Annotated in this window: 46 protein-coding genes and 2 pseudogenes (1 of these 48 cut by a window edge); 23 read left to right on the top strand and 25 right to left on the bottom strand. The window is 74.5% G+C overall.

The genetic code is table 11. The features are described from left to right. On the bottom strand, positions 1-813 hold the 5' portion of the coding sequence (gene sigJ, locus ACFYVJ_RS28940; RefSeq protein ID WP_388897502.1) for an RNA polymerase sigma factor SigJ. It extends 120 nt beyond the left edge of the window; the window shows 813 of its 933 coding nt (coding positions 1-813); its start codon is at positions 811-813; its stop codon lies off the left edge, out of view. A 274-nt stretch (positions 814-1,087) separates the two neighbouring features. Here sigJ and ACFYVJ_RS28935 point away from each other — a divergent pair, with 274 nt between their 5' ends. Together ACFYVJ_RS28935 and ACFYVJ_RS28930 are read left to right on the top strand one after the other, a co-directional pair. Beyond that, the gene (locus ACFYVJ_RS28935) at positions 1,088-2,260 is read left to right on the top strand and encodes a cytochrome P450 (protein ID WP_388897500.1); all 1,173 of its coding nucleotides are present in this window, start codon (positions 1,088-1,090) and stop codon (positions 2,258-2,260) included. Between the two features lie 16 nt (positions 2,261-2,276). Next, positions 2,277-3,089: an LLM class F420-dependent oxidoreductase gene (locus ACFYVJ_RS28930; RefSeq protein WP_388897498.1), complete on the top strand. Its 813-nt coding sequence runs from the start codon at positions 2,277-2,279 to the stop codon at positions 3,087-3,089. A gap of 41 nt (positions 3,090-3,130) precedes the next feature. Here the strand turns inward: ACFYVJ_RS28930 and ACFYVJ_RS28925 are convergent, their stop codons facing one another. Together ACFYVJ_RS28925 and ACFYVJ_RS28920 are read right to left on the bottom strand one after the other, a co-directional pair. Then, a complete protein-coding gene (locus ACFYVJ_RS28925) occupies positions 3,131-3,901 on the bottom strand; it encodes a glucose 1-dehydrogenase (protein WP_388897496.1) in 771 nt (256 codons plus the stop codon). 110 nt (positions 3,902-4,011) lie between these two features. Beyond that, complete coding sequence (locus tag ACFYVJ_RS28920; protein WP_388897494.1) at positions 4,012-4,641, bottom strand: LUD domain-containing protein; 630 nt, start codon at positions 4,639-4,641, stop codon at positions 4,012-4,014. A 445-nt stretch (positions 4,642-5,086) separates the two neighbouring features. Here ACFYVJ_RS28920 and ACFYVJ_RS28915 point away from each other — a divergent pair, with 445 nt between their 5' ends. From ACFYVJ_RS28915 to ACFYVJ_RS28865, 11 genes are all read left to right on the top strand, one after another. Beyond that, positions 5,087-6,589 carry an FAD-dependent monooxygenase gene (locus ACFYVJ_RS28915; protein ID WP_388897492.1) on the top strand — a complete coding sequence of 501 codons (1,503 nt, stop codon included), beginning with the start codon at positions 5,087-5,089 and terminating at the stop codon, positions 6,587-6,589. Between the two features lie 198 nt (positions 6,590-6,787). Further along, a complete protein-coding gene (locus ACFYVJ_RS28910; protein ID WP_388897490.1) occupies positions 6,788-7,834 on the top strand; it encodes a 3-oxoacyl-[acyl-carrier-protein] synthase III C-terminal domain-containing protein in 1,047 nt (348 codons plus the stop codon). A 293-nt stretch (positions 7,835-8,127) separates the two neighbouring features. Continuing rightward, entirely contained in the window at positions 8,128-10,035 is a 1,908-nt protein-coding gene (gene dxs, locus ACFYVJ_RS28905) for a 1-deoxy-D-xylulose-5-phosphate synthase (RefSeq protein ID WP_388897488.1), read from the top strand. A 401-nt stretch (positions 10,036-10,436) separates the two neighbouring features. Then, positions 10,437-11,534: a type III polyketide synthase gene (locus ACFYVJ_RS28900; protein WP_388897485.1), complete on the top strand. Its 1,098-nt coding sequence runs from the start codon at positions 10,437-10,439 to the stop codon at positions 11,532-11,534. Between the two features lie 49 nt (positions 11,535-11,583). Next, on the top strand, positions 11,584-12,096 hold the full coding sequence (locus ACFYVJ_RS28895) for a cupin domain-containing protein (protein ID WP_388897483.1): 513 nt from the start codon (positions 11,584-11,586) through the stop codon (positions 12,094-12,096). A 35-nt stretch (positions 12,097-12,131) separates the two neighbouring features. After that, complete coding sequence (locus ACFYVJ_RS28890; RefSeq protein WP_388897481.1) at positions 12,132-13,340, top strand: DegT/DnrJ/EryC1/StrS family aminotransferase; 1,209 nt, start codon at positions 12,132-12,134, stop codon at positions 13,338-13,340. After that, complete coding sequence (locus ACFYVJ_RS28885) at positions 13,337-14,338, top strand: methyltransferase dimerization domain-containing protein (protein ID WP_388897478.1); 1,002 nt, start codon at positions 13,337-13,339, stop codon at positions 14,336-14,338. Before ACFYVJ_RS28890 ends, ACFYVJ_RS28885 begins: the two co-directional genes overlap by 4 nt. A gap of 140 nt (positions 14,339-14,478) precedes the next feature. Then, entirely contained in the window at positions 14,479-16,878 is a 2,400-nt protein-coding gene (locus ACFYVJ_RS28880) for an ATP-binding protein (RefSeq protein WP_388897476.1), read from the top strand. Positions 16,879-17,059: 181 nt separating this feature from the next. Continuing rightward, entirely contained in the window at positions 17,060-17,989 is a 930-nt protein-coding gene (locus ACFYVJ_RS28875; protein WP_388897473.1) for a hypothetical protein, read from the top strand. Continuing rightward, positions 17,986-20,097, top strand: coding sequence for a bifunctional serine/threonine-protein kinase/ABC transporter substrate-binding protein (locus ACFYVJ_RS28870; RefSeq protein WP_388897470.1), 2,112 nt, complete (start codon positions 17,986-17,988; stop codon positions 20,095-20,097). The genes ACFYVJ_RS28875 and ACFYVJ_RS28870 overlap by 4 nt, the downstream gene beginning before the upstream one ends. A gap of 13 nt (positions 20,098-20,110) precedes the next feature. Then, positions 20,111-22,294, top strand: a complete 2,184-nt coding sequence (locus ACFYVJ_RS28865; RefSeq protein WP_388897467.1) for a bifunctional serine/threonine-protein kinase/ABC transporter substrate-binding protein — start codon at positions 20,111-20,113, stop codon at positions 22,292-22,294. A 23-nt stretch (positions 22,295-22,317) separates the two neighbouring features. On the opposite strand, the gene ACFYVJ_RS28860 is transcribed toward ACFYVJ_RS28865, so the two are convergent. The 3 genes from ACFYVJ_RS28860 to ACFYVJ_RS28850 all read right to left on the bottom strand — a co-directional run bounded on the left by ACFYVJ_RS28860 (position 22,318) and on the right by ACFYVJ_RS28850 (position 24,414). Further along, positions 22,318-23,145 carry an SAM-dependent methyltransferase gene (locus tag ACFYVJ_RS28860; RefSeq protein ID WP_388897464.1) on the bottom strand — a complete coding sequence of 276 codons (828 nt, stop codon included), beginning with the start codon at positions 23,143-23,145 and terminating at the stop codon, positions 22,318-22,320. 85 nt (positions 23,146-23,230) lie between these two features. Beyond that, positions 23,231-23,524: a DUF397 domain-containing protein gene (locus ACFYVJ_RS28855; RefSeq protein WP_388897461.1), complete on the bottom strand. Its 294-nt coding sequence runs from the start codon at positions 23,522-23,524 to the stop codon at positions 23,231-23,233. Beyond that, positions 23,521-24,414: a helix-turn-helix domain-containing protein gene (locus tag ACFYVJ_RS28850; protein ID WP_388897458.1), complete on the bottom strand. Its 894-nt coding sequence runs from the start codon at positions 24,412-24,414 to the stop codon at positions 23,521-23,523. The genes ACFYVJ_RS28855 and ACFYVJ_RS28850 overlap by 4 nt, the downstream gene beginning before the upstream one ends. 260 nt (positions 24,415-24,674) lie before the next feature. Here ACFYVJ_RS28850 and ACFYVJ_RS28845 point away from each other — a divergent pair, with 260 nt between their 5' ends. Beyond that, a complete protein-coding gene (locus ACFYVJ_RS28845) occupies positions 24,675-25,121 on the top strand; it encodes an ATP-binding protein (protein WP_388897455.1) in 447 nt (148 codons plus the stop codon). A gap of 142 nt (positions 25,122-25,263) precedes the next feature. On the opposite strand, the gene ACFYVJ_RS28840 is transcribed toward ACFYVJ_RS28845, so the two are convergent. Next, positions 25,264-26,178 carry a LysR family transcriptional regulator gene (locus ACFYVJ_RS28840; protein WP_388897452.1) on the bottom strand — a complete coding sequence of 305 codons (915 nt, stop codon included), beginning with the start codon at positions 26,176-26,178 and terminating at the stop codon, positions 25,264-25,266. 182 nt (positions 26,179-26,360) lie between these two features. Between ACFYVJ_RS28840 and ACFYVJ_RS28835 the strand changes: the two genes are divergently transcribed. Together ACFYVJ_RS28835 and ACFYVJ_RS28830 are read left to right on the top strand one after the other, a co-directional pair. Beyond that, positions 26,361-27,200, top strand: a complete 840-nt coding sequence (locus tag ACFYVJ_RS28835) for an NmrA family transcriptional regulator (protein ID WP_388897449.1) — start codon at positions 26,361-26,363, stop codon at positions 27,198-27,200. A 50-nt stretch (positions 27,201-27,250) separates the two neighbouring features. After that, positions 27,251-27,595, top strand: a pseudogene (locus ACFYVJ_RS28830) (DUF1772 domain-containing protein); the annotation flags it as partial. 260 nt (positions 27,596-27,855) lie between these two features. Here ACFYVJ_RS28830 and ACFYVJ_RS28825 read toward each other — a convergent pair. The 3 genes and pseudogenes from ACFYVJ_RS28825 to ACFYVJ_RS28815 all read right to left on the bottom strand — a co-directional run. After that, positions 27,856-28,383, bottom strand: a pseudogene (locus ACFYVJ_RS28825) (MFS transporter); the annotation flags it as partial. Positions 28,384-28,592: 209 nt separating this feature from the next. Next, positions 28,593-29,126 carry a GNAT family N-acetyltransferase gene (locus ACFYVJ_RS28820; protein WP_388897446.1) on the bottom strand — a complete coding sequence of 178 codons (534 nt, stop codon included), beginning with the start codon at positions 29,124-29,126 and terminating at the stop codon, positions 28,593-28,595. Between the two features lie 105 nt (positions 29,127-29,231). Beyond that, the gene (locus ACFYVJ_RS28815) at positions 29,232-32,537 is read right to left on the bottom strand and encodes a BTAD domain-containing putative transcriptional regulator (protein WP_388897443.1); all 3,306 of its coding nucleotides are present in this window, start codon (positions 32,535-32,537) and stop codon (positions 29,232-29,234) included. A gap of 106 nt (positions 32,538-32,643) precedes the next feature. Here ACFYVJ_RS28815 and ACFYVJ_RS28810 point away from each other — a divergent pair, with 106 nt between their 5' ends. Further along, positions 32,644-33,240 carry a DUF6506 family protein gene (locus tag ACFYVJ_RS28810; protein ID WP_388897440.1) on the top strand — a complete coding sequence of 199 codons (597 nt, stop codon included), beginning with the start codon at positions 32,644-32,646 and terminating at the stop codon, positions 33,238-33,240. 16 nt (positions 33,241-33,256) lie between these two features. Here the strand turns inward: ACFYVJ_RS28810 and ACFYVJ_RS28805 are convergent, their stop codons facing one another. The 5 genes from ACFYVJ_RS28805 to ACFYVJ_RS28785 all read right to left on the bottom strand — a co-directional run bounded on the left by ACFYVJ_RS28805 (position 33,257) and on the right by ACFYVJ_RS28785 (position 37,243). Next, positions 33,257-33,769 carry a hemerythrin domain-containing protein gene (locus ACFYVJ_RS28805; RefSeq protein WP_388897437.1) on the bottom strand — a complete coding sequence of 171 codons (513 nt, stop codon included), beginning with the start codon at positions 33,767-33,769 and terminating at the stop codon, positions 33,257-33,259. A 262-nt stretch (positions 33,770-34,031) separates the two neighbouring features. Next, positions 34,032-35,072 (bottom strand): TIGR03086 family metal-binding protein, encoded by a 1,041-nt coding sequence (locus tag ACFYVJ_RS28800; protein WP_388897435.1) that lies wholly within the window; start codon positions 35,070-35,072, stop codon positions 34,032-34,034. Beyond that, positions 35,069-35,464 (bottom strand): ArsR/SmtB family transcription factor, encoded by a 396-nt coding sequence (locus ACFYVJ_RS28795; protein ID WP_388897432.1) that lies wholly within the window; start codon positions 35,462-35,464, stop codon positions 35,069-35,071. Before ACFYVJ_RS28795 ends, ACFYVJ_RS28800 begins: the two co-directional genes overlap by 4 nt. A gap of 83 nt (positions 35,465-35,547) precedes the next feature. Then, the gene (locus ACFYVJ_RS28790) at positions 35,548-35,958 is read right to left on the bottom strand and encodes a thiol-disulfide oxidoreductase DCC family protein (protein WP_388897429.1); all 411 of its coding nucleotides are present in this window, start codon (positions 35,956-35,958) and stop codon (positions 35,548-35,550) included. Further along, positions 35,936-37,243 carry a methyltransferase gene (locus tag ACFYVJ_RS28785; RefSeq protein WP_388897426.1) on the bottom strand — a complete coding sequence of 436 codons (1,308 nt, stop codon included), beginning with the start codon at positions 37,241-37,243 and terminating at the stop codon, positions 35,936-35,938. The genes ACFYVJ_RS28790 and ACFYVJ_RS28785 overlap by 23 nt, the downstream gene beginning before the upstream one ends. A 279-nt stretch (positions 37,244-37,522) precedes the next feature. Between ACFYVJ_RS28785 and ACFYVJ_RS28780 the strand changes: the two genes are divergently transcribed. The 3 genes from ACFYVJ_RS28780 to ACFYVJ_RS28770 all read left to right on the top strand — a co-directional run bounded on the left by ACFYVJ_RS28780 (position 37,523) and on the right by ACFYVJ_RS28770 (position 40,575). Then, a complete protein-coding gene (locus tag ACFYVJ_RS28780) occupies positions 37,523-37,825 on the top strand; it encodes a hypothetical protein (protein WP_388897424.1) in 303 nt (100 codons plus the stop codon). A gap of 159 nt (positions 37,826-37,984) precedes the next feature. Then, positions 37,985-40,006, top strand: coding sequence for an alpha/beta fold hydrolase (locus ACFYVJ_RS28775; RefSeq protein WP_388897421.1), 2,022 nt, complete (start codon positions 37,985-37,987; stop codon positions 40,004-40,006). Positions 40,007-40,017: 11 nt separating this feature from the next. Next, positions 40,018-40,575 carry a hypothetical protein gene (locus ACFYVJ_RS28770; protein WP_388897418.1) on the top strand — a complete coding sequence of 186 codons (558 nt, stop codon included), beginning with the start codon at positions 40,018-40,020 and terminating at the stop codon, positions 40,573-40,575. 70 nt (positions 40,576-40,645) lie between these two features. Here the strand turns inward: ACFYVJ_RS28770 and ACFYVJ_RS28765 are convergent, their stop codons facing one another. Further along, a complete protein-coding gene (locus tag ACFYVJ_RS28765) occupies positions 40,646-41,371 on the bottom strand; it encodes a response regulator transcription factor (protein ID WP_388897415.1) in 726 nt (241 codons plus the stop codon). Between the two features lie 338 nt (positions 41,372-41,709). Here ACFYVJ_RS28765 and ACFYVJ_RS28760 point away from each other — a divergent pair, with 338 nt between their 5' ends. Then, positions 41,710-42,987, top strand: coding sequence for a PQQ-binding-like beta-propeller repeat protein (locus tag ACFYVJ_RS28760; RefSeq protein WP_388897413.1), 1,278 nt, complete (start codon positions 41,710-41,712; stop codon positions 42,985-42,987). A 204-nt stretch (positions 42,988-43,191) separates the two neighbouring features. Further along, positions 43,192-44,811 carry an amidase gene (locus ACFYVJ_RS28755; RefSeq protein ID WP_388897410.1) on the top strand — a complete coding sequence of 540 codons (1,620 nt, stop codon included), beginning with the start codon at positions 43,192-43,194 and terminating at the stop codon, positions 44,809-44,811. A gap of 21 nt (positions 44,812-44,832) precedes the next feature. Here the strand turns inward: ACFYVJ_RS28755 and hemC are convergent, their stop codons facing one another. The 3 genes from hemC to ACFYVJ_RS28740 form a co-directional block, all read right to left on the bottom strand. Beyond that, positions 44,833-45,765, bottom strand: coding sequence for a hydroxymethylbilane synthase (hemC, locus tag ACFYVJ_RS28750; RefSeq protein ID WP_388897407.1), 933 nt, complete (start codon positions 45,763-45,765; stop codon positions 44,833-44,835). 162 nt (positions 45,766-45,927) lie between these two features. Then, entirely contained in the window at positions 45,928-47,799 is a 1,872-nt protein-coding gene (locus ACFYVJ_RS28745) for a CocE/NonD family hydrolase (RefSeq protein ID WP_388897404.1), read from the bottom strand. 185 nt (positions 47,800-47,984) lie between these two features. Beyond that, positions 47,985-48,959 carry an ABC transporter permease gene (locus tag ACFYVJ_RS28740; protein WP_388897401.1) on the bottom strand — a complete coding sequence of 325 codons (975 nt, stop codon included), beginning with the start codon at positions 48,957-48,959 and terminating at the stop codon, positions 47,985-47,987. 107 nt (positions 48,960-49,066) lie between these two features. Here ACFYVJ_RS28740 and ACFYVJ_RS28735 point away from each other — a divergent pair, with 107 nt between their 5' ends. Beyond that, entirely contained in the window at positions 49,067-49,681 is a 615-nt protein-coding gene (locus ACFYVJ_RS28735; protein ID WP_388897398.1) for a TetR/AcrR family transcriptional regulator, read from the top strand. A 12-nt stretch (positions 49,682-49,693) separates the two neighbouring features. On the opposite strand, the gene ACFYVJ_RS28730 is transcribed toward ACFYVJ_RS28735, so the two are convergent. The 6 genes from ACFYVJ_RS28730 to ACFYVJ_RS28705 form a co-directional block, all read right to left on the bottom strand. Further along, a complete protein-coding gene (locus tag ACFYVJ_RS28730) occupies positions 49,694-50,791 on the bottom strand; it encodes a serine hydrolase domain-containing protein (RefSeq protein ID WP_388897396.1) in 1,098 nt (365 codons plus the stop codon). A gap of 208 nt (positions 50,792-50,999) precedes the next feature. Next, positions 51,000-51,458 (bottom strand): SPW repeat protein, encoded by a 459-nt coding sequence (locus tag ACFYVJ_RS28725; RefSeq protein ID WP_101421531.1) that lies wholly within the window; start codon positions 51,456-51,458, stop codon positions 51,000-51,002. 97 nt (positions 51,459-51,555) lie between these two features. Beyond that, positions 51,556-52,236 (bottom strand): DNA alkylation repair protein, encoded by a 681-nt coding sequence (locus ACFYVJ_RS28720; RefSeq protein ID WP_388897393.1) that lies wholly within the window; start codon positions 52,234-52,236, stop codon positions 51,556-51,558. Positions 52,237-52,274: 38 nt separating this feature from the next. Beyond that, positions 52,275-54,284 (bottom strand): sulfatase-like hydrolase/transferase, encoded by a 2,010-nt coding sequence (locus tag ACFYVJ_RS28715; protein WP_388897390.1) that lies wholly within the window; start codon positions 54,282-54,284, stop codon positions 52,275-52,277. Positions 54,285-54,433: 149 nt separating this feature from the next. After that, complete coding sequence (locus ACFYVJ_RS28710) at positions 54,434-55,183, bottom strand: class I SAM-dependent methyltransferase (protein WP_388897387.1); 750 nt, start codon at positions 55,181-55,183, stop codon at positions 54,434-54,436. A 317-nt stretch (positions 55,184-55,500) separates the two neighbouring features. Next, the gene (locus ACFYVJ_RS28705; protein ID WP_388897384.1) at positions 55,501-56,418 is read right to left on the bottom strand and encodes a class I SAM-dependent methyltransferase; all 918 of its coding nucleotides are present in this window, start codon (positions 56,416-56,418) and stop codon (positions 55,501-55,503) included. Positions 56,419-56,436: the final 18 nt, after the last annotated feature.

Here is a 56,436-nt window from a genome sequence, read left to right as displayed (position 1 = left end):
CAGACCAGGCTGGCCGTTGACCGTACGCTCCAGGATCGTCAGCGGGGCCCGGGCCGCCAGGCCGGCGCAGGCGATGGCGATCTCCTTGCCGCCGGTGACCGGATGGGGGGCCGCGGCCGCCAGCCCGCCGCCGTCGGCGGTCACGGTGGCGTTCGGATCCAGCAGCCCGATCAGGGCGTCGATGTCCTGGGCCTCCCAGACCTGCCGGAACTCCCGGACGATGCCCGCCCTCCTGGCCGGCGCGGTCGCGGGGGCACGGGCCGGCCGGATCCGGCGCCGGGCGGAGGAGGCCAACTGGCGGCAGGCGCCCGGCGACCGGCCGACGATCCCGGCCACCTCCGCGAAGGAGTACCGGAACACGTCGTGCAGCACGAAGGCCACCCGCTCGGCCGGCGTCATCGACTCCAGCACCACCAGGAAAGCCATGCTCACGGACTCGTCCAGGGTGATCCGGTCGGCCGGGTCCATGTGGCTGCCGCCGGCGCGGGCGGTGGTCCACTCGGTGTGCTCCGGCAGCGGCTCGGGAATCCACTGCCCGACGTACGTCTCGCGCCGCACCCGCGCCGAGTTCAGCAGGTTCAGGCAGATCCGGCTGGTCACCGTCGTCAGCCAGGCCCCCGGGGACTCGATGGCCTCCTGCTCCGCCCGCGGCATCGCGTACCAGCGGGCGTACGTCTCCTGCACCGCGTCCTCGGCGTCGGAGAGCGAACCCAGCAGCCGGTAGGCCAGGTTGATCATCTGGCGCCGCTCGCCCATGATCACACCCAGGCTCGCGTCCGGTGCCGCGGACCCCGGCCCCGACTCGGTGGTCATCGCGCCACCAGCCTCCTCCACGCAACCGCCCTCGGTATCTCGTCAAGGTAACCCACCCGGACACCGGCGCCGCGCGCGCCTCACATTCGGCCGACGTGCCTTGTCGTACAGAAGAGACGCACATATCCACGTGCGAGCAGGGCGCTTTCGAGCCGCGTTCCCTTCCCTCACCCGGCCGGCCCCTGCTCGTTCGTGTTCCGGCCGGCGGAATCCGGCCGACTCGGCGCAGGGACTCACGAACCGATCACCACGGTGGAGGCGATGGAGTATGGCAGTGGAGTACAGCCCCTACGACGAGCAGCTCAACGTCGACCCTTATCCGCTGTATGCGCAGCTTCGCGAAAAGGCGCCCGTTCACCACAACGAGGAGCTGGACATCTGGGCGCTGTCGCGGCACGCGGACGTCGACGCCGCGCTGCGCGACTCGGCGGGCTTCTCCAGCGCCAACGGCCCGTTGCTGGACTCCGCCATCTGGGGACCCGACGCGCACAAGGTGATGTCGTTCAACGCCATGGACCCGCCGGACCACACCCGGACCCGGGCCCTGGTGTCCGGCGTGTTCAGCCCCCGGCACATGAACGGGCTCGAGGACCGGATCCGCGACATCGTGCGCGCCCACCTCGACCCGGCGCTGGAGCGCGAGTCGTTCGACTTCGTCGCCGACATCGCGGCCACCGTCCCGATGGACGTCATCTCGGAGCTGATCGGCGTCCCGCACGGGGACCGGGCGGAGGCGCGCCGCCTCATCCACCTCGCCTTCCACCGCCCGCCCGGCGCCCGCGACCTCACGCCGGAGAACGCCCAGGCGATGGGCGAGCTGGCCGGCTACTACCTGCGCTGGGTCGGCGAACGGCGCCGCGACCCCGGCACCGACCTGCTGACCTCGCTGGGCCAGGCGCGCCCCGACGGCGCGCCCCTGACCGACGAGCAGATCGTCGCCGTGCTGGGGCTGCTGGTCACGGCGGGGTACGAGACGAGCCTGCGGATGCTGGGCAACGCCTGGTACTGGGCGTGGCGCAACCCGGACCAGCGCGCCCGCGCGTTCGACGGCGGGATCAGCGAGTGGGTCGAGGAGACGCTGCGCTACGACACGCCCGTGCAGTACATGGTCCGTACCCTCACCGAGGACCGCACCCTGCACGGCGTCCCCGTGCCCGCGGGCGCGCGCGTCCTGTGCCTGATCGCCGCCGCCAACCGCGACCCCGAGGTGTTCCCGGACGCCGAGCGCTTCGACCTCGGCCGCGACACCCGCCGCGTGATCAGCTTCGGCGGCGGCCCGCACTACTGCCTCGGCGCCCCGCTGGCCCGGCTCGAGGCGCGCGTCGTCCTGGCCGAACTGGCGCGCCGCATCAGCGCGTACGAGATCGACGCGGACCGCGCCGTCCGCGTCTACACCACCAACATCCGGGGCTTCTCCTCGCTGCCCACCACCATCAAGCTCCGCTGACGGCTGAGGATCGCGTATGAGGTTCGGCATCTCGACGTTCGTGACCGACAAGGGGATCGCACCCGCCGCGCTCGGCGTGGCGGTGGAGGAGCGCGGGTTCGACTCGCTGTTCGTCACCGAGCACAGCCACATCCCCGCCAGCCGGGACACGCCCTTCCCCGGCGGCGGCGAACTGCCCCAGGTCTACTACCGCACCTTCGACCCGATCGTGACGCTGACCGCCGCCGCCGTCGTCACCGAGCGGATCCGGCTCGGCACCGGCATCGCGCTGATCCCGCAGCGCGACCCGATCCTCCTCGCCAAGGAGATGGCCTCGCTCGACCAGGTCTCCGACGGCCGGGCCGTCCTCGGTATCGGCGCCGGCTGGAACCGCGAGGAGATGCGCGACCACGGCACGGACCCGCGCACCCGGTTCGCCCTGATGCGCGAGCGGGTGCTGGCGATGAAGGAGCTGTGGGCCCGTGAACTGGCCGAGTTCCACGGCGAGTACGTCGACTTCCCGCCGGCGTACTGCTGGCCGAAGCCGGCGCACCCGATCCCGGTGCTCGTCGGCGGCTGGGGGCCCGGGACGTTCGACCGGATCATCGAGTACGGCGACGGCTGGTTCCCGTTCGGTGCGAGCCCTCCGGCGCTCGTTCCCGCCGTCGCGGAGCTGCGGGAGCGCGCCGGGCGGCGGGTGCCGGTCGTCGTGCACGCGGCCCCGCCCGAGCCGAAGGCCGTCGCGGACCTGACGGAGGCGGGCGTGGACGAGATCACCTTCAACCTGCGGTCCGCGCCGCGCGACGAGACCCTGCGCCAGCTCGACCGGATGGCCGGGCTGCTGGGCTGACCGCCCGTCCCCCGGCCCGCGGGCCGGGGGACGCGGGTGGCTCAGGAGGAGGCGTCGGGGGCGTGCTTCATCAGCGCGGTCTCGCCGGCCGACCAGCCGCCGTCCACGGCGATGTCCGCGCCCGTCATGTACGAGGCCGCGTCGGAGACCAGGAAGGCCACCGCCTCGCCGATCTCCTCCGGGGTGCCGAGCCGGTCCAGCGGGGCGAACGGGAAGTTGCCCTCGCCGGGCCTGGCGCCGTTGGCGGCGGTCATCGGGGTGTAGACGAGGCCGGGGTGGACGGAGTTCACCCGTATCCGGTAGCGGCCCAGCTCCACCGCCGCCGTCTTCGTCAGGCCGCGGGCGCCCCACTTGGACGCCCCGTACCCCGCGGTCATGGGGTGCCCGTTCAGGCCCGTGGCGGAGCCGACGTTGACGATCGAGCCGCCGCCGGCCGCGCGCATCGCCGGGACCACCGACTTCACGCCGAGGAACACCCCGGTCAGGTTGACCTTCAGGGCATGTTCGAACTTCTCCAGCGTCTCGTCCTCGATCAGCGACCAGGAGTCGACCCCGGCGTTGTTGACCAGCCCGTCGAGCCTGCCGTAGCGCCCGACGACCGCGTCCACCACGGCCCGCCAGTCGTCCTCGACGGTCACGTCGTGGCGCAGGAACATCCCGCCGGCCTCGGCGGCGGTCTTCTCACCCTGCTCGCTGCCCCGCCCGGTCACCACCACCGCGGCACCGTCCCGGGCCAGACGGGCGACGACCGCCCGGCCCAGCCCGCCGGCGCCGCCCGTCACGATCACTACCTTGTCCTGCAAGCCAGACACGGTCGTTCCTCCCGGAGTTCCTGCGGTGGACGGAGCCGGCCGGGGCCGGCGCGGTACCGGGCGCGCGGCCCCGGGGCCGTTGCGGCTCCCGGCTCCCGGCTTCCGGCGGGTCAGAACCCGATGGCCTCGCGGAGCAGCAGGACGGTGCCGCGCCCGGGGTAGTAGTTCGGGTTGAAGGCGTGGAGGATGAGGACGCGGTTGAGGGCGCTGCCCACCCCGTACGCCTTCATGGCCCGCTCGTCCTCCAACTGGGTGCAGTGGGTTTCGAGCCGGCGCAGCCCGGTCTCCACGTCGGGCACCACCTTCTGCGCCCCGACGACCCAGATCGCGTGGTCGGCGCCGCCGGTGTAGCCGGTGAGCTGGCTTCCGCTGGCCGAGCCGATCACGAGGGAGCCGGTCTCGGTGACCGCGTGCACGCTGCCGACGATGACGTCGTGGTGGCCGAGCAGCCGCCGGATGTCGGTCCGCTGCGCCTTGCGGTCCATGGCCAGGCTCTTGGGCCTGACGGCGTCGTACCGCTCGCCGTTGAGATCCTCGTCGATGCCGGACAGGCGCAGCGTCTCGCTGGCCCCGGTGAACACGCTGGCGCCCTGGGGGATCAGGTCTTTGACGCGGGCACGCGCGGCCGCGGCGTCGTCGAGGATCTCCGCCTCGAAGCCGTTGCCCTTCAGCGCGGAGGCCACTTTCTCCAGGCGCTCCGCGGGCGCCGGCTCGGTGAACGACGGTGCCGGGGTCGTCATGGTTTCTCCTGGTGGGTCGGGTGTGGCTGATCTGAGTGAGCAGGCGGTGCCGTCCGGGCGCGATCGCGCGGGACGGAGAAGCGGGTCGTGGTGGTTCCCGGGCCGCCTGCTCGCCGGATGACGTGTTCGTCGTCTCCCTCTGTACGACAAGACACCCCGCCGGAATGTGACGCGGGCCGCCCCGCCGGGGTGACGGCAGGACCTGGGGCGGCCGGGAACCACCCCGGTGCCCGTCCGGGTGGTCCGGCCCGGCGGCACCGCGTCGCCGCCCTTCCGCCGGGGGGCGTGTCATTGGGGATACATGCAGGTCAGGGCGGTCTATCCGGTTTCGCGCGACCGTCCTCGCGGGCCGCTTGGCGATTTCTTGGCGGCCGGTTGGCGGTCGATTGGCGGCCGCAGAGGACGCCTTGACGGTGTCCGCGGCGGGTGCTTAGCGTCGGATGACATGACGGGATTACGGGAACCGGGGCAATTCCTGCCTGACCAGGTGCACGTGCTCGTGGTGGGAGCCGGTCCTGCCGGCATGGTGGCCGGCATCACCCTGGCCGGTTACGGCGTCGACGTCCTGCTCGTCGAGAAGCGCCCGGAGGCGTCCGAGCTGTCGCGGGCCATGCTCGTCAGCACCAGGACCATGGAGCTGATGCGCCGTTGGGGCCTGGAGGCGGCGGTGCGTGCCAAGGCGAGCGACGTCGAGGCGTACACGTACGTCACCGAGACCCTGGCCGCGGGAACCGGCACCGAGATGCCGATGGCCATCCCGACCAGGCCCGAGGCGGCCCTGGTCAGCCCGACCCGGCCGGCGTGGGCGCCGCAGGACGACCTGGAGCCCGTGCTCCTGGCGCATCTGCGCACGCTGCCGGCCGCGCGGGTGCGGCTCGGCTGCGAACTCACCGCCCTCTTCCAGGACGACGACGGGATCCGGGCCACGCTGCTCGACCGGGCGACCGGGACCAGCCACGTGGTCGAGGCGCACTACGTCATCGGCGGGGACGGCCCGTACAGCACCGTGCGCGAGCAACTCGGCATCGCCATGGAGGGCCTGGACCACCTGGGCGGCTACGAGTCGGTCCAGTTCCGGGCGGAGCTCGACGGCGTCATCGGGGACCCGGACCGCAAGCCCGCCGTCTACATGATCACCCGGCCCGACGCGGCCGGCTTCCTCAGCCGCCGCGGCCAGGGGGACCGGTGGAGCTTCGCGCGCGGCCGCGCCCCCGGCCAGCCGGGCCTTGCCGACCTCGACGACGCCGGGCTGGCCGCGCTGCTCGCCCGCGCGGCGGGCGTCGACGCGCTCCGGCCCCGGATCGAGCGGTTCAGCAGCTTTGCGCTCGCCGCCACGCTCGCCGAGCGGTACCGGGAGCGCCGCGGCTTCGTCGTCGGCGACGCCGCCCACCGGATGACGCCCCGCGGCGGCACCGGCATGAACACCGCGATCCAGGACGCCTTCGACCTCGGCTGGAAGCTCGCCTGGACGCTCCGGGGCTGGGCGCGGGACGACCTGCTCGACACCTACGAGACCGAGCGCCGCCCGGTCGGCAGGCACAACGTCGACTTCTCCGCCGCCCCGCCCACCGAGCCCGCCACCGCCGCGGAGACCCTGCCGTGGGACCTCAACGGGCGGCTGGCGCACCACTGGCTCGCGCCGGCGGCAGGCGCGGGCGACGAGCCGGTCTCCACCGTCGACCTGATCGGCGACGGGCTCACCCTGCTCGCCGGTCCCGAGGGGAAGCGCTGGACCGGGGCCGGGTCCCTCGGCACCGGGCCCGTGCCGCTCGCGGTGCACACCCTCGACCGGGCCACCGCCGACGCGCTCGGGCTGCCGCCCGCGGGAGCGATGCTCGTACGCCCCGACTGCCGCGAGATCCAGCGGTGGCGGGAGTACGAGGAGGCCGCGCCGCCCCGGGTGGAGTCCCTGGCCCCGGCCGCGCACGCGCTCCTCGCCGCCGACTGAGCGCACGGCCGGAACCGCCGCGGGCCGCCGCCCGGCGCGCCGCCGCGCGGCCGCCGCCCGCCTCACATTCCGGAGCGCTGTCCTGTCGGATGACCGGGGGCCGCCCCGGGGCGGCCTCCCGCCCGGCGCACGCGTGCCCGGCAGGTGCCGCCACGACCGTCCACGCACACCGCCCAAGTGCCCTCACGGAGGCTCCTCATGGCCCAGCCCCCCTTTCCGGCCCTGACCCCCAGCGCCACCGACTTCACGAAGGGCGGCGCGCTCTACATCGCCGCCGCGGCGACCGCACTGCCGCCCGCCATGCCCATCGAAGACGCCATTCGCGACGGGCTTTACACCCGGGAGAGCGCGGACATCGCCGAATACACCGGCGTCGCCATCGCGGACGAATCCAGCTCCATCCTCGACCTGGCGTCCGCCGCCGCCCTTTCGGCCACCGCGAGGTCGGACGTGCCGGCCGCCGACATACGCAGCCTGCTGTTCGTCAGCGTCTTCCCCTTCACGCACCCGCGCCTTTACAACCTGCCCGCGGCGATTGCGGAAGCGGTACGCGCGCCGAGCGCCTTCACCACCCAGATATCCAACGCGTCCTGCGCCGCCGGTGTCGACGCCCTCGTCATGGCCGGGCACCGCCTGCTGCTCACCGAGGACCCCGCCGCCCTCGTCGTCGCCGCCGAACTCTGGCGGATGCCGCACATCGACCGCTTCGACTGCAACCCGAACTTCGTCTTCGCCGACGGCGCCTCCGCCGTCGTGCTCGGCAGGACCGGCGGCTACGCCCGGCTGCTGTCCGGGGCGAGCCTCACCGACCCGACGCTGAGCGGGCTGCACGTCGAAGTCCCCTCGGACCGCACCCCCGTCGACGTCAGCGCCCGCGCCGGTGCGTTCTTCCAGCGGACCGGCCGGGACACCGCGGAGGTGCACGGCCGCCTCGAAGCGGGTCTGACGGCCACGATCGACAGTGCCCTGGCACTGGCCGGCGTCCGCCTGGACGACGTGGCGTGCGTGGTCCTGCCGGCGGTCGGGAGGACATTCCTGCAGCGGTATCTCGACATGCTGAAGATTCCCGTCTCACGCACCACGTGGGACTACTTCGCGACGACGAGCCACATCGGCCCCGGCGACCAGTTCAGCGCCCTCGAACACCTCGCGGAGAACGGCCGCTGCACCGGCGGCGACGTCATTCTCCTCATCGGCGAGGGCGTGGGCTTCCAGTTCGGCGTCGCCGTACTCGAAGTCCAGTAGTCCCGGCCGGCGGCGTCCGCACGTACCGGAAAGTGGATAGTGGAGCGGCGGACGAGCGCTCCCGCGTTACTTGAATTAATGCCTCGCCGCACCGCTCCACGATTTCGAGTATGGGGACGCTCCTTGGGCAGGACTGTGCCGCGAGTTGGCGGCGGCTTGGCGTCCCGCGCAGGCCGGGAGCGATCGATCAAACGCCCGCAAAAATGACAAGAGTCTGCCATGCCGGGCCACCGGCAACATGTTGCCTCGCGGGACTCCTTGCTGAATTCGGTCCTGGCCCCGAGTGTTGTTCCATGACACTTCTAGATTCGCTCCGTGGTCCGAAGGATCTCAAGGACCTTGGGCCGAATGAGCTCACCGGTCTTGCCGCCGAGATCAGGGACCGATTGATCTCCACGGTGTCGGCGAACAGCGGGCACCTCGGTCCGAACCTCGGCGTGGTGGAACTCACCATCGCCATGCACCGGGTGTTCGATTCCCCCCGCGATCCGCTCATCTTCGACACCGGCCACCAGTCGTACGTGCACAAGCTGCTGACCGGCCGGCAGGAGGAGTTCGCCACCCTGCGGCAGCCCGGCGGCATGTCCGGATACCCGTGCCAGGCCGAGTCACCCCACGACCACGTGGAGAACTCGCACGCCTCGACCTCCCTGTCGTACGCCGACGGTCTCGGCAAGGCGTTCAAGCTGCGCGGCGAGGACGACAGGACGGTGGCCGCCGTCATCGGCGACGGGGCGCTGACCGGCGGGATGGCCTGGGAGGCGCTGAACAACATCGCCGCGGCCAAGTCGAACCGGGTCGTGATCATCGTCAACGACAACGGGCGTTCGTACTCGCCGACGCACGGCGCCATCGCCACCCACCTCGCGCAGGTGCGGACGTCGCAGAAGTACGAGAACGTGCTCGCCTCCATCAAGTCGACGCTGCCGAAGACCCCGTTGGTCGGCGCGCCCCTCTACGAGACGCTGCACGGGATCAAGAAGGGCCTCAAGGACGTCCTGCAGCCGCAGGTGATGTTCGAGGACCTGGGCCTGAAGTACGTCGGCCCCATCGACGGCCACGACCAGGCGGGGCTCGAACTCGCGCTGGCCCACGCCAAGGACTTCGGCGGCCCGGTGATCGTGCACGTGCTGACCCGCAAGGGCCACGGCTACGCGCCCGCCGAGAACAACGACGAGGACCACCTGCACCAGGTCGGTGCCAACACCGACCCGCTGACCGGCGCACCGGTGAAGAAGGCCGCGCGGACGTGGTCGCACGTCTTCGCCGACGAGATCCTGAAGATCGGCGGCAAGCGCGAGGACGTGGTGGCGATCACCGCCGCGATGCTGCACCCCACCGGGCTCGCGCCGTTCGCCAAGGCACATCCGGACCGGGTCTTCGACGTCGGCATCGCCGAGCAGCACGCCGTCACCATGGCGGCGGGGCTCGCGATGGGCGGGCTGCACCCGGTGGTGGCGCTCTACTCGACGTTCCTCAACCGGGCGTTCGACCAGATGCTCATGGACGTGGCCCTGCACAAGCTGCCGGTCACCTTCGTGCTGGACCGCGCCGGCGTCACCGGGCCGGACGGCGCGAGCCACAACGGCATGTGGGACGGCTCGATCAGTCAGATGATCCCGGGCATGCGCGTCGCAGCCCCGCGGGACGCCAAGCGGCTCTCGGAGCTGCTGACCGAGGCGCTGGACGACTCCACGGGCCCGACGCTGCTGCGCTGGCCGAAGGCGCCGGCCGGCGAGGAGGTCCCGGGTCTGGGCAAGCTCGGCGGCATGGACGTCGTGGCCCGGCCCGAGGAGGGCACCGCGACCGACGTGCTGCTCGTCGGCGCCGGCGTGATGGCCGGGGTGTGCGCGGACGCCGCGGCCCGGCTCGCGGACCAGGGCATCGGCGCGCTCGCCGTCGACCCGCGGTGGGTCAAGCCGGTCGACCCGGCGCTGGCCGCCGCCGCCCGCGACGTACGCCTCGTGGTCACCGTCGAGGACAACGGCATCTCCGGCGGCTTCGGCGACGCCGTCTGCCGCGATCTGCGCGACGCGGGCGTCGCCACCCCGGTGACGTCCTTCGGCCTGCCGCAGGAGTTCCTGGACCACAACAGCCGCGGCGGCATCCTCGAACAGGCCGGGCTCACCGGCCAGCACATCGCACGCTCCGTCACCGAGGCGGTCTCCGGCCGCCGCAGCGAGGTCGTCGGCTCGCGCTGACCACCGCGGACGGCGAGGGCCGGGGCCCCCTGCGGGGCGCACCGGCCCTCCCGTGCCGTACGCAACTTGCGCTACCGCGCCCTGTACGGGGAGACTCGGCGGCGCCGGCATCGAGCCGGCCGCCGGCGTCCTCGCCCGCCCCGAGTCCGGGCGGCGCGGCCGGCGGCACGCCCCTGGGAGGGCGTCGTGCGGGCGTGACCTGCGCCCCCGCATGATCGGCGGGCATTCCCCCCGCGTTGCCAAGTCGACACCAAGCCGATCGCAAGCGAAATGAGCAAACATATACATCGCTTGTGCACCGTTGCTATAGCGGCGGCGGCGCGGCCGAATTTGCTGTAACCCCGAACGGGCGCGACGGGAAACTTCGGGGAAACCTCTACCTCAGAAGGTGGATGCCAGGCATGTCGACTCTTTGCAAACCAGCGGTGAGCGTGCCGGAATACGTCATCACCATGGAAGAGACCCTGGAATTCGCCAAGAAGGTACACGCGGGAAAGCCGCAGTTGCCGTTGGCGCTTCGACTCATCCAGAAGACCGGGGTGCGTAAAAGGCACATCGTCCAGCCCATCGAGAAGACCCTCGACCACCCGGGCCTCGAGGAGCGCAACCGGGTCTACGAGGTCGAGTCGAAGAGGATGACCCCGCCGGTCATCGAAGAGGCCCTGGCGAACGCGGACGTGACCGCCCGGGACATCGACGCGATCATCTACGTGTCCTGCACCGGCTTCCTCATGCCGTCGCTGACCGCGTGGCTGATCAACAAGATGGGCTTCCGCTCCGACACCCGCCAGATCCCCATCGCGCAGCTCGGCTGCGCCGCGGGCGGCGCCGCCATCAACCGCGCCCACGACTTCTGCCGCGCGTACCCCGGCAGCAACGTCCTCATCGTCTCCGCCGAGCTGTGCTCGCTCTGCTACCAGCCGGAGGACGACGGCATCGGCTCGCTGCTCTCCGACGGCCTGTTCGGCGACGCCGTCGCCGCCGCCGTCGTCCGCGGCCGCGGGGGCACCGGCGTGACGCTGGAGCGCAACGCCTCGTACCTCATCCCGGACACCGAGGAGTGGATCTCCTACGCGGTCCGCTCCACCGGCTTCCACTTCCAGCTCGACCGCCGGGTCCCCGGCACCATGGAGCCGCTGGCCCCGGTGCTGCGCCAACTGGCCACGAAGCACGGCTGGGACGTCGAGAACCTGGACTTCTACATCATCCACGCCGGCGGGCCGCGGATCCTGGACGACCTGAGCAAGTTCCTCAACACCGACCGGCACATGTTCCGGCACAGTTGGTCGACCCTCACCGACTACGGGAACATCGCCAGCGCCGTCGTGCTGGAGGCGCTGCGCCGCCTCTTCGAGGAGAACTCCGTCGTGCCCGGCGCCAGCGGCATGATCGCGGGCTTCGGCCCCGGCATCACCGCCGAGATGTCGGTGGGCAGTTGGGTCGGCGAGGACCCGCAGCAGCGGGCGGCCGGTACGCCCGTCGCCGCCGCCGTCGGCTGAGCCGGCGCCCCGCCGCCGCGCCCCGTAGCCACCACGAAGGGAAGATCGCATGACCAGCCTGGTCGTCCCGCCCGGTCAGGGACGGAAGCTCATCACGAAGGCGCAGGAGGTGACCTTCAAGGTCACCGGCGCGGACAACGGCTTCGCCTCGACCTTCGAGGTCGTCGTCCCGCCCGGCTTCGACGTCGGCGCGCACGTGCACGAGGACGCCAAGGAGTTCTTCTACGTCCTCGAAGGCGAGCTGGAGCTGTTCGCCTTCGAGCCCGTGGCGCGCACCGAGGACACCTGGCACAACTGGGAGTCCCCCGAGGGCGGCAAGCCGCTGCGGGCCGGGCCCGGAAGCTGCATGTTCGTGGACAGCGGCACCCCGCACGCCTTCCGCAACCCCACGGGCACCCCGACGCGGATGCTCTTCCAGAGCTCGCCGCCGCCCGACCACGAGCGCTACTTCGAGGAGATCTGCGAGATCTTCTCCAGCGGCAAGACCGTGGACCCCGGCGCCGTGCAGCTTCTGCGGGACCGCTACGACGTCAAGCAGATCACGCCGCTTCGCTACGGGTAACCGGCCTCCCCGTCAGCACCACCCGAGAGGGAACGATGGACAGCATTCCATTGGTTCACGCGAGTTTGGGCATGCAGGAGCTGGCCGCCGTCGAGGAGGTGTTCGACTCCGACTGGACGGCGGGCCAGGGCCCGCGGGGCAAGGCCCTCGAAGCCGAGCTGGCCCGCCGCTACAGCGTCGCCGACGCGGTCACGCTGAGCAGTTGCGCCGCCGCGCTGCACCTCGCCCTGCTCGCGCTGAAGGTGGAGCCCGGCGCCGAGGTGATCGTCGCCGACTACACCTTCCCGGCGCCCGCCCACGCGGTGCACTACGTCGGCGCCACCCCCGTGTTCGCGGACGTACGGGCCGACACCGGCACGGTCGACCCGCAGGCGGTCGCCGACCTCATCGGCCCGCGCACCGTCGGCATCATCGCCGTGGACACCGTAGGACTGCCCGCCGACTACGCCGAGCTGCGCCAACTCGCCGACCGCCACAAGCTGTTCCTCATCGAGGACGCGGCCTGCGCCATCGGCGCCACGTACCAGGGCCGCCCGGCCGGCTCGCTGGCACCGGTGGCCTGCCTGTCCTTCCACGGGCGCAAGGGGATCACCTGCGGCGAGGGCGGCGCGCTGCTCGCCGAGGACCCGGCGATTGGCGCGGATGTGCGATTGCGCTCGTCGTTCGGCATCGGGAGCATCTTCGACAAGGCCCGGGTCATCGGCCTGCCGATCCCGATCTTCACGGACATCGGTTACAACTACAAACTGTCCGACATCTCCGCCGCGATCCTCCAGGTCCAGCTCGGCCGGATCGAGGAACTGCTCGACCGCCGCAACCAGGTGGCGGCCCGGTACGGCGAACTCCTCAAGGACGAGGAGCTCGTCACCGTCCCGCACGTGCCCGCGGACCGCACCCACGCCTGGCAGTCGTACCTGCTGACGCTCGACCCGGGCGTCGACCGGGCGGGCGTCGCCGCGGACCTGCGTGCCCAGGGCATCGGCTGCGGCCACGGCACCTGGGCCAGCCACCTCCAGCCGGCGTACGAGACCGACCAGACGTGCCCCGTCTCGGCGGACCTGGCACAGCGCCAGCTCGCCATCCCGATGCACGCGGAACTCTCCGTCCAGCAGGCCGAGCGGGTCGTCGAGGCGCTGCGCCCCGCGCTGCGCAACAACACCAGCTCGTCGCGGCACCACGGGGGTTCCGCCGCGCCCCGTACCACGCCCCCTGTCCAGCAGGGCGACAAGGGAGGAGCGGCATGAGCGACGGCCGTCCCAACTCCGATCGGGTGCTGCGGCTCATCACGGGCTACTGGGCCACCGGCATCGTGGGGACCGCGTCGAAGTACGCGCTGTTCACGCACATCGAGGACGGCGCCCGTACGGTCGACGCCCTGGCCGCCCGCGCCGAGCTGTCCGTCCGCGGCACGCAGGCGCTGCTCGACGGACTGGTCAGCCTGGAGCTGGTCGAGCGGCACGGCGGCGAGTACCACAACACCGAGGAGGCGGCCACCTACCTGGTGGACCACCTGCCGACCAGCCTCACCAGCTTCGCCCAGTTCAAGATGGGCCACATGGGCTCCCTCACGGACCTGCCCGAGGTGGTACGCGCCGGCGGCCCGCTGTCCACCTCGGTGGTCGAGGTCGCCGACAACCCGCACTGGGAGGCGCTGGTCACGGCGCTGGCCGCGTCGTCGGTGCCGGCGACGCAGATCGCCGCCGAAGCCCTCGGGATCGCGGCTGCCGGAGAGGTCTCGATCCTCGACATCGGCGGCGGCTCGGGCATCATCTCGGGCACCTGGCTGGAGCTCAACCCGGCGGCCCGCGCCACCCAGCTCGACTGGGCGCCCATCAACGCCATCGCGCGCCGGCTGCTCGCCGAGCGCGGGGTGGGCGAGCGCGTCGACTACATCGACGGCGACTTCCACACCACGGAGTTCGGCACGTCCGCGTACGACTACGTGGTGTATTCCAACATCGCCCGCCAGGAAGGGCCGCAGGACAACATGGCCCTCTTCGCGAAGATCAGGGCCGCCCTGAAGCCCGGCGGCACGCTGGTCGTCTCCGACTACGTCGTGGACGACGACCGGGGCGGCGGCTCGAAGTACGCCCTGCAGTTCGCCTCGGAGATGCTGCTGAAGAGCAGGCACGGCAGCACCTGGCGGCGGGCCGACTACCACGAGTGGCTGGTCAAGTCGGAGTTCGAGGAGATCACGTTCCAGCCCACGCCCTCACCCGCCACACTGATCTTCGCCAGGTAGAGGGGCGAGCCGACCGTGGCACGGGGGAGCGGGACAGCTTTCGGCGGAGGGAATGCAGTGAGCCCTGATGGCAAGAGGGCGGTCGTCTCGACGGGTACGCGGTCGGCGGTCGCTTCCGGCACCTCCCGGGACGCGGCGCCGTGAACGCCGGCGCCGTAGTCGCGGCCAAGGAGCACGAGGACGTGTGGGGTCCGGAGGACCTGTTAACGGGCCGGGCGACCAGCCCCGCCGGATACCTGGGCGACACGCCCACGCCGCTGGTCGGCCGCACCCGCGACCTCGACCGGCTCGCCACCGTGCTGTCCGCGCCCGACGCCGGTCTGGTGACCGTCACCGGGCCGGCGGGCGTGGGCAAGAGCCGGCTCGTCATGGAGTACCTCCGCCGCTTCGGGCCAGGGCCCGGCGGCACCGTCGAGGTGTTCGACTTCGGCCGGATCACGGACCCCGCCATGGGCGCGCTGATGCTGCGCCGGCTCAAGGAGCAGCTCCACTCGGGCCCCGCCGCCGTCCAGTCGGCCCTGGAGGGCCTCGGGCCCGGGCCCTACACCGTGCTGTTCGACCACTACGAGGATGTCGCCGATGAACTGGCGCCACTGCTCACGGAGTTCCGGCGGAGCTGCCCGCAGGTTCGGGTGGTCACGGTCGGCACGGCCCGCCTGGGGCTGTACGGCGAGCGGGTCGTACGGCTGCGGCCGCTGCCGACCGGGCACGGCGTGGAGGCCGACCTGCCGGCGGTCTCGCGGATTCCGGCCGTGGAGCTGTTCGTACAGTACGCGCGGGCGGTACGGCCCGAGTTCAAGCTGACCGCGGAGAACTTCCGCTACGTACTGGCGCTGTGCCGGCTCGTCGGCGGGCTGCCGTTCGCCATCGAGCTGGCCGCCGAGCAGGTCAAGCTCGCCGAACCCGACCTGATCCTGGAGCGCTTCGAGCGCGGCACCGGCGACCTGCGGCGCATCGACCAGCACCCGTACTCGCGGCACTCCAGCATCTCCGGCATGGTCTCCTGGGTGTTCGCCCGGCTGCCCGCGGAGGAGCGGCGGCTCCTCGACCGACTGGCCATCTTCGAGGGCCCGTTCACCACCCGGGCCGCGGCCGGTGTGCTCACCGGCTTCGACGCCGCCGGCTACCGGACCCTGGAACGGCTCATCGACGCCAGCGTGCTCATCCCCGACGAGCGGCCCGACGGCGAGCTGAGCCTGAGCATCCCCAGCTCCGTACGGCACGCCGCGGTCCGGTCGCTGGCCCTGCTGCCGGAACACGAGACCCTGCGCAAGGCCCACGGCGAGTACTTCCTCGCGCTCGCCACGCCCCACCCCACGCCGTCCGAGCCCGGCACCCCGTCCGCAGGACCGCGCACCGCGCCGGGACCGGAGACCCGGGCGGACCTGCTCGCGGCGTTCGGCTACTGGCGGGAGGCCCGTGACGGCCGGTTCATGGCCCTCATCGCCGGCGCCCTGCGCGACCAGTCCACCGGCGCCGCCCAGACCCGGCAGTGCCTGCGGCTGACCGAGGAGGTGCTGCGGGCCGGCGTCGAGGACGCCCGGCTGCACGCCAGGACCCTGGAGGCCGCCGGCGGGCTGGCGATGCGGCTCGGCTCCGGCGCGGCCCGCGGCTATCTCGCCCAGGCCCGCGACGCCTACCGCGCCGTGCACTGCGACGTCGGCCTGGTGCGCTGCCTCGGGCTGCTCGGCGACGAGGCGTACGCCGCCGGGGACCTGGAGCGCGCCCGCCGCCGGTTCGAGGAGGGGCTGGCCGTCCTGGCCTCTCCCGCCCGCGCGGGGGTCACCGGGGACACCGCGATCAGCGTCGGCAGGTACCTCAGCCGGCGGCTCGCCGTGGTGGCGCGCGACGCGGGCAACCTGGCCCGCGCCGACGAACTGGCCCGTACCGCCCTGGCGGCGGAGCTGGGCCGGGAGGACTTCGGCGGCGCGGTCACCGCCCGCTACGTCCTCGCCTCCGTCCGGCTGCTGGAGCAGGACTCGGCGGAGGCGCGGGCCCTGTTCGCGGACGCCGCCGAGCAGCTCGGCGGCCTCGCGGACGCGGCGGAGCAGCCCGAGTGCCTGGAGATGCTGGCGATCACGCTGTACAAGTGGCGCCGGATCACCGACTGGCGGCTGCTCACGGCGACGCTGGGCCTGGCCAACCTGCTGCGCAGGCGGCTCGGCCACCCCCGCCCGCGGCTTTTGACCGACCTGACCACGGCGATCCTCGCCACCGCCAGCCAGGAGCTGACCGCCGACGACTACATGTGGGCGTGGCGCTCCGGCGCCGAGCTGACCTGGGAGGCGGCGCTGCGTCTGATGCCCGCCGCGGACGCCCGCCCGGCGGCCGGGGACGACGTGCCCACCGACGTGGCCGACATCCTCACCAAGCGGGAACTGGAGGTCGCGCTGCTGGTGTCCGAGGGGCTGACGAACCGGGTCATCGCCCGCCGGCTCGGCATCGCCGAGTGGACGGTCGTGAACCATCTGCGCAAGGTGATGCGCAAGCTCGGCTGCCAGTCCCGGGTGCAGGTGACCCGCCGGCTGGCGACCGGCTGAGGCCGGCGGCGGAAGGCGGGTACCGCACCCCGTCTTCCGCCCGCCCCCGCCCCAACTCCGGGCGTTCACGCGGTGTTACGTGATCCGCACACGCCCGTGCTGACACCGTGTCGAGCCGCACCGTACGATCCGTAACCGGGGGAACGGGGAGAGCTGCGTCACGTCAGGGTGGGGGAGACTCGTGCGACGACGGCCCGCGGGGTGCGCCGGATCCGTGCTGCTCGCCGCCGTGCTCGCCCTCGCGGGCTGCACGGGCCATGACGGGAAGCCCGCCGCAGGTCCGTCGCACGCTTCCGGTACGCAGAGCGCCCCGGGCCCGGCGCCGACCTCCCCGCTCGACGCCGACCCGGCCAAGGCGCCGCGGGACGAAGCCGCCGCCCGCACCCTGATCGGCGAGGTCATCGCGGACCCCGCGCTCTTCGGCCCCGAGGCGGTCGCGGCCACGCCGTACGAGAGCGACCCCGGCCGCCGGCCGGTCCTCGGCGACGACTGCGTCTGGCGCCGGGAGCCGCTGCCCGACGACGTACTCGCCACGCTCACCCGGCACTTCGAGATCCCGCCCGCGGCGGGGAAGGGCGCCGCCCGACTCATCGCCGTGGTCACCGTGCACCGCACCGCCGCGGAGGCGGACTGGGAGAACGCGGGCATGCTGGAGGAGATGCTCCGCTGCCCCGAGCAGCAGCTCGGCGCGGGCGAACGGCTCACGGACCTGATCTCCTCCGCCTCCTACTACGGCGACTCCGCGAACGGCTACGCCGACGACGTGCTGCGCGAGAGCGGCGACCACCGCGCCGCGGGCGCGCCGCCGTCCCCGTACGCCTGGATGCAGATGCGGCTCGGCCAGGTCACCGTCTCGGTCTCGGTCAGGGCCGGGCGCGGGTACGACATGACGGAGGCCCAGGACATCGGGCGGGAGGCGGGGGTCCGGATGCTCCGGCGGGTGGCGGACGCGCTCGGGCGCGACGGGACCGGCGGCAAGCGCGGGGAGGCCGCCGCGGACGCGGAGGGCAAGGGCGCTCAGGGCACGAGGGCTCAGGGCACGAGCGCTCGGGGCACGAGTGTCCGGGGCGCGAGCGCTCAGGGCAACGGCGCGGAGGGGAACGGCCGGTGACGGAGCAGCTCACGCCCTCGGATCCGGTACGGATCGGCGGCCACCGCCTCCTCGCCCGGCTCGGCACCGGCGGCATGGGCGTCGTCTACCTCGGCCGCGCGGACACCGGCGAGCTGGCGGCCGTCAAGGTGATCCGCCCGGAGTACGCCGCGGAGGCGGACTTCCGCGCCCGGTTCCGCCGCGAGGTCGCCGCCGCCCGGCGGGTGCGCAGCCCGTGGGTGGTGCCCGTCACCGGCGCCGACCCCGACGCCGAATCCCCCTGGCTGGCCACGGCGTTCGTGCCGGGCCCCGCGCTCGCCGAGGCCGTCGCCCGCTGCGGCCCGCTGCCGGAGCGCGGCACGCGGATACTCGGCAAGATCCTCGCCCGCGCGCTCGCCGCCGTGCACGCGGCCGGGCTCGTCCACCGGGACGTCAAGCCCGGCAACGTGCTGCTCGCCGTGGCCGGCCCGCGGCTCATCGACTTCGGCATCGCCCGCTCCCCGGAGGAGACCGCGCTCACCTCGCCGGACGCCGTCGTCGGCACCCCCGGGTTCCTCGCGCCCGAGCAGGCGCGGGGCGGGGAAGTCGGCCCGGCGGCGGACGTGTTCGCGCTGGGCTGCGTGCTGGCGTACGCGGCCGGCGGACGCCCGCCGTTCGGCACCGGCGCCGTGGACGCGCTGCTGTACCGCACGGTGCACGACGATCCTGACCTGACCGGCGTCCCCGACGGCGTACGGGACGTGGTGCTCCGCTGCCTCGCCAAGGATCCCGCCGCCCGCCCGACGGCCACCGAACTCGACCGGGCTCTGGTCGAGGACGCGCCCGAGGGCACCGCGGACTGGCTGCCGGACGAGGTCGTACGGCTGATCGCCGACCGCTCCGCCGCGATGCTGGCGCTGCCCGACATCGACGCCACGGCGGCCGCGCCGCCCGGGCCGGGCCGCGCCACCGGCCGCCGCCGCTTCCTCGCCCTCGGTGCCGGCGGCGCCGCGCTGCTCGCGGCGGGCGGGGGCGCGGCGCTCTGGGCGGCGCTGCGGGACGACGACGGGCCGGGACCCGCCGCGCGCCGGTGGACCCTCGGCGTCCAGTCCGATCTGAGCGGGCCGCAGCGGGCGGCGGGGCGGGCGCAGGAGCGCGGCGTGCGGCTGGCCGTCGAGCAGTTCAACGCCCGGGAGCGCCGCCCCTTCGAGGTGGACGTGGCCGTCGCCGACGACCGCGGCGACCCCGCGGAGGCCGAGCGCGCCGCGCGGCGGCTCGCGGCCGACCGCGACGTGCTGGCCGTCGTCGGCTCCACCGGCGACAAGACCACCGGCGCGGCCCTCGGCCCGTACGACGAGCGGCGGATCCCGCAGCTCACGGTCTCCTCCGCGCAGGGCGCGTACGGCACCGCCTCCCGCCGCTCCCTGCTGCAGACCGTGCCGACCTACGGCACCACCAGCCTGCCCGCAGCGCTGATGCTCCGGGCCGCGGGGGTGCGCCGGGTGGGCATGGTGATCGACCGGGCGGCGGGCGAGTTCGCGTGGGAGGAAGGGCATCTCGCGTACAAGACCATCGGTCTGGTGGACATCGAGGTGCACCCGCGGGTGGTGCCGCGCAGCGCGGCCTCGCCCGTCGCGGTGCTCGCGGACGTGCTGGACCGGGAGCCGGACGCCGTCTACTACGCGGGCGGTTCGCGGCGCGGCGCGGACCTCGCGCGCGGGCTCGCGGACCGGGGCTTCACGGGCGTACGGATCCTCGGCTACCCGGCGGCAGGGCCGGAGTTCACGGCGCGGGCGGGCGCGGCGGCGGACGGCTGGGAGGTGTACGCGCCGTACATCGACCCGGGGGCGAAGCCGGTCGCGGACTTCGCCGCGGCGTTCCGCAAGCGGTACGGGCGGGCCCCCGGCCGGTGGGCGGCCGAGGCGTACGACGTGACCCGGATGGTGCTCGACCGGCTCACCGAGGCCGCAAGGGGCGGCGGCAGGCCGGCGCGGGAGGAACTGTTCGGGCTGCTGGCGAAGGGCACGTATCGCGGGCTGGTCAGGGAGTACGCGTTCCAGGACGGCTACTTGCAGGGCGTCGAGACGTTCCACTACCGCGCCGCGGACGGCCGCTTCGGCTACACGGGCCCCGCGGACACGGGCGAGTGAGGGGGCCGGTGCCGTGCGCGCGCTGACCTCCGGCGACCCCGGGGCCGTCGGCGGCCACCGGCTGCTGGCCCGGCTCGGTGCCGGCGGCATGGGCGTGGTCTACCTCGCCAGGACGCCGGGCGGCGCGCTGGTCGCGCTGAAGGTGATCCGCGCGGAGCACGCCGCGGACCCGGACTTCCGCGCCCGCTTCCGCCGCGAGGTGACGGCGGCGGGCCGGCTGCGGGGCCGCTGGCTGGTCCCGGTCGTGGCGGCGGACGCGGAGGCCCGGGAGCCGTGGCTGGCCACGGAGTTCGTGCCGGGCCCGACGCTGACGGAGACGGTGGACGGCCACGGGCCGTGGCCGGAGCCGGCGGTCCTGCGGCTGGGCGGGTACCTGGCCCGTACGCTCGCGGACGTCCACCGCGCGGGCCTCGTCCACCGGGACGTCAAGCCCGGCAACGTCCTGCTGACGCTCGACGGCCCGCGGCTCATCGACTTCGGCATCGCCCGCGCGCCGGGGGCCACGGCGCTGACGGAGAGCGACGTGGTGATCGGCTCCCCGGGCTACCTCGCCCCCGAGCAGGCGCGCACGGGCGCGGCCGAAGTCGGCCCGCCGGCGGACGTCTTCGCCCTCGGCTGCGTCCTGGCCTACGCCGCCTCGGCGCGCCGCCCCTTCGGCACGGGCAACCCGGCGGCGGTCGTCTTCCGCACGGTCCACGAGCCCCCGGACCTGTCCGGGGTCCCGGAGGGGACGCTGCGAGCCTGGGTGGAACGGTGCCTGGGCAAACCCCCGGAGGACCGCCCGGCGGCGGCGGAGCTGGCGGCCGCGCTGGAGTCGGCGGCGCAGCCGGGACCCGCGGGGGAGGGGCCTGGGCCCGCGGCGGGCGGACCCGGGGACACCGTTGCGGATCCCGTGAGCTGGCTGCCGGGTGCCGTGGTGCGGGTGGTCGCCGAGCGGGCCGGCCGGGCGCTCGACATCCCCCCTCAGGACCGCGACACCCCCGTCTCCGGCTCCCCGCCGCCCGCGGCCCCCACCCGGCGGCGGTTCCTGGCGGCCGGCGGGGCGGCGGGCGTCGTCGCCGCCGGGGGCGGGCTGCTCGCGTACGGGCTCGGCCGGGGCGGGACGTCCGTTGGGGGAGCCGCCCCCGTGCACACCCTCGGGCTGCACGCGGACCTCAGCGGGCCGGGCAAGGACACGGGCCGCGCCCACGAGCGCGCCGCGCGGCTGGCCGTCGACCGGCACAACGTCCGTGAGAACGCCGGGTTCCGCCTCGCCCTGGAGGTCGCCGACGACGGCGGCACCCGGGAGGGCGCCGCCCGCGTCGCGCGCCGCTTCGCGGACGACGCCGCCGTACGGGCCGTCCTCGGCCCGACCACCGCCGCCGGCACCCTGGCCGCCGCGGGCACCTACCGCACCGCCCGGCTCGGCGCCGTGCTCGTCGGCATCGACGGCACCGGCGTCCCGCAGCCCGACGCGGAGACGCTCGCCGTGACGCGGGCGCCGGAGAAGCTGCTGGCCGCGGCGTTCCTGAGATACTTCACCGACGACCGCCCCGTCAACCGCGTCGCGATTGTCAGCGACAGGGGGCGCGAAGCCGCGGACTTCGCCCTGGCCGTGGACGAGAACCCGCCCAACGACGGCATCGTCACCGTGCACGACACCGATGACGGCGTCACCGCCGCCGTCGAAGCCGCTGTCGTCGACTGGCGCGCCGAGGCGGTGCTCTACGCCGGCACGTCCCCTGAGCGCGCCGCGCGGCTCGCACGCGCGCTGGCCGTCGCGGAGTTCGCCGGTCCGCGCGGCGGCACCTGGCACACGATGACTCCGGCGTTCCTCGACGCGGCCGGCATCACGGCCGGCGGCTGGCTCTTCGCCGCCCCGTTCACGGCACCCGCCGCCGCACCGGACTTCGCCGCCGCCTACCGCGGTGCCTACGGCGTGGCGCCGCCGCGCTGGGCGCCCGAGGCGTACGACGCGGTGGGCCTGGTCGGCGCGGCGATCGCCCGGCTGAAGAGGACCGCCGTGGACGACACCATCGACCGCGGGCCCCTCGCGCAGGAACTGTTCCGGGAGACGTACCGCGGCGTGGCCAAGGACCTGACCTTCGCCCGGGACGGCACGCACCAACTGGAGCTGCCGGGATCCCTCTTCCTCTACCAGGCCCGCGGCGACACGTTCGCCTTCCTCGGCCCGTACGGCGAGTGGCGGCGGCCCTGACGGGCCCGCCGCACCCGGTCCGGCTACACCTTCCGCGCCACCGCCGCGTACTGGGACACCTCCGCGTCCAGCGCCGTCGCCTCGGCGTCGGTCAGCGGACGGCCCTCCGGCTGCCACCGGTGCGGCGCGACCAGGCCGGGACCGACCAGCTCCAGTCCGGCGAAGAACGGTTCTATGCAGTCCTTCGCGCGCGTGGTCAGCGGGATGCCCTGGCCGTGGTAGATCTCCTGTACGTACCCGATGTGTTCGGGGTCGAAGTCGGGGGTGCCGTGCGACAGGGCCAGGAAGCTGCCCGGGGCCAGCGGCTTGAGCAGCGTCTCCATGATCTCGTGCGGCGCGTCGCGGTCCGGGATGAAGTGGAAGAGCGCGTTGCAGGAGAGCGCGACCGGCCGGTCGAGGTCGAGCGTGCCCCGTAACTCGGCCGCGTCCAGGATCGTGTGCGGCGCGGTGACGTCCGCGTGCAGATAGGCGGTGCGGCCCTGCGGCGTGCTGGTCATCAGGGCCTCGGCGTACCGCAGCACCAGCGGGTCGTTGTCGGTGTAGACGACCCGCGCGGCCGGGTTGGCGTCCTGCGCGACCTGGTGGAGGTTGGGTTCCGTGGGTATGCCCGTGCCGATGTCGAGGAACTGGTCGATGCCCTCCTCGGCGGCCAGCCAGTGGGTCGCGCGGCGCATGAACGCGCGGTTGACGCGGGCGGCGGTACGGGCCTGGGGCCAGACGGAGAGCACTTGCCGGGCGGCGGTGTGGTCCACCTCGTAGTTGTCGTGCCCGCCCAGGATGTAGTCGTAGATGCGGGCGGGGTGCGCCCGGGTCTGGTCGACGCGGGTGGGGTCGGCGGTCTCGTCGGTCACCTGGTCAGTCCGTTTCGGTCGTGCCGGCGCTCGGCGGTGGGGGGCGGCGTACGGGACGCGCGGGGGCGGCGGCCGGTGTGCCCGGTCAGGAGAGCAGGAAGTCCGCGTCCCCGCTCTTGATGCCCGCGATGAACGCGCGCATCTCCTCGGCGGTGTAGATCAGCGCGGGACCGTCGTCCGCGGTGCTCTGCCGCAGCGCCACGCGGCCGTCCGCGAGCCGCTTCGCCTCCACGCAGGCGTCGCCGTTGGGGCCGCTCCACGGCTTGTCCCAGCCGTCGGTGCCCAGCTCGCGGGCGGGCATGCCGTTGTACACCTGCCCCCCGCCCGGTGTGCCGGTGCGGTGGGCGTCGTTCGTACCGTGCGTGTGCGCCATCTTCATACTTCCTTCCGGATGTTGGCGATGATGTCCTCGGTCCGATGTGCCGGCGGTGCCTGCGTGGATATCCGGTTGAGGGCCTCCAGGCACTGGGAGACCAGCGCGGTGTCCTCCACGTAGGCGGGGCCGGTCAGGCTCTCGCTGTAGCCGAAGTCGCCCAGCTCCGGGGCGGGGAAGCGCAGCAGGTGCAGCGGCCCGTACATGGCCGGGTGCGGGCCGGTGTCGAACGGGAGCACCTGGAGGGTGACGTTCGGCATCCGGGTGGCCTCCACCAGCCGGTCGAGCTGCGCGCGCATCGTCTGCGGTCCGCCCACGGTGCGGCGCAGGGCCGCCTCGTCGACGATGGCCCACAGCCGCAGCGGCTTCGGCTCGCGTATGAGCAGTCCCTGGCGCTCCATCCGCAGGGTGACGCGGCGCTCGCGCTCGGCGGCGGCCAGCGTCAGTTGTCCGGCGGAGAGCAGGGCGCGGGCGTAGTCCTCGGTCTGCAGCAGTCCCGGCACGCAGTGGGGCTCGTACGCGCGGATGAGGGTCGCGGCCGACTCCAGGCTCACGTACAGGCCGAACTGCTCCGGCAGGACGTCGCGGAACCGGTGCCACCACCCGGGCTTGTTGGCCTCCTCGACCAGGTCGAGGAAGGACTCGATGTCGTCCTGCGGCAGACCGTAGGTGCGCAGCAGCTTCTCCACGGAGGCGTACTTGAGGCCGACTTCGGCCTTCTCCATGCGCCGGACGCTGGTCGCGTTGACGCGCAGCGCCTTCGCGGCCTGCTCGGGGGTGAACCCGGCGCTCTCGCGCAGGTTCTGCAGGCGGCGGCCCAGCACGAGCTGGCCGGCCGTGGGGGCCGACTGGCCGGATATGGCCGCCGCGCCCGCCTCGCCGCCCGCTCGCGCCATTGCCTCTGCACCTCCCGGGAACAACTGTGGGGCGTTGTCGGTGGGTTGCCGGTGCGCAGTGTGCCACGCCACTGGGAACGTTCGCAGCGTTATGCATTCCCGCATGTGCAGTCTGCAAAACAGCGCTTGCGATCTGTGACCGGCCCACGCATAGTTGGCGAGTGACGCCGTTCACACGGCCGACGCCCACCCACGTGCGAAGCTCCGGGGCGGTCGGACGCCGTGTCCCCCTCGACGGACGTACGGAAGGCATCCGGCCCATGGCCTCCTCATCCCACACCGCGCTCGGCACGACGGCGGACTTCGACGTCGCGGCGCACGGCGAGAGCTTCGAGCTCGTGGCCAGGGCCGCCGCGGCGGCCGAGGCGCGGGCGCACGTCCGGCGGCTGCTCGACGGCTGGCGGCTCGGCGGCGACGTGCGCGACGCGGCCCAGTTGGTGGTCTCCGAGCTGGTGACCAACGCCGTGCTGCACGCGAGCGGCGGCCGGATCGTCTGCCGGCTGGCGCTGCGGCAGCCGTGGGTGCGACTGGAAGTGCGGGACCAGGGCGGGTCGTACGGGGTCCCGATCCGCACGGTCGCGGGGCCCGAGGACGAGTGCGGGCGCGGGCTGGGCCTGGTCGCGGCGCTGAGCGAGGCGTGGGGGACGGAGCCGTCGGGGCCGGGGTTCTCCGTGTGGGCGACGATCAGGGTGCCGCGGCCGGTCTGAGGCGTGCGGCGTGCGCGGCGTACCGAGGGGGAGGGGCGTACGCCCCCGCGGGGCCGAACTCGGGTGCGACGGGTCGGTTCCGCGGCGACGAGGCGAGTCCGCCACTACGGAGTGAGCCCGCTGGGGGATCCCCGCCCGCGCGCTACCGGTCCGCCGGCAGCAGCGGGTTGCCGTTCGCCGCGACGAAGTCGACAGCCGCGACGCCGAAGGCGCGGATCCGGTTGGTCTCCCCGGCGGTGCGCCACATCAGCCGCCACTCGTACGGCAGTCCGTCGGGCATCGGCACGTAGACGACGTCGGGGCGCGCGTCGTACAGGCTCGCGTGCGTGGGGACGGGGAACACGCCGCGGCCCGCGCCGACGAGCGCGAACATCTCCTGGATCGTCGCGAAGTCGTCGCCGCGCTCGATGGGCCGCCCCGAGGGGGTCGCGGCGGGCACGGAGAGCGCGTCCACCTCGTCGGGGATCGCGCGCGGGCGCAGCACCTTGTCGCGGGCGAGGTCCTCCAGCGAGACGGACGCGCGGCGCGCGAACGGGTGCCGGGCGGAGACCGCCAGCACCGGGGGCTCGCTGAACAGCACCGGGCCCGCGGTCAGCTCCGGGTCGAAGACCGGCGACGCGAGCAGCAGCACGTCCACGACGTCCCCGGCGAGCAGCCCGGCCACGTCCGCGTACCGCGCCTCGGTGATCTCCACCCGGCAGTCCGGGTGCCGGATGCGGAACTCCTCGGCGACCTGCATCACGAACTGCGCCACGGCCGTGCCGAGGAACCCGACCCGCAGCACCCCCTCCACCCCGCGGCCCGCGGCCACGGCGCGCGCGAAGCCGTCGAGGAGCTGCCGGTACGCGGGCTGCACGTCGTCGTAGAGGCGGCGGCCGATGGGCGTCAGTTCCACCCGGCGGCTGGACCGGTCGAACAGCGGTGCCCCGACGGCGCGCTCCAGCTTCTTCACCGACTTGCTCACCATCGCGACCGACACGTGCAGCCGCTCCGCGGTGCGGCCGAAATGCAGCTCCTCGGCCAGCGCCAGGAACGTCTCGATCTCGCGCCGCTCCATGGCGCCCCCTTCCGGCTGCGGTCACGATCACCCCTGGTCAGAGGGGAGATCCGGGGATCGTCAACCCCCGGTTAACGATACTTGCCCGGTTGCTCGTTGTTGTCGATTCCTTTTCGGCGGAGGGTCGTGGTGTGGCGGAAAACGCACCGCCCGCACCACGTACCGCATCCGGGGAGGACCCTATGACCCGCAACGACCTGACCCTCGTCACGGGCGGCACCGGCAAGACCGGCGGCCGGCTCGTCCACCTGCTGACCGGCCGCGACCTGCCGGTCCGTATCGGCTCCCGCTCCGGAGGCGTCCCGTTCGACTGGGAGGACCGCGCCACCTGGGGACCCGCGCTCGACGGCGTGCGCTCGGTCTACCTCTCCTACTACCCCGACCTCGCCGTCCCCGGTGCGCCGGAGGTCGTCGGCGCCTTCGCCGAGCTGGCGGTGGCGAAGGGCGCGCGGCGCCTGGTGCTGTTGTCGGGCCGCGGCGAGGAGGAGGCCGCGGCCACGGAGAAGGCCGTGGCGGCGACGGGCGCGGACCTGACCGTGCTGCGGGCGGCGTGGTTCACGCAGAACTTCAGCGAGAGCTACCTGCTCGACCCCGTGCTGGCCGGAGAGGTGGCGCTGCCCGCGGGCGACGTCCGCGAGCCGTTCGTGGACGCCGACGACATCGCCGCCGCGGCGGCGGCCGTCCTCACCGAGGACGGCCACGCCGGCCGCACGTACGAGCTGACGGGACCCCGGCTGCTCACCTTCGCCGAGGCCGTCGCCGAGATCGCCGCGGCCACCGGGCGGGACCTGCGCTACGTCACGATCCCGCTGGCCGACTTCACAGCGGGGCTGGCCGCCCAGGGCGCCCCCCAGGAGGTCGGCGACCTGCTGACGTACCTCTTCACCAGCGTCCTCGACGGCCGCAACGCCCACCTCGACGACGGTGTGCGGCAGATCCTCGGCCGCCCGGCCCGCGACTTCGCCGACTTCGCCCGCGCCACCGCCGCGACGGGCGTCTGGAACCCGGAGAACGCCTCGTGAAGAACCTGCAGACAGCCACCCTGATCGCCGCCGTCCTCACCTCGGGACTCATGGCCGGCCTCTTCGCGGCCTTCGCCTACGCGGTCATGCCGGGCCTGGGGCGCTCCTCGGACCGCACCCTCGTCGAGGCGATGCAGGGCATCAACAAGGCGATCGTCAACCCGGTGTTCATGCTCCCGTTCATGGGTTCGCTGCCGCTGCTCGGCCTGGCCGTCGTGCTGGCGTGGCGCGGCCAGGGCCGCGAGGCGCTGCCGTGGCTGATCGCGGCGCTGGTGGTGTACGTGGTCGCGTTCGGCGTCACCGTCGCCGGGAACGTCCCGCTGAACGACCGGCTCGACCAGGCCGGCGACCCGGACCGGGTGCGGGACCTGGCCGCCGTCCGGGCGGACTTCGAGGGCAGGTGGGTGGCCCTGAACGTCGTCCGGGCGGTGCTGCACACGGTCGCCTTCGGGCTGCTGGCGTGGGCCCTGATCGTGTACGGGGCACACCGGCTGGCCGACGACGCGGCGGCGGCGGGGGGACCGGCGCCGGTCACGCCGGGCGCGGCGGCGTGGCAGCAGCCGCAGGCACCCGCGGGGCCCGGGACGGGGTGGCAGCCGCGGCCGCCGACGGCCGGGATCACCGCACCCAGCGCGAGCACCGCGCTCGGCAGGTCGACCGGCGCGCCCCGGCTGCCCCGCATCGCGGGCAGCAGCGGCACACCCGCCAGGACGAGTGCCGCCAGCGGCACGTTCACCAGGAACACCGCGCCCCACCAGAAGTTCTCCAGCAGCAGGCCGCCCAGCGGCGGGCCGAGTGCCATGCCGGCCGGGTAGGTGTTCATCAGCACCGCGAAGGCGACCGAGAACCGCCGGGGGTCCGGGAACAGGCCCCGGATCAGCGAGACGGCGGCGGGCATGAGCGCGCCGCCGGCGATGCCGAGCAGCGCGCGCCAGGCGATGAGCGCTTCCGCGTTCGGCGCGTACGCGGCGCCGGCCGAGGCGGCGCCGTAGCCGGCCATGGCGACGACCAGCATCCGGCGCCAGCCCAGGCGGGTCCCGAGCCGGCCCATGAGCAGGCCGATCCCCATGGTGAGGAACTGGTCGGTGTGCAGGATCCAGAGCATCTGCGTGCTGCCGGGGGCGAGCGCCTCGGCGACGGACGGCGTGGCCAGGAACATCACCGTCATGTCCGTGGCCGTCATGAAGACCGGCACCGCCAGCACGGCGAGGGCGAGCCACTGCCGCCAGGACACGGGCGTGGACACGGGCTTCGTCCGGACCTCGGCCATCGGGGGACCTCTCGGTGATCGTTTGTGTGAACACCGAAAGGGTCACCGGGAGCGCACTCGGTCCGGTGTCGGTCCGCTGTCGGACGGGCCGGGGGGCGCTGCCGGGGTGTACGCGGCCCGGCCTACCCGGCGGGCTCCGCGCCGTTCAGGGTGCGCTGCATGAGGATCGTGCCGACCCACCGCCCGTTCTTGAACCCCACCTCCGTGAGCCGGCCCACCTGCGTGAACCCGTGCCGCCTGTGCAGCTCCGCGGAGGCGTCGCTGCCGGTGTCGGCGATGACCGCGATGATCTGCCGCACGTCCGTCCACGTGCACCGGTCGACCAGCTCCGCGAGGAGCGCACCGCCGATGCCCTGCCCGGTCCGGTCGGGCGCGAGGTAGATCGAGTTCTCGACGGTCCGCCCGTACGCGGGCTTCGGCCGCCACGGCCCCGCGTAGGCGTACCCGGCGACGGTCCCGTCCACCTCGGCGACGAGGAACGGCAGCCCGCGGCCGGTCAGTTCCGCCAGCCGCTCGTGCCAGTGGCCGACGGGCGGCGGGGTCAGCTCGAAGGAGATCACGGTGTGGTCGACGCAGTGCGCGAAGATCGCGGCGGTCGCCGCCATGTCGTCGGCGGTCGCGGGGCGGATGACGGCCTTTGCCGGAGAGGTGGACACATGACCATCGTGCGCCGGGCGGGGGGTGCGGGTGGTGCCCGACGGGCGCGGGGGTGCCTGCGAGGCGGGAGCGCTCCGGGCGGCGGTACGGGCGCCGCGGGTGTCCTACGGGCCCGCGGCGTCCGCGATGCGGGCCGTGATGCGGTCGACGTCGGTGCGTTCCGCGGGCGGCAGGGGGCGGATGCGGGCGGCCTCGGCGAGGAGGCGGGCCGCGTCGCCGGCGTCGCCCGCCAGCGACGCGGCGCCGGCCAGCCCCTCGGTCGCCAGCGCCACCGCCCGCGGGTCGGACGCGGCGCGGGCCAGCGCCAGGCTCTCGCTGTGCCGGGCGCGGGCCCGGTCCGCGTCGCCGCGCTGCTCGGCGGCGAAGCCGAGTTCGGCGAGGACGTAGGCGAGCCCCGAGCGGTAGCCGTCGTCGCGGTGGGCCCGCTCCGCGGCGTGCAGATGCTCCTCGGCGGCGTCGAGCCGGCCCTGCCGGCGGGCGGAGGTCCCGAGGCCGACGCGGGCGTGGACCACGCCGTGGTGGAAGCCGCGCTCGCGGGCGACGTGCAGCGCACGCTCGTAGTGGGCGTCGGCGCGGGCGTACGCCCCGGCGAGCGTGGCGAGCCGGCCGAGCTGGGAGTACTCCTCGACCACGACGGGCCACAACTCCAGCTCCTCGGCGGCGGCGAGCCCCTTCCGGTGCAGCCGCCCGGCGCGCTCGTAGTCGCCGCCGACCTCGGCGAGGACGCCGAGCAGCCGCAGTGCGTGCGCCTGCCCCCAGCGGTCGCCGGCCTCCCGGAAGAGCGCCAGCGCCTCCTCGCCCTCGCGGCGGGCGCGGCCGGGCTCGCCGAGCCGCAGCGACTCCCAGCCGAGCACGTCGAGCGCGGCGGCGGTCGCCCACCTGTCGCCGTCCCGGCGGAAGTCGCCGAGCGCGCGGTCGACTTCCCGTACGGCGGCGGGCAGATCCCCGCCGTCGGCACGGGCGAACCCGAGCAGCCACCGCTGCCGGGCGGTACGGACCGGGGGCAGCTCACCGAGGGGCGCACCCCCGGGCATGCGCTCCCACGCCTCCAGCGCGGCCCGCCACACCAGCGCCCAGGAACGCGGGGTCCCTCCGGCCGCGGGGTCCGCGGCACCGGGACCCGGCTCCGGCCGCCGCGCGCCGCCGGGAAGGTGTGCGGGATCCTGCGGGGCCGGACGGCCGGGCACCCCCGGCCGGGCGGAACCGTCCGGTCCCACCTCGCCGGCCGGCGCCGGGGGACCACCCCGCCCGGCCCCGCCCCGCGATCCGGCCGTGCCGCGAGGATCCGCCGTGCCGCCCGGCCCCGGAGTACCCGGGGCGGCCTCCGGCCCCGCCGCCAGCGCGTCGCCGAAGGCGCGGTGGGCCTCCCGGTAGCTGCCGCGCAGGAACCAGTACCAGCCCAGCGCCCCGCACAGCCGCAGCGCCGCCTCGCCCTCTCCCCGTGCCACGCAACCCGCCAGCGCCGCCCGCAGGTTCGCCGTCTCCGCGTCCAGGCGGCCCAGCCACTCCTGCTGCTCGGGGCCGCGGAGCCGGGCGTCCGCCTGCTCCGCGAGGCGCGTGAAGTGCACGGCGTGGCGGGTCGCGTACGCCGCCGTCTCCGCGGCCTCCGCCAGCCGCTCCCTGGCGTACGCCGCCACGCTCTCCAGCAGCCGGAACCGGCCCGCCCCCGCGTCGTCCACCGTGATCAGCGAGCGGTCCGCCAGCGCCGCCACCGTCCCCGCCACGTCCTCGCGCGCCACCCCGGGACCCGCGGCGACCGCCTCCGCCGCCCCCAGGCCGAACCCGCCCGCGCACACCGACAGCCGCCGCAGCACCGCCCGTTCGCCGGCGTCGAGCAGCTCCCAGCTCCAGTCGAAGGCCGCCCGCAGCGTGCGCGCGCCCGCGCCGAGGAGGCGGAACCTGTCGTCCAGCCGCGCCGCGACCTCGCGCAGCCCGAGCGTGCGCACCCGCGCCGCCGCCAGCTCGATCGCCAGCGGCAGGCCGTCGAGGCGCCGGCAGACGGCCGCGATCTCCGCGTCGTCCGCGGCGAACCCGGGGACGGCATCCGCGACCCGCTCGCGGAAGAGCCGTACCGCCGCCTCCGTGGGCAGCGGCGCGACCGCCGACTGCCGTTCGCCGGGCACCGCCAGCGGCTCGCGCCCGGTGGCCAGGACCCGCAGCCCCGGGGCGGCGCCCAGCAACGCCACGACCAGCCGGGCCGCCGGTACGGCCAGGTGCTCGACGGTGTCGAGGACGAGCAGGAGGCGCCGGGCGCCGAGTGCCCGGCCGAGGTCGCCCCGGACGCCGAGGGCCGCCGCGATCCGCTCGGCGAGGACGGCGGGGTCCCGGCGGGCCCCGGCGGCGTCGACACCGGCCAGTTCCACCACCCGCGCCCCGCCTTCGGCGCTCGCCGCGACCTCCAGCGCCAGCCGCGTCTTGCCCACCCCCGCGGGGCCGGTCAGCGTGACGAGCCGGTGCGCGCGGAGCAGCGCCCGGATCTCGGCGACGGCGTCGTCCCGCCCGACGAGGGCGGTGAGCCCGGCATACGGCACGGTCCCGGCGGACGCGGCGAGGGCGGCCGACTCCGGCCCGGCGGGCGCCGCAGGCTCCGTACCGGCCCCGGGTTCTGCCGCGGCCTCCGTAGCCGACGGGTGTGCCGTACGCGCTACGCCCCCCGCGGGCGATGCGCCTCCCGTACCCGGCCCCGCCCCCCGCTCCAGCGCGGGGTCCTGCCGCAGCACCGCCTCGTGGAGCGCCGTCAGCTCCCGCCCCGGGTCCACCCCCAGCTCCTCCGCCAGCCGGTCCCTGATCTCCCGGTACGCCGCCAGCGCCTCCGCCTGCCGGCCGTCGAGGTAGAGCCCGCGGATCCGTACCGCGTGCAGCCGTTCGCGCAGCGGATGCGCGGCGAGCATCGCCGGCAACTCGTCCGCCAGCGCGCCGTGTTCGCCCCGCCCGACGCGCTCCTCCGCCAGCCCCTCGAACGCCGTGACCCGCCGCTCCTCCAGCCGCTCCGCGGCCGCCCGCGCGAACGGCGCCTCCGCGAAGCCCGCGAACGCCGGCCCCCGCCACAGCGCCAGCGCCTCCCCGTACCGCCCCGCAGCCGCCAGCTCCGCGAACCGCGCCGCGTCCACCCGGTCCGGCTCCGCCCGCAGCCGGTAGCCGTGCGGGGCCCGCTCCACCAGGGCCCGGCCGCCCGGCTCGGCCGCTTCCAGCGCCCTGCGCAACTGGGCCACCTTCGACTGAAGGGCCCCCGTGGCCCCCGCGGGCGGCGTGCCCTCCCACAGGTCCTCGATCAGCGTCCCCGCCGGCACCGCCCGCCCGTGGTGCACCAGCAGGTCCGCCAGCAGCGCGCGCACCTTGGCGCCCGGCACGGCGACGTCCTGCCCCGTGTCGGTCCAGACGGCGAGCGGTCCCAGCACACCGAAGCGCATCCGGCGATCGTAAGCCGACGGTCAGTGGACCGTCAGCGCGGCTCCGTAGCGTCGTCGTCGTACCGGGGAACGCACACCGCGCCCCGGGAAACCGAGGAGCGACATCATGTCCGAGTCCATCGTGGTCTTCCCGCAGCCGAACGCCGACCCCAAGGGCACCCGCACGGTCTTCGAGTCCGGCGGCCGGCGGCTCACGCTGCTCGCCGTCCCGGACGAGACGGAGGCGGCGCCGGCCATCGCCGGTCTGGTGGGGGAGGGCGCCGGGCTGGTGGAGCTGTGCGGCGGCTTCGGCCCGGTGGGGGCGGCGAAGGTGATCGCCGAGGTCGGGGACCGGGTGCCGGTCGGGGCGATCGGCTACGGCAGCGAGTCCCTGGCCGCCATCTCCCGCTTCCACCTGACGTTCCTGTCCGGCCAGGACCAGTCCGAGCTGTTCCTGATCCTGCTGCCGGGTGCGGACCCGGAGCGGGACCGGCTGGTCGTGGAGCGCCCCGGCGGGTTCACCTTCAGCGCGGTCGCGGTGCCGGACCTCGCCGCGGCGGAGAAGGTGGCGCGGGAGGCGAAGGTGGGCCTGATCGAGCTGTTCGGCGGCTTCGGCGCCGACGCGGCGGCCCGTATCCACGAGGTCGCGGGGGGCACGCCGGTCGGCTCGATCACGTACGGCATCGAGTCGATGGACGCCGCCGCCGCCTTCCGCGCCGCCTGACCCCGGGGTCCGGGTGCTACGCGCCGCCCTGCCCCGTGCCCGGCAGCCCGAGCAGGTCCTCGGTGCTGCCGGCCTCGGCCGGCAGGGCGTCGAGGGCCGCGACGATCGTCCGCTCCTCGAAGCGGAAGTGGGACTCCACGATCGCGCTCAGCCCCTCCAGTTCGCCCCGCACCCGCGCCGCGTCCCGCTCGCCGGGGTCCTCGGGCACCTGGTCGAGGACCCGCTCCAGGCTCTGCAGGAGGCCGCTCATCATCGCGTGGTCCTCCTCCATCTTGGCGATCAGCGGCCGCAGTTCGGGGTCGCGCGCGGCGAGCGCGGGGAAGGCGCCGCGGTCCTCGCCGGTGTGGTGGGAGGTCAGCGCGGTGCAGAAGGCGAGGCAGTGGGCTTTGAGGTCGCGCGGCCGGGGGCCGCCGTCCAGGTAGGCGTCGGTCTCCCTACGGAGCCGGGCGAGCTCCGCGCGGAGCCCGCGGTGGATGGCGAGGAGTTCGTCGCCGAAGGCGACGAGCCGCGCACGGGATTCGGGGGACATGGCGCCATCTGATCACGGCGGCCCCGCCCCCACGGGAGGGGGTCTCCCGGCCCTACGGGAGGGGGCCTGGTGGCCCCTCGGGACGGGGCCTGGTGGCCCCCGGTTACCAGGGGCTGGCCAAGTGACCGTCAAGCATCGGCCAAATCCCCGGCATGACCCGCGCCGGGCGGCTCACCAGCGCATACGCTGCACGCACGGTCCTGTCCCTGCCACGGGCGGCGTGGCAGGGACAGGAAACGGGGCCGGTCGCGTACGGCCGGGTTCAGGGCGTGCGGCCGATGAACGCCAGCAGGCGGGTCTGCACGTCGGCGCTGTCCGGGACCTCGACGCGCGGCCCGTAGTGGCCGCTGTCGCGCAGCACCTCGTCCATCGGCAGCATCCCCGCCAGCAGTGCGGCGCACTTGGCCGGATCCAGGTGCTCGTCCTGGCCGGTCGCCCGCGCCAGATCCCAGGTGTGCATGAAGACGTCGCTCGTGTAGAAGCGGTCGATCGCCTGGGCCAGCGGCAGGTCGCCGGTCTGGGGGTGCGAGAGCGTCCTGCCCGCGGTGGCCGGGTCGTCCAGCAGCGACTGCACGGCGTCGTTGTGGACCTGCCAGGCCGCCACCGGGTCGTCGTCCGCGGAAGGACCCTGCGGCAGTTCGATGCCCGCGCCCGTCTTGAGGAAGCCCGGGAACCACTCGACGAGGTGCCGCACGACGTCCCGCGCGGCCCACCCCTCGCACGGCGCCGGGTCGTCCCACCTGCCCGCCCCGACGCCGCGGACGCGCGCGGTGAAGCCGGCGGCGATCCGGCGGTGCTCTTCGGCCGCCTGGGTGCCGTCGAGCAGCGCGTCCAGCCGCTCGTACCCCTCGCGGATGCCGGTCTCGGCGCCGCTGGCGATCATCCCGTCGCGGGATTCGAGGGAGTCGAGCAGCGACGTGGTGGTGAGCCGGGTGCGCCCGCCGAGGTCCTCGAAGACGGCGGTCTCCAGGCTGACGCTGTCGGGCATGCCCTCGTAGGTGAAGGTCTGGACGATGCGCTCGGCGGGGCGCACCTCGTGGAACACGCCGTGGAAGGCGTACTCGTTGCCCTCCTCGTCGGCGTGGACGTAGCGGTACGAGCCGGCGGTGCGGGCGTCGTACCGGTCGATGGTCATGGTCAGCCCGCGCGGGCCGAGCCACTGGGCGACGAGGTCGGGGTCGGTGTGCGCGCGGAACACCCGCTCGGGCGGGGCCTCGAACTCCCGGGTGATCACGATGGTGGGCAGCGCGGGGTCGACGGCGATCCCGGTCTCGTTGCGGTGGCGGGTGGGCGTGGTGCTCATGATGCTTCTTCCTTCGTCGTCCGGGGGTGCGCCGCCGGTGGTCGCTCCTGGGCGTGCATCCGCTCCAGGACGGCGTCCAGGCGGCGGTAACGGTCCTCCGCCGCGCGCCGGTAGCGCTCTATCCACTTCGTCATGAGGTCGAAGACCTCCGCCTCCAGGTGGCAGGGCCGCCGCTGGGCGTCCCTGCTGCGGCTGACCAGGCCGGCGTCCTCCAGGACGCGGATGTGTTTGGAGACGGCCTGCACGCTGACGTCGTACGGCTCGGCCAGCTCGTTGACCGTGGCGTCGCCCGCGGTGAGGCGGGCGACGATGTCGCGCCGGGTCGGGTCCGCCAGGGCGGAGAACACCAGCGACAGCCGTTCGTCGGGCTCGGGCTTGGGGACCGAGGTCATCTCACGTCCTCAACTGTTTGGTTGAATACACGCTAGCCCGGACGCGGGCACGTAGTCAACCGTTCGGTTGAATAGCCTGGTGGCTACCGCTGGGGGAGTCCGCAGCTCGCGCCCGGACGGGCCGGGAGGAAGGGGAAGCGCAGCCGGTAGCGGTGGCGGGAGACCAGGCGGTAGACGGCCGATGCGGGGCGGCGTACGGGCCGGGCGGCCAGCGCGCGGCCCAGGAGCCGGCCCGCGCGGTTGCCGCTGCGCAGGGTGCCGGCGATGGCCATGGCGCCACCCGGCGGCGCGGTGGCCGCACGGGGCCCGGCGGGCGCGTGCCCCACCTCCTCGACCAGCACCACCTCGCGCAGCAGCCGCTCCTCCGGCACCCCGTACACCGCCGGGTCCACCGACTGCCACGGCACGATCCGCACCCCCGGCGCGAACCGCCGGCGCCCGAAGTCGGCCCACCCGGTGCAGAACCCGCAGTCACCGTCGTACAGCAGCAGCATCCCGCGCCTCCTCCGTCTCGTGCGGTGTCCCGCTCGTCCCCTCCAGCATGTGGTGGTGCGCGAGGCCGGGCAAAGCCGGGGGCAGCTCCGGCGGCAGCGCGAGCCCCGCGCGGGCGAACAGCCCGCGGTACTCGGCCAGGGTGCGCTCCCGCCCCGCCGTCAGCACCATCATCTCCACGTCGCTCAGCGCCATCGCCACCTCGGCGTCCGCCCGCGTACGGTCCCCGCCCGCCGCCTCCGGCAGGACCAGCGCGGGCACCAGCACCCGGCCGCCGGGCCGCAGCGCCGTCCGGCAGGCGCGCAGCACGCGCACGCAGTCGTCGTCGCCGAAGTTGTGCAGGATGTTCTTCAGCAGGCAGGCGTCGGCCGGGCCGCCGTCGCCCGCCGGGACCGCGGCGAAGAAGTCGCCCGCCACCAGCGTGCACCGGTCCGCCACCCCCGCCGCCCGCAGCACGCCGGGCGCCGCGGCGAGGGCCGCGGGCCGCTCCAGCAGGGTGCCGCGCAGGTGCGGGTGCGCGCGCAGCAGCGCGGCGAGCAGCGTGCCGTCGCCGCCGCCGACGTCCACGAGGTGGCGGATGCCGCCGAAGTCGAAGCCCGCGAGCACCGGTTCCGTGACCGCGGCCGTCACCGTGCCCATCGCCTCGTTGAACCGGGCCGCCAGCGGCCCGTCCGTCTCCAGCGCCGCGAAGAGGCCGGTGCCGTGGGCGTGCTGGAAGGCGGAGCCGCCGTCGCGTACGGCGTCCTCCAGCGCCCCGTACGCCTGCCACACCGCCGGGTCGCCGTACAGCTCCGCGAGCCGGCGCAGCCGCGGGTCGTCGCGGAACAGCTCGCCGAGCAGGGTCAGTTCGTAGCGCCCGCCGGGGCGTACGGTCAGCAGGCCCAGCGCCGTCGCGGCGCGCAGCAGGCGGCGCAGGGAAGGACCGTGGGTGCCGGTGGCGTGGGCCAGGCGGTCGGCGGGCAGCGCGGTGCCGGCGAGCGCGTCGGGGATGCCGAGGCGGACGAAGGCGCCGGTGATCCGGGAGAGCGCGAAGCCGTAGACCAGGGTGCCGGTCGCGGCCCGTACGGCGGCGGCCTCCTCGGCCCCCCGCCCGCCGGGCCCGCGCCCGGCCTCCTGCCCGCCCGCGGCATCGGCGCCCTGCCCGGGGCGCTCCCGCCCGGCCGCGCGCAAGGCCCCCTGCCCGCCCGGCGGTTCCGCGCCGCGGCCGGCCCCCGCAGGCCGCGTCCCCTCCTGCCGGTCCCGCCCCCGTGTCCGCTCCCCGCCCCCGTCGTGCGTCGGCTCGCTCATGCCCCGGCCCTTCCCCTCGGCGTCTCCATGCCCCGGAACGTAGGACCGCCGCCCGCGCCCGCGCATCCGCAGTTCGCCGGAGGGGCCGCGGCACACCAGCGGGCTACGGGGGATTGACAAACCCGGTCCCGGGCGCGCTGCCCCCGCCCGTACCCGAACCGGCCCGTGGCGTCAATCCTCAGAACTCCTCCGTACCGGCCGCCAAGACGGTGCATTGACCGGATGCCGGGCCCCGCCGGCGCACCTAGCTTCGGAGTCTCCCGACGAAAGGAGAGGGTCATGACCACGACCCTTCAGCCCCCCACGACGGCCGACTCGCGCATCGCCGTCTGGGCGCAGAAGAACGCGGCGGAGCACGACGAGCACTTCGTCGCCCCGACCGACCGCGTCGTCCCGGTGCTCTTCACCCCGCTGATCGCGCTGACGGTCGCCGGGGCGGTCGGGTGCGCGCTCGGCCCGGCCACGGCCTTCGCCACGGCCTTCGGCTTCCACGACGGCACCTCGCCCGACGCCCCCGGCGGCGCCGCGCTCAGGGGACGTTCGGTCGACCAGTTGACCGGCGGCCACCCGGGCATGGTCTGACGGCCGGCCCGCACCTCAGCCGCCGTACGGCCTGACGTCCCGGCACCGCCCGCACCTCGGTACCACCCGGCGTCCGGCCGGCCGCGGCGCTCCCGGGCGGACGGCACCCCGCCGCCGCCCGGGAGCGCACTGCCGTTCCGCCAGAAGGGAGACCCACCCGTGACACCCTCCAGTGCCCCACCCCCGTCCGGCACCGCCCGCCTGCCGGCGGGCCGGTTCGCCGACCGGCTCTACGGCGGCCGGGACGACATCGACTCCGTGTTCCGCAAGCTGGAGCTGATGACCTCCGTCGGCGCCACCATCGGCGCCGTCGAGCAGCTCGCCACCGCCGAAACCCTCGCCGACGACGGCCTGTTCGCCTGGCCCGTGATGCGGCTGCGCGCCCCCCTGTGGTGGCGCCGTGCCGGGGAGGAGCGGCTGGAGAAGGTCTTCGGCTACCCCGGCATCGTCGGCCTGGTGCAGACCCGCGCCCTGACCGGCCTCGGCCTGGTGCTGCCCGGCGCCACCCGCGCGCAGCGCGGCGTGCTGGCCGCGACCATGTGCGGCACCGCGCACGGCCTGCACACCCGCATGGGCGGCTTCGGCCTCGACGGCTCCGACCACCTGACGTTCGTCAACTACGCGGTGTCCGCCGCCGAGAAGGCGTTCGGGCACGACCCGCGGGCCCGCGAGATGCTGGTGCGCTTCCTCGCCGCGCAGGTCTGCATGGCGTACTTCACCTCGGGCGCGGCCAAGCTCATCTCCCCGGTGTGGCGCGACGGTACGGCGATCCCGGAGATCTTCCGTACGAGCACCTTCGGCGACCCGCTGTTCCACCGCGCCGTACGCGACCGGCCGTGGCTGGCGAAGTCGGTGGCGTGGGCGACGATCCTCGGCGAGATGGCGTTCCCGCTGGTGCTGGTCGCGCCGAAGCCCGTGGCCCGCGGCATCCTGGCCTCCGGCACGGTGTTCCACCTCGGCAACGCCCGCTTCATGGGACTCAACCGCTTCGTCTGGTCCTACTGCTCCACCTACCCGGCGCTCGCGCACGTCTCCCGCTCCCTCGGCCCGCGCGCCCGCACCGCCGCCCCGGCCGGCTCCCCGGCCGGCTCCCCGGCCGCCTCTCTGACGGCGAGTGCCGCCACCGCGGGCCGCCTGCTCCGCGCCGCCGCGGGACCCCGCGGCGCCGCCGCCGTCACCGCGGGCGCCGGTCTCGCGCTGCTGGCCGGCGCCGCCGTCCGGCAGGCCGGCCGCGCCCGCGACGCCCGGCTGCGCCGCGACGCACCCGGCGAACTCCTCACCGTCGCCGGCCGCACCGTCCACGTCCTGCCCCGCAACTCCGCCGCGGACGGCCCCTCCGTCGTCTTCGAGAACGGCCTCGCCGCCCCCGCCACCCAGTGGGGCTGGGTGCAGCGCGGCCTGGACCCGCGGACGCCCAGCGCCGCGTACGACCGGCCCGGCATCGGCTGGAGCGACGCCGCCGACCGGCCGCAGGGCCCGGACGAGGCCGCCGACGTCCTCGCGGAGACCCTGCGCACCCTCGGGCTCAAGCCCCCGTACGTCCTCGTCGGCCACTCCATCGGCGGCCTGCTGGTCCGCACCTTCGCCCGCCGCCACCCCGAACTCACCGGCGGGCTGGTGTTCGTGGACGCCACCCACCCCGAGCAGTTCGTGCGCTCCCCGCGGCAGCGCGAGGCCCTGCCCTGGATCCGGCAGCGCATGACGACGACCGGGTTGCAGGCCGCGCTCGGTCTGCTGCGCTACTCCAGCCGCCCGCAGCAGATGAGCGGGCTGCCGGCGCCGCTGGGCGAGGCCACCGAGCGGATCGTGCGCCGGCCGCGGCTGTGGCGCACGGCGCGCGAGGAACTGGCCGAGTCGCAGCGCACCTGGTGCCCCGACGCGCGCCGCCCGCTGCCCGCGACCGACACCCCGGTCGCGGTGGTCACCGCGGGCGAGACGGTGCGCAGCGACCCGCTGCACGCCGAGTTCCAGCGGGAGCTGGCGCTGCTGTCGACGGTGTCGCGGCACGACGTCGTGGAGGAGGCGGGACACGAGTCGCTGGTGCTGGACGAGGCGCACGCCGCCCATGTCGTACGGGCCGTGGAGTGGGCGCGGACCCGCGCGGCCGGGGGCGCCGCCCCGGTCGTACCCCCGAAGGCCGGGAAGACCGCGAAGGCCCGGCCCGCCCCCGACAGCGCCTGAGGAGACCGCACATGACCACCTCCACCGCACTCCCGCGGGCCGCCGCCCGCTACGGGCTCTACGGCGTCCTCGCCTCCTGGCTGGGGCTCACCGCGGCCAAGCAGTTCCGCAAGACCCCGAGGTTCCTCACCCGCATCGACCCCATCAACACGGCGATCCCCGTCACCACGTTCTTCGCCCCCAACCCCGGCCGCTCCGACATCCACGTCCTCAAGCGCGAGCGGCTGGCGGACGGCGGCACCACGGAGTGGACCGAGTACCCGATGCTGGAGCGGCGCACGATCCGGCACATGCTCTGGCACCCCGGGCGGCGGGTGGAGAAGCTGCTGCCCGACACCGTCTCGGAGCTGACGCAGCTCGCCCTGGACGAGAAGCGCATCGAGGTACTGCAGTTGACCATCCCCTATCTGGCACTGCTCACCTTCGTCACGCACCACTGCCCGCACCCGCCGGGCTCCCGGCAGGTGCAGTTCCTCGTCGTGTCCTCCGGCGGCTTCGACGAGGAGGAGGAGCCGCGCACGCTCTTCGCCTCCGACTTCCACGAACTGCCGGAGAAGGTCCGCACCTGACGGCCGTACGCGACCCGCACGCGTGACCCGCGTATGCGGCCGCCTCCGCACCCGGCGTACCGCGCCCCCCTCAGGCGCGGTGCGCCGGGTGCGCGATCAGCGACTGCTGCAGCGCGGCGATCACCGCCTGCGTACGGTTCCCGGCGCCCAGCTTGCGCAGGATGTGCCCCACGTGCGTGGACACCGTGGCGGGGCTGATGCACAGCGAGCGGGCGATGGCCCCGTTGGACATGCCCGCGGACATCAGGCTCAGCACCCGCTGCTCCCGCTCGGTCAGCACGTCCACGGCGACGGTCAGCGGCCCGCTGAGCACGTCGCTCAGCCGCCGCGACACCCGGCGCAGCAGCCGCGGCGAGACGAACAGGTCCCGGGAGGCGGCCGCGTACAGACCGGCCGCGGTGTCGAACACCGAGTCGTCCGGCAGCATCACGGCCGACGCACCCAGCGCCAGCGCCTGTGCCACCTGGCTCTCCTCACCCCCGCACACGACGGCCAGCGGCCGCGGCCGGCCCACGCCCCCGCCTGCTCCGGTACCCGCCCCGGCGCCGGCACCTGCCCCGGCGCCGCCGTCGTCTGGCCCGTACTCGGCGGTCCCCCGCGGCGGCGCCAGCCGCCGGAACTCCCGTACGGACTCCCCCGTGGCCGCGGCCGGCCGCGCCAGCCAGACGTCCACCCGCCCGGCCTCTGGGCGGGAGACGGCGTCCGCCACCACGGTGCTGCTCAGCACGATGTCGATGTGGAATCTGTCGAGTGCGAGCCCGAGCACGTGCGACAGGTGCCGGCGGTCAGGCGTCACGATCCCAATGGAAAGCACGCGAACTCACCTCACTGATACGGAAACGGTCGCGCAGAAAAACCCGACTGGTCAATGCGCAAGCTACCGCCCTACCGGTGGGTGACCCGCGCGTGGGACCCGGCGGATCGTGCCCGGTTCGGCCCGTTTCCGCGGCCGTCCGCCGGGCCCTGAACGGGTGCGACGGCACCGCCCGCCCGGCCCGCGGGGCCCGCTTGTGGGGAAAACAGCCCTGTATCGTGGCCGACTTCCGCCCCACCCGTAGCGGAACCATCCTGTCCGCAGTCGCGTCCGAAGAAGCTGAGTTGATCACGACAAAGGACAAGGACACAAGCGACTGTATGGGTGCGAACACAAAGAAGTGGGCGTTACTGGCCACGGTGGCCGCGGTGCTGCTCGCCGCGGGCTGCGGGGACGACGGCGGCGACGGCGGCGACGCCGCTGACGGCGGGGCCCCGCTGGCGGAGGAGTGGCGGACGCAGGCCGTGGCGCACGAACCGAAGGACGTGTGGCTGCCGCCGCTGTGGGTCACCGGTGACACGGTCGTCGGTATCAGCACCGAAGGAGTCACCGGCCACGACGCCAAGTCCGGCAAGGCCGCCTGGGAACTGGCGCCGCCGGAGGGCGCGGGACAGCCGTGCGCCGCCTCGCCGGCCGTGAACGCCGAAGGCGTCGGCGCCGTGCTGTTCGGCCCGGCCGACGCGAAGCCCGGCGACGACTCCTGCGCGGTGCTGGCGGTGGTCGACACCAAGAGCGGCAAGCTGCTCTGGAGCAAGGACCTGACCTCCGGCGACAGCGCGTACCCGAGCGCAGACGTCATGCCCGTCAGCGTCGGTGAGGAGGCGGTCACGGTCGAGCTGATCGAGGACGGCCTGCACCGCTTCTCGCTCGACGGCGAGGAACTGCCCACCCCCGAGGTGACGGTGGGCGAGCAGTGCGACGACTTCTACGTCGACTGGCGGCACAGCGCCACGTACCTGGTCGCCGTCGTGGACTGCCCCGACCTGACCGGTGCCGAGAACCACATCGCCGCGTACGACGCCGTGAGCGGCGAGGAGCTGTGGACGGGGGCGGACTTCACCGACGAGGACCAGCCCGCCCGGGTCGAGATCCTCACCGACGAGCCGCTGACGGTCGCCACGCAGGAGCGGCTGGTGTCGTTCGGCGAGGACGGCAAGGTGCTGACCGACCTGCCGCTGAAGCGTCCCGACGGGTATCTCCACCTGGACCCGGGGGACTTCACCATCCGGGACTCGGTGCTGGTCACCAGCTACGACGACGCCACCAACGACTACGTGGGCATCGATCTGACCACCGGCAAGGAGCTGTGGAAGAAGGAGTTCGACTTCGCTCCGCACCCGCTGGCCCCCGGCAGCGGTTCCGGCGGCGAACTGGTCGCGCTCCGCGACGGCATGATCGAGGGCGAGAACGCCATGGGCGAGTACCTGGCGCTGTGGGACGCGCGGAAGGGCGGCGAGCCGTCGACCGCCGGCATGCTGCCCGAGAACGCGGGCTCCGCGCAGGCCGTGGCCAGCAGCGACGACGGCGGTGTGCTGTACGTGCTCGCCGAGCCCGAGGTCGGCGAGGAGGCGCTGCAGATCGAGGCGTACCGGCGGTAGCGCGCCGGGCGGGGCCGCCGTCGTGCGCCGGAGCGGACGGCGGCGCCTCGTGCCCGGCCGCGGGTGCAGACCTCAACTCGGCATCCCCGTACGGCAGTCGGGGACTCCGGCTAGCCCCAGGCGCGGGCCGGGGGATGGCGCCCGCAGCCAATGGGGTGGCAGCCGGAGGGAACCGGCGGCGGCGCCGCCCTAGCGTTCCGGCGTATGAGAACTCCCGCGCCCCGCCCCTCGCGCCGCTCCGTGCTCGCCCTCGGCTCCGCCGCTGCCGCCGCGCCCGTGCTGGGCGCCACCCCCGCCCGCGCCGGGGCCGGCGGCGCCCAGGTCCCGGACGCCCCGGACGACTTCGACGAGCTGGACATCGCCGAACTGCGCCGCCGTATGGCCGACGGGCGGCTCGACGCCGTCCGGCTCACCCGCCACTACCTGGACCGGATCGAGGCCGTCGACCCCCTCCTCCGCTCCGTCATCGAGGTCAACCCCGACGCGCTGGACGAGGCGCGGAAGCTCGACGGCGAACGGCGGCCCCGCGGGCCGCTGCACGGCATGCCCGTGCTGCTCAAGGACATGTTCGAGACCGCCGACCGGATGCACACCACCGCCGGTTCCTACGCCCTGGAAGGGATGCGGGTACGGGCGGACTCCGCCGTCGCGGCCCGGCTGCGCGCCGCCGGCGCCGTCATCCTGGGCAAGACCAACCTCAGCGAGTGGGCCGGCGGCATGTCCCTGACCCACCACGCCGGCTGGAGCGCGCGCGGCGGGCAGACCGCCAACCCGTACAAGCTGGACCGCTCGCCCAACGAGTCCAGCTCCGGCACGGGCGCCGCCGTCGCCGCCAGCCTCTGCGCCGCCGGCATCGGCACCGAGACGAACGGCTCGATCCTCGACCCGTCGTCCGCCAACTGCCTCGTCGGCGTCAAGCCGACCGTCGGGCTCGTCGGCCGCGGCGGGATGATCCCCGGGGTGCCGAGCCAGGACAGCGTCGGCCCGATGGCCCGTACCGTACGGGATGCCGCGATCCTGCTCGGCACCCTCGTCGGCGTCGACCCGCGCGACCCCGCGACCGGGGCGAGCCGCGGCCGCTACCACCGCGACTACACCCGCTTCCTCGACCCCGGCGGGCTGCGCGGTGCCCGGATCGGGGTGGCGCGCGACGTCTACTTCGGCTACAGCCACCACGCCGACGAGATCGCGGAGAAGGCGATCGCCGCGCTGAGCGCGGCCGGTGCCACCGTGGTCGACCCGGCCGACATCCCCACCGCCGGGCAACTGGAGGACCTGCCGGGCCAGGTCGTCGTCCAGGTCCACGAGTTCAAGAGCGGTATCAACGCCTATCTGGCCGGCGCCGCGGGCGACGTGCCGCGCAGCCTCGCCGAGCTGATCGAGTTCAACCGCGAGCACGCCGACCGCGAGCTGCGCTACGTCCGGCAGGACGGCCTGGAGACGGTGCACCGGCTGGAGTACGGCGAGGCGGAGTACCGCGAGGCGCTGGGCGTCAACCACCGGCTGGCCCGCGCCGAGGGGATCGACGCCGTGCTGCGCCGGCACCGCCTCGACGCGCTCGTGATGCCCACCAGCGGCCCGCCTGCCAAGATCGACCTGATCCGCGGCGACACCTACGGCGGCGGCTCCTCGACCCCGGCGGCGCTCGCCGGGTATCCGGCGGTGAGCGTGCCGGCGGGGTTCGCCTTCGGGCTGCCGGTCGGGCTGACCTTCATGGGGACGGCGTGGAGCGAACCGACGCTGCTGCGGCTGGCGTACGCGTACGAGCGCGCGACGGCGGTCCGCAGGCCGCCGGAGTTCCGGGCGCCGGACGTGGGCCTGTAACGGCCCGGCGCACGGCCCGGGTCAGTGGGCGATGCCGTCGATCAGCTCCCGCGCGCCCTGCCGCAGCAGCGCGAGCGCGACGGACGTGCCGAGGTCGGGCGGGGTGAGCCGGCCGGCGGACTCGCGGGCGTCGAGCACGGTCTTCCCGTCGGGGCTGAACACCCGGCCGCGCAGCCACAGTTCGTCGGGCGCCGCGGTGGCGAAGCCGGCGATGGGGCTGTTGCAGTGGCCCTGGAGCACGTGCAGGAACATCCGCTCGGCCATCGCCTCGCGGTACGTCTCCGGGTGGTTCAGGTCGCTGACGACGTCGATGGTCGCCGTGTCGTCCTCGCGGCACTGCAGCGCCAGGATCCCGGCGCCCAGCGGCGGGCACATCGTCGCCACCGGCAGCACCTCGGTGATGACGTCGGCGCGGTCGATGCGCTCCAGACCGGCCACGGCCAGCAGCAGCGCGTCGACCTCCCCGGCGTACAGCTTCGCCAGCCTGCGGTTGGCGTTGCCGCGGAACGGCACGCACTCCAGGTGCGGGTACGCGGCGGAGAGCTGGGCGATCCGGCGCACCGAGGACGTGCCGATCCGGGTGCCCGCGGGCAGGTCGTCGAGCCCCAGCCCGCCGGGGTGGACCAGCGCGTCGCGGATGTCGTCGCGGCGCAGGAACGCGGCGAACGTCGTCCCGGCCGGCAGCGGCCGGTCCGCGGGCACGTCCTTGACGCAGTGCACCGCCAGGTCCGCCTCCCCGGCGACCAGCGCGGCGTCGACCTCCTTGGTGAACGCGCCCTTGCCGTCCACCTGGGAGAGGTCGCCCAGCCACTTGTCGCCGGTGGTCTTCACGGGCACCACCGCGGTGCGGATGCCGGGGTGCCTGGCGGCCAGCTCGGTGCGGACGCGCTCGACCTGGGCGAGGGCCATGGGGGAGTCGCGCGAGACGATGCGGATGAGCTCGGGCACGGACATGGCGTACACGATAGTCCGTCAGAAACGGGCCCCCGGCCGGGCCCCGGCCCCGCGCTCGCGTACGCCTCGGACCTGCCTCGAACGCGTGCGCCGCCCGGAAGCCCGTCGCGGGCTCCCGGGCGGCGCACGTGCCGCGAAGGACCGGTCGGCGTGCCGCCGGCGCTACCTGACGCCGGGGACGGTGAACGACGGCGGCCCCGCGGGGAGGTCCACCGTGTACTGCCTCAGGTACGTGTCGAGGAACGGCGAGCGCTCGCCGCCCGTCGCCACGTCGTCGGCGGTGCCGTCCAGCGCCAGATGCAGCGTGGCGTCACGGACCTCGATCGTCTCGCCGGACGGGGTGTCCCGCCACGACCCGGTCTGGATCGTGCCGATCTCCACGGCCAGCACGTGCCCGGCCGCCAGCCGCCAGTCGGTCGACTTCAGGTCGACGGCGAACCGGCCGCGCTCCAGCAGCGAGACCTGCTCGTCGAACATCACGGCGGTGCCGTCGGGGGCGACGTCGTACAGCTTGAGCATGACGTTCCCCGCGCCCTTCGCGTTCAGCGCGATCTGCGGGGTGCCGGTGACGCGCACGTCCCGCTGGAGCGGCTTCGACCACGCGAAGAAGCTCGACGTGACCTCGCCCGCCCGCTGCTGCTTCGCGGCCTCGGCGGCCAGCCCGTCCGGCGCCGCCGGATCCAGGGCGGGCGCGTTCTCCATGTCCCACTTGCCGGACGGCTGCGCCGGCTTGGCGGGCGCGGCGCGGCCGGAGGCGGTGAGGTCGGCGCGGGCGGAGGCGCCGCCGTCGTCGACGTACGAGCCGCCGCCCAGGGGGATGCTCGCGCGCCGCTCGACGACCGGCCAGGTGCTCTGCGCGCGCCAGTCGCCGCTGTTGTCCTCCATGGCGTACTTCGGGTAGCGGACGGCCGGCTTCTCGCCCTTCAGATACTGGTCGAAGAAGGAGAGGGTCTCGTCGTACCAGCCCTCGCGCCCCATCGCCAGCCGGCCGTCGGGCACGCGGTCGCCGCCGCGGACGTGGTCCCACTGGCCGAGCCAACCGCGCTCGGGGCCGCGGTGGTTGTCCAGGTACTCCTCCATCTCCTCGGGCTTCGTGTTGTTCTCGATGAAGCCCTGCGTGACGAAGAGGGGGGTGTCGCTGCCCTTGGCCTGCCGTGCGAGGTCACGGGACTTCCAGTGCTTGCTGTCCTGGTCGGAGATCCGGTAGCTGGCGGAGTTCTCCGTCAGGCACTCCGGATGGGTCTCCTCCCAGCGGGCGTTGGCCGCGTAGCGGGGGTCGTCGTCGGCCATCGGGGGGATGGTCGCGATGCCGTTGTACGCGTTGGCGGTGCCGGTGACGTTGGGGCGGGGCACGCCGTTGGAGTAGATGTACTGGTACATGTCCCAGACCGGCTCCTGCGACACGACGGCCTTCAGGGCCCACTGGTCCAGGTTGTTGCCGATCAGCCCGGTCACGCCGTCGTACGACTTGCCGTACATGCCGACCGCGCCCGTCGACCACGGCCGGCCGGCGGCCCAGTCGATCGCGGCCTTCACGTCGGCCTGTTCGCCGGGCCCCGCCCAGTCGAGGCAGCCCGTGGAGCCGCCGAAGCCGCGCAGGTCGACCATCACGAAGGCGTAGCCCTCCGCGAAGACGTCGGCGCCCTCGATGAAGTCCTGGAACCGCGAGGAGGGTCCGGTGTGCGACCAGCCCTCGTCGCCGGTCGCGCCGGCGTGCGCGAAGTACGGCCCGACGGACAGGATGACGGGCACCTCCTCGCCCTTCTCCAGCCCCTCGGGCAGCAGCACGTCGGCGTGCAGCTCGGTGCCGGAGTCGTCGGCGGAGGGGAAGTAGTGCTGGGTCCATTCCGCGCCCTCGGGCACGCGGTCGTTCTCGTCGTGCGTGACAGGGCCAGTGGCAGTGGCGATACGGGCCTGGGGGCCGGCCGCGGTCGCCTCGGGCGCCGCGGTCGCGGGCCCGGCGAGTGCGCCGGTCGCCGCGAGGGTGGCGGCGAGTGCGGAGGCGGCCCAGGCGGCCGCGTGGCGTCTCTTCACATGCTCCTCCGGTATGACGGTACGGAGTTGTGGGGGGACGGCGGCTGGGCGCACCCGGGAAAAGCACACGTCGCGGGCGCGACCGGGACCGACGCGTGGAGCGTATGATCACATCGCGTACACGTCAACGAGCCCGTACGGCCGGCCTGTTGGCCGGGGCCCTACGGGCCGCGTGCGGGGCGGCGCTACGCCGCGACGCTCTCCGCGGCCGGCCGGGACGCCTCCGGGGCGCGGCGGCGGGCGAGCACCGGGCCGAGGGCCAGCAGCGTCAGCCCCGCGAGGGACCAGCCGGCGAGGACCGCGAGCGGCCCTGCGGCGGCGTTGCCGTCGAAGTAGGCGACGGAGCGGATCAGGGAGCCGCCCGCGCCCGGCGGCAGCCACTGGCCGAGCGCCCCCACCGGCTCGGGGAGCAGCTCGGGGGCCGAGGTGACGCCCGAGAACGGGTTGCCGAGGAGCATCACCAGCAGGCTGCCGAGGCCCATCCCGGCGCGCCCGAGCACCGAGGCGAGCCCCGCGACCGCCGCGGCGCCCGCGAGGACCGTCAGGCCGAGCGCGCCGGCCTCCGCCCACCAGTCGCCGGCCAGGGCGCCGAGCCAACTGTCCGCGAGCGCGGCGGCCACGAGCCCGGTCGCCGCGGCCGCACCGGCCGCGGCGAGCACCCCGCGGCCGCCCCGCAGCCCCAGCACGGTGACCAGCCCGCCGATCAGGAGGCCGGCCAGCGCGAGCGGCAGGACGCTGGAGCTGAGGGCGGAGCCGCGGGGATCCGCCGGGGGCAGCGGGACCACGTCGTCCGTGGGCACGAGCCGCCCGGCCCGCTGACCGACGGTCTCGGTGAGCATCTGCGCCACGCTGGGCCCGGCGGCGGTGGCCACCAGCAGCTCGGGTCCGCCGGGGGAGGCGACGACGGCGCCGTAGACCTCCCGCTCCTCGATCGCGGTCCTGGCCGCGGCCGCGTCGGCGTACTCGTGCACCTCGAAGGCGCCCTCGCGCCCGGTCAGTTGGGCCTTGAGCGGCGCGGTCGCCTGCGCCGGTCCTGCGACGCCGAGGGGCAGGTCGCGGGGCGCGAGCCGGGCGCTGGGCCAGACGAACGCCCACAGGGCGAGGGCGACGAGGGCCGGGACCAGGACGACGACCGCGAGCACGCTGCGGGTGGAGGGCATCGGGGAGCCTCGATCGTAAAGAGAAGGATCGTTCGTTTTACGAGACTCACCCTGCGCCGAGCCGTCCCGACTTGTCAAGAAGGAACGTTCGTTTTACGGTGTCGGCCATGGCTCGCGTATCCCAGGACCACCTCGACGCCCGCCGCCGGCAGATCCTGGACGGCGCGCGGCGCTGCTTCACGCGCAACGGCTTCCACGCCACGTCCATGCAGGACGTCTTCCAGGAGACGGGGCTCTCCTCCGGCGCGGTCTACCGCTACTTCCGCGGCAAGAACGACCTGATCACGGCCGTCGCCGAGGAGGCGTTCCACCGGATGCGGCTGGCCTTCGAGTCCGCCGCGGGCGAGGCCCCGCTGCGCCCCCTCGACAAGGTCATCGACGAGGTGCTGAGCCACGTACTGGAAGAACAGGACCGCAACTCGGGGGCGGACCGGCCGGGCGCGTTCGCCGAGCTGATCGTGCAGGTCTGGAGCGAGACCCTGCGGGACGAGCGGCTGGCCGCCACCCTGACCGCGGCGTACGACCGGATGCGCGTCATGTGGGCCGGGGTGGTCCGCACCTACCAGGACGCGGGCCACCTGCGCGCGGACATCCCGACCGACCACGTCGTCCGCGCACTGATGGCGCTCGTCCAGGGGTCCATCGTGCAGCGGGCGGTCTTCAAGGACGTCGAGGGCGAACTCCGCAGCGGGCTGCGCGCCCTGCTGTCGCCGCACGCCTGAGCGCGCGGCCGGTCAGCCGCAGAAGGCCGTGTCCAGGAGCGCGTCCACGGAGTCGTCGAGGCCGGCGCGGTGGTCGGGCGTGAGCGCGACGGTGACGTGGCGACGCAGGTCCGGCGTGGTGAACGACCAGCTCTGGTACGTCAGGGCGTCGCCGTCGTTGCCGTACACCGTGACTCCGCATGCGGTCTCCTTCCAGGCCAGCCCCAGCCCGTACGTCCGGCCCCCGAACGAAGGCGTGCGCATCTCCGCCAGCAGGTGGTCAGGCAGCAGCCGCCCGCCGAGCAGCGCGGCGAAGAAGCGGTCGAGATCGCCGGCCGTGGAGATCATCTCGCCGCTCGCGCCGAACAGCGACGGGTTCATCTCCGTGAAGTCGACGAGCGGTGTCCCGCCGGCGCGCTCGACCGGGACGTAGCCGCGCATGTGCGGCCCGCGGATCCGCGGGTACGTCCCGGGCAGCGAGGTGGCGTGCAGCCGCAGCGGCCGGATGATCCGCCGCCCGATCTCCCGGGCGTACGGGCGTCCCGTGGCCTCCTCGATGATGCGGCCGAGCAGCAGGTAGCCGGTGTTGGAGTACGCGTAGGCCGTGCCCGGCGGTGCCGAGGTCGGGGGGTGGGCGACGGCCCGCCCGATCAGCTCGTCGGGGGTCCACGTCCGCGACCGGTAGTCCAGGAACGCCGGGTCGGGCGGCACGGTCAGCGTGCGCTTGTAGTCGTACAGTCCTCCGGTGTGGCCCAGCAGGTGCCGCACGGTGACGCGGCGGCCGTCCGGGACGGCGCCCGGCAGCCACGCCTCGACCGGGTCGTCCAGCCGCAGGCGCCCCTCGCCGGCGAGTTGCAGCACGACGGTGGCGACGAAGGTCTTCGTGATGCTGCCGACCCGGAACCGCCCGCGCGCCGGGACCGCCCGCTGCGTGTCCCGCTCGGCGACGCCGCTGGTGTCCCGCCACACCCGGCGTCCGTCGCGCACCTCCACGAGCGCGCCCACCGCACCCTCGGCCACCAAGTCGTCCAGTTGCTCCCGCAGCTCCGCCGCCCCGGGGGGCTCTTCGCCGCCCGGCGGTGGGGCGGCGGCCGACCCGGCCGCCACCGCCAGCACCGTCACCGCCGCCACCAGTGCACTCCGTACGTGCTTCACCCGGCCCACCCGCGCTCTGTCTCGCCGTCTCGTACGCGACGAGCCTGCGGCAGGCGGAGGCGCGGGGCGATGGGGCTGGTCGGCGTTCCGCTCCGGGGGCTGTCCCCACCCGGCGTCCGGGCACGACCCAGCCGCGGAGGGGCGGGAAAAGCGCTGCCCGCTCCGCGGCCGGAGTCGAGGACCGTTACATGTGCGCTCGCGCCTGGTGCTTGAACGCCACGGTCAGACCCATGGCGAGCAGCCCAAGCAGGGCGGTGACACCGCCGACGAAGCAGTTGGCCCAGATGACCGAGTTCGGTGCGCCGTGGGTCACGGTGACCACCCAGGGGGAGATGACCAGCCAGGCGCCGAGGGGAATCGTCAACCATGCCAGGCCGGACGTCCGCTCCGGGGCGAGTGCCAGGCCGAGCCCGATCAGGGCGATTGCGATGCCGACGATCAGGTTGTTGATGGTGAGGTTGGTGTTCCCCGTGAAGTGCACGACCCAAGGCGAAATCGCAGCGAATAGGCCGGCCAGAAGGATCAGTCCTTCGAGGGCAATCACACCACCTCTGGCCGCCGTGCGATCGAGCCGGTCCCGCATCTCCACTACATCGGGGTGCGAGGTCATCTCGGTGTCAGTGGTGTGCTGCTGATACGACATGGTTGCCGCCTCCTCTCCAGAGACAGAGTCGGATGCATCCCTTTTCGTACGATACGCCTGTTTGGGTGACTCTGCGTGGTGAGGGCTTCCGGCCCGGTCAGAGGGCCTGCGAGCCGTCCCGGCGGCGGACCATTTCGGCGATCCAGACCGGCGCGAACGGAGAGGTGCAGCCGGGGGACACCGGGTAGTCCTTCAGCACCTCCAGGCGCTCGCCGACGGCCACGGCGCGGGCGCGGTGGGCGGGGTGCTCGATGCCGATCTGCGCCAGGCAGGTGTTCATCGCCCACTGCAGCCGGTCGGGGGCGTCCTTCAGCTCCGCCTCGATCACGTCGAGCAGCCCCGCCGGATCGAGGCCCGCGGGGCTCTTCACCACGCGCTCGGCGGTCAGCGCCCAGCCGGCGCTCGCCACCACCGGATCGGGGTCGGCGAGCCAGGCCAGCCGCAGCTCCTCGGCGTGCGGGTTCTTCTTCACCGCGTAGTTCACGAGCCAGTCGTGCACCTTGGGCGTACGCGCCTCGCGCAGCATCGCGTCCAGCTCGTCCCGCTCGAACGCCTTCGGGCGGCAGACCAGCAGCGCCAGCAGCCGCGCCGCGGTGTCACCGGTCCGCCACAGCTCGCGGGCCAGCGGCTGCTGCGTCCTGAGCCGCTTGGCGAGCGCGCGCAGCTTGCCGAGATTCACCCCGTGGTCGTCGCCGTGCCTCTCGTTCACCGCGCGCGCCTTCGGATCCTCCAGCTCTGCCAGCTCCGCCATTACCTCGGTCAGGGTCATCTCGGCCACCGCATCCTCCTGCCGGTCGGTGGGAGCCTAGCCCCTGACTACGGCCGGCCGGCCGCCCGCAGCCCGTTCAGCGTGATCGTGCCCCGGTCGAGGCGCACGCCGGCCGTGTACCGGTACGCGGCCCGCACCTCCGGGTCCGTGAGGTCCAGCACCCCGCCCGCGTCCGCCGTGAACAGGAACTCCCAGCCCGCGCCCTGGTCGACGTACGCCGTGGTGACCCTGCCGCGCGCCACCAGGGCGTAGCGCGAGCCGGGGCGGGAGAGGTCCACGGTGCCGTCGAGGTTGTCCAGCGGCTCCTGGCCGGCCGTGATCAGCTTCCCGTCGATGCGCAGGTCCCAGCCGGCCCGCCGCAGCCCGTTGTGGTGGCGGAAGAGCAGATAGTTGTCCGCGTCCTTGGCGAGGCCGACGAAGACGGTGTCCTGGCCGCCCGTCCCCGCGAACGTGCCGGTGTCCAGCACCAGCGCGAAGGTGTCCGTGCGCGGCGCGGTGCCGGAGCGGAACAGCAGGTGCGTCGGCGCCTGCGTGGTCACGGTCAGCCTGCCGTCGCCCGCGGTGGCGGTGCCCTGGTGCGACCCGCGCGGCACGGTCAGCACGGTGAAGCGGTCGAGGCCGGCGTCGAACCGCTCGTCCAGTTCGGCCACCGGGTACGCCCCGGGGTCCGGCGGCGGCGGGAACAGGCCGACGTCCGCGAGGTGGTCGTCGAGCAGCGCGGTCAACTGGCGCAGCTTCGCGGGGTGGCGGCCCCCGAGGTCGTCCGTCTCCCCGGGGTCGCGGCCGACGTGGTACAGCTCGCCGGCGCCGCCGCGGAGGCGGCGTACCAGCTTGAACTCGCCGTGGCGGACGGCCGCGTGCGGGTGGCGGTTCTGGTTGAAGTGCGGGTAGATCCAGAAGAGGGTGTCGCGGCGGAGCGGCCCGCGGCCGGTGAGCAGGGGGGCCAGGCTCGTACCGTCGAAGCGCGCGGCGGGGGCGCGGCCGCCGGCGGCCAGGTCGAGGGCTGTCGGGAGCACGTCGACGGTGGAGACCGGCGTGTCGTCCGTGCGCCCCGGCGGCACCCGGCGCGGCCAGTACGCGACCAGCGGCACCCGGATCCCGCCCTCGTACAGCTCGCTCTTGCCGCCGCGCAGCGGCGCCGTCGCGTCCCGGTACGGGCTGCCGTTGTCGGACGTGACGAGGATCAGCGTGCGCTCGGCGAGCCCGTGCTCGTCCAGCGCGGCGACGATACGGCCGACCTGCTGGTCGATGCTCTCCAGCATCGCGGCCAGCGCGGGCCGGTTCGGCAGTTGGCCGGCGCCCGGCTTGGCCTCGTACCTGGCGAGCAGTTCGGGCTTCGCGGCCAGGGCGGTGTGCACGGCGTAGTTGGAGACGTGCAGGAAGAACGGCTCGTCGCGGTGGCGCGCGACGAAGTCGACGGCCTCGTCCGCGAGCCGGTCGGTGAGGTATTCGCCGGGCGTGCGGGCCGGCAGGTCGGGCATGAAGCGGTACGGGTGGAAGTAGTCGCCGTCCGCGATGTACAGCCGCTCGGAGGCGATGGCCTCGTCCAGCCCGTGCGCGTAGGGGTTGCCGGGCCGCTCGGCGTACTCGCCGCTGTAGGTCTCGGTGAGGTGCCACTTGCCGATCAGGGCGGTGGTGTAGCCGTACGGGCCGAGGAAGTCGGGGACGGTGGGTATGTCGGGGGAGAGGAACTTGTCGCTCGCGGCCGGCGCCTCGCGGAGGAAGTCGGTGATGCCGGTACGGGCCGGGTACAGCCCGGTCATCAGCGCGGCGCGGGTGGGCGAGCAGATGGGCGCGGCGGAGTACGCGCGGGTGAAGCGCATCCCCTCGCGCGCCAGCCGGTCGATGTGCGGGGTCTCGTTGAAGGTGTTGCCGTACGCGCCGAACTCGCGCCAGCCGAGGTCGTCGATCGACACGACGATGACGTTGGGCGGCGGCGGGCCTGCGGCGGTGGCGCTCCGGGCGAGTGAGGGGGCGGCGACGGCCGTGAGGCCGGCGGCGGAGGCGCCGCGCAGGACGCTGCGGCGCGAGGGGCGGCGGAACGTCGTCGGGGGCATACGGCTCAGCGTCCGGCGGTCCGCGAGCGAGCGTCAACACCCGGGTGAATTAGTCCGGGACGGGCGCGCGGAGCGCGGCGCGGCGGGGAGTCCGGCGGGGGGAGTGCGGCCACGGAGTGCGCCCCGGGGGAGTGCGGCAGGGCGCGGGGTCAGTCCGCGGGGCGCAGCCGTACGTGGATGTGGCCGGCGTCCGGCGCCGCGGGCCCGCCGTCCGGGTCGGTGACCCCGGCGACGTCGAGCCCGGCGACGGCCGCCAGGGTCTCGAAGCCGTCCCGGGTGTACCAGTGCAGCACCCACGGGCGTTCGGTGACGCTGCTGCCCGAGGGGTGGTAGCGCTCGTAGCGCAGCAGCGTCGTCTGGGTGCGGGTGTGCTCGTCGCGGTTCTCGGCCACGACGCGGACCAGCAGTTCGGCGCCGTCAGGACCGGTGGCGGTGCGGGCCCGGCCGACGTCCGCCGCGGCGGTGGGCGCGGGCAGGTGCAGCGGGATCAGGGCGGTGCCGCCCGCGGCGAGGTGGGTGCGGATGGCGCGCAGCGCGGCCAGCGCGGTGGCGTCGTCCGGCAGCAGGTTGAACGTCGGCCCGGCGAGGAAGACGGCGGCGTACCTGCGCGGCAGGTCCAGGGCCTCCATGCGCTGCTGGAACACCTTGACCGGCAGGCCCTCTTCCGCCGCGCGGCTGCGCAGCCGGTCCAGCATGTCGGCGGAGGAGTCGACGCCGTCGACGTCGAGCCCGCGGCGGCGCAGTTCGAGCAGCGGCTCGCCGTCGCCGCAGCCCAGCTCCAGCGCGGGCGTACCGGCCTGCTCGACGAAGGCGGCGTACGGCTCGGGGTCCTGGGTGACGGACTTCAGCGGCCCGTACAGCTCCGCGACGATTCCGGTGTAGAAGTCTGCTGGATCCATGTTCGCCACCTTATGCGGGCGGCGGCGGGGGTGACAGCCTCCCGGTGCGCGACCCGGGTTCCGCACCCGCGGCCGGCGCGTGCACCCCACCCGTGGTGCCACGCCCCGACTCCGCGACCGGCGGCCGCGCCGGAACAGATCCGGACGGCGGCCCCGCCCCCGCGAACCGGGGTGCCGCGCGGGTCACTTGACGAGGACGTGCCCGTCTCGCCTCCGGCGCCCCGGTGGCGTACGAGGCGCCGAGGGGCCGGGCAGCACGGGGTAACCGCCCCCCGTTCACGTACGTCGTCGACGGGTGGCGCACCCGCGCGAGCACGTCACGCGCCCGGGGACGCGACCGCCGGGCGGGCGGCCCGCCGGAAGTGCCAGACGATCTCCGCGGGGACGCCGGCGTGGGACACCGCCGCGGCCTCGGGGACCAGTTCGCGAAGGGACCACGGCCACGCCTCCCACGGCCCGGGGTCCGTCGCCGCGGCCGGGACCGCCTTCGCCTCCTCCGCGTCCGGCGCCCCCGGTTCCTCGCAGGCCAGCACGTCGAGCCCGGCCGCGAGCGCGGCGCGCACGTAGTCCCCGACCGCGTGCCGGTACGACTCCACCCGGGCGGGGCTGCCGTCCGGCAGCCGTACCGTCGGGATCGCCCCGAGCGCCACCCGCTCCGGGTGGACGTCCGAGGTCACCAGGTGCCCGCCCGGCCGCAGCACCCGCGCGAACTCCGCCAGCACCGGGCCCAGATCGGGGACGTGGGTCAGCGCGAGCGTGCAGACCGCCACGTCCACGGCGCCGTCGGCGACCGGCAGCGCGTCCAGTGCGCCGGGGCGGAAGTCGCCCTCCGGCACCCGCTCCCGGGCCCGCGCCAGCATGTCAGGGGAGCTGTCGACGCCGAGGACGCGGTGGCCGCGCCCGGCCAGCAGGGCGGCCATCCGCCCGGTGCCGCAGGCGGCGTCCAGGGCGACGCCCGCGGGCAGCGGGTCGAGGAGCGCCCCGACCACCGGCTCGTCCAGGTCGAACGCGGTGTTGGGCCCGTCGTACGTCTCCGACCAGATGCGGTAGCCCTCGACCGTGGACACCCGGGCGACGTCCACGCCCGCGTCCGCCAGCGCCCCGTCGCCGAGCAGCCGCCGGATCCCGCCGAGCCGCGCGGCGACGAACGCGCGGTCGTACTCCCCGGTGAACGAACGCACCAGGGCGATGCCCTCCAAGCCGACCGCGTAGGCCAGCGGATCCTCGTGCCTCACGGCCGCGAGGCTAGTAAC

This window comes from Streptomyces sp. NPDC004134, assembly GCF_042874195.1.
GTDB lineage: Bacteria > Actinomycetota > Actinomycetes > Streptomycetales > Streptomycetaceae > Streptomyces.
This window is presented reverse-complemented; position numbering and strand designations above follow the sequence as displayed.

Bases quoted from the DNA above. Each gene is read 5' to 3' on its own strand.
- ACFYVJ_RS28780 (WP_388897424.1), top strand. From the start codon at position 37,523: ATGACCACGACCCTTCAGCCCCCCACGACGGCCGACTCGCGCATCGCC.
- ACFYVJ_RS28725 (WP_101421531.1), bottom strand. From the start codon at position 51,458: ATGTCGTATCAGCAGCACACCACTGACACCGAGATGACCTCGCACCCC.
- ACFYVJ_RS28805 (WP_388897437.1), bottom strand. From the start codon at position 33,769: ATGTCCCCCGAATCCCGTGCGCGGCTCGTCGCCTTCGGCGACGAACTC.
- ACFYVJ_RS28890 (WP_388897481.1), top strand. From the start codon at position 12,132: ATGGACAGCATTCCATTGGTTCACGCGAGTTTGGGCATGCAGGAGCTG.
- ACFYVJ_RS28930 (WP_388897498.1), top strand. From the start codon at position 2,277: ATGAGGTTCGGCATCTCGACGTTCGTGACCGACAAGGGGATCGCACCC.
- ACFYVJ_RS28790 (WP_388897429.1), bottom strand. From the start codon at position 35,958: ATGCTGCTGCTGTACGACGGTGACTGCGGGTTCTGCACCGGGTGGGCC.
- ACFYVJ_RS28755 (WP_388897410.1), top strand. From the start codon at position 43,192: ATGAGAACTCCCGCGCCCCGCCCCTCGCGCCGCTCCGTGCTCGCCCTC.
- ACFYVJ_RS28920 (WP_388897494.1), bottom strand. From the start codon at position 4,641: ATGACGACCCCGGCACCGTCGTTCACCGAGCCGGCGCCCGCGGAGCGC.
- ACFYVJ_RS28800 (WP_388897435.1), bottom strand. From the start codon at position 35,072: ATGAGCACCACGCCCACCCGCCACCGCAACGAGACCGGGATCGCCGTC.
- ACFYVJ_RS28835 (WP_388897449.1), top strand. From the start codon at position 26,361: ATGACCCGCAACGACCTGACCCTCGTCACGGGCGGCACCGGCAAGACC.
- ACFYVJ_RS28760 (WP_388897413.1), top strand. From the start codon at position 41,710: ATGGGTGCGAACACAAAGAAGTGGGCGTTACTGGCCACGGTGGCCGCG.
- ACFYVJ_RS28845 (WP_388897455.1), top strand. From the start codon at position 24,675: ATGGCCTCCTCATCCCACACCGCGCTCGGCACGACGGCGGACTTCGAC.
- ACFYVJ_RS28710 (WP_388897387.1), bottom strand. From the start codon at position 55,183: ATGGATCCAGCAGACTTCTACACCGGAATCGTCGCGGAGCTGTACGGG.
- dxs (WP_388897488.1), top strand. From the start codon at position 8,128: ATGACACTTCTAGATTCGCTCCGTGGTCCGAAGGATCTCAAGGACCTT.
- ACFYVJ_RS28810 (WP_388897440.1), top strand. From the start codon at position 32,644: ATGTCCGAGTCCATCGTGGTCTTCCCGCAGCCGAACGCCGACCCCAAG.
- ACFYVJ_RS28840 (WP_388897452.1), bottom strand. From the start codon at position 26,178: ATGGAGCGGCGCGAGATCGAGACGTTCCTGGCGCTGGCCGAGGAGCTG.
- ACFYVJ_RS28895 (WP_388897483.1), top strand. From the start codon at position 11,584: ATGACCAGCCTGGTCGTCCCGCCCGGTCAGGGACGGAAGCTCATCACG.
- ACFYVJ_RS28740 (WP_388897401.1), bottom strand. From the start codon at position 48,959: ATGCCCTCCACCCGCAGCGTGCTCGCGGTCGTCGTCCTGGTCCCGGCC.
- ACFYVJ_RS28785 (WP_388897426.1), bottom strand. From the start codon at position 37,243: ATGAGCGAGCCGACGCACGACGGGGGCGGGGAGCGGACACGGGGGCGG.
- ACFYVJ_RS28815 (WP_388897443.1), bottom strand. From the start codon at position 32,537: ATGCGCTTCGGTGTGCTGGGACCGCTCGCCGTCTGGACCGACACGGGG.
- ACFYVJ_RS28715 (WP_388897390.1), bottom strand. From the start codon at position 54,284: ATGCCCCCGACGACGTTCCGCCGCCCCTCGCGCCGCAGCGTCCTGCGC.
- ACFYVJ_RS28885 (WP_388897478.1), top strand. From the start codon at position 13,337: ATGAGCGACGGCCGTCCCAACTCCGATCGGGTGCTGCGGCTCATCACG.
- hemC (WP_388897407.1), bottom strand. From the start codon at position 45,765: ATGTCCGTGCCCGAGCTCATCCGCATCGTCTCGCGCGACTCCCCCATG.
- ACFYVJ_RS28850 (WP_388897458.1), bottom strand. From the start codon at position 24,414: ATGGCGCGAGCGGGCGGCGAGGCGGGCGCGGCGGCCATATCCGGCCAG.
- ACFYVJ_RS28770 (WP_388897418.1), top strand. From the start codon at position 40,018: ATGACCACCTCCACCGCACTCCCGCGGGCCGCCGCCCGCTACGGGCTC.
- ACFYVJ_RS28910 (WP_388897490.1), top strand. From the start codon at position 6,788: ATGGCCCAGCCCCCCTTTCCGGCCCTGACCCCCAGCGCCACCGACTTC.
- ACFYVJ_RS28900 (WP_388897485.1), top strand. From the start codon at position 10,437: ATGTCGACTCTTTGCAAACCAGCGGTGAGCGTGCCGGAATACGTCATC.
- ACFYVJ_RS28735 (WP_388897398.1), top strand. From the start codon at position 49,067: ATGGCTCGCGTATCCCAGGACCACCTCGACGCCCGCCGCCGGCAGATC.
- ACFYVJ_RS28855 (WP_388897461.1), bottom strand. From the start codon at position 23,524: ATGAAGATGGCGCACACGCACGGTACGAACGACGCCCACCGCACCGGC.
- ACFYVJ_RS28915 (WP_388897492.1), top strand. From the start codon at position 5,087: ATGACGGGATTACGGGAACCGGGGCAATTCCTGCCTGACCAGGTGCAC.
- ACFYVJ_RS28795 (WP_388897432.1), bottom strand. From the start codon at position 35,464: ATGACCTCGGTCCCCAAGCCCGAGCCCGACGAACGGCTGTCGCTGGTG.